This is a genomic window from Shewanella sp. TC10 (assembly GCF_009663145.1).
In the GTDB taxonomy this organism is placed as follows: domain Bacteria; phylum Pseudomonadota; class Gammaproteobacteria; order Enterobacterales; family Shewanellaceae; genus Shewanella.
In genome coordinates this window covers 1-53376 of record NZ_VKHR01000039.1, presented here as the reverse complement: position 1 = coordinate 53376, position 53376 = coordinate 1, and the positions used below count along the sequence as shown (strand labels likewise).

The following is a 53376-nucleotide window of genomic DNA, read 5'->3' as shown; positions in this document are numbered from 1 at the left end:
GAAGGTACTGCTGCTCAACAAGACCCAACTGACGGTAGCTTTGACGTATTCTCGGTATACCAAGAAGTAAGCGTACCATTCACTGATAAATTAACTGGTGAATTTGCACTTCGTTACGATGACTACTCTACTTTCGGTAGCGCTGCAACGTGGAAAGTCGGTTTAACTTATGAAGCAACTGGCGACTTAATGCTTCGTACTGTTGCTGCAACAGGTTTCCGTGCACCAAGTGTGAGCGAGCTATACGGTGGTAACTCAGGTTCTTACGACTACCTAGATGACCCATGGGGCAACGAGCAAGATCCACAAATCTTAGTTAACTACACATCTGATGAAGATCTTGATGCTGAAACATCTGAATCTTTCACAGCAGGTTTAGTTTACTCGCCAAGCTACATTGATGGCATGTCTCTAACCTTGGATTGGTGGAGATTTAAGATTGATGATGCGATTGCACGTCTAGATGTACAAGCTGGTCTAAATAATTGTTACGCTGGCGATACTTCAGCTTGTGAAACATTTAACATTGGCTCAAACGGTGACTTATCTAACCTAACTAACCCGTTAACGAACGTTGGTTATCAAGATACAAGTGGTGTTGATTTCAACTTAGCTTACACCTTCGAAGGTTTAGGTTTGGATTGGAAAATCAACAACGACTTAACTTACCTAATTAAGTTTGAACAAGATGGTGTTGATTACACTGGTACAATTGGCGGCATGTACGGCGGATACGCTGAATACAAAAATAACTTCAACTTAACGGCTAGCCGTGGTGATTGGAGTGTCATGTACTCAAACCGTTATATCGGTGAAATGAATGATGTGAACAATGGCGACGATATTGAATCAGTGCTTTACCACAACATTTCAGGTGTTTACCACTTCACTGACGGTTTATCAGCTAACATCGGTGTTAAGAACTTAACTAATGAAGAACCAGTAATGGTTTCTAGCGGTAACGAAGCTGGTACTGTTCCAGAAGTTTACGATACACTAGGTCGTCAGATCTATGCTGGTATCTCAATGAAGTTCTAAACGAACTTTGATTAACAAAAAAAGCCAGCATTTGCTGGCTTTTTTATTGGCTGATGAACTAAGCAATAATTATTAGCCCAATCCCTCACTCATGGCTTTCTTCTGTATCAGTTCAATTTTATAACCATCTGGATCTTCAACAAATGCAATTTCAGTAGATCCGCCAGCAACAGGGCCGGGTGCACGTGTCACTTTACCGCCAGCAGCGGCAATAGCTTCACAGCGAGCGTAAATATCTTCTTCACCGATAGCAAGGTGACCAAACCCATTACCTAAGTCATAGCTTTCAGTCCCCCAATTGTAGGTGAGTTCAATTACAGCTTGGCCAGTTGATTCTTCTCCAAAACCGACAAATGCAAGGGTATATTTATATTCAGCATTTTCTGATTTTCTTAATAATTTCATGCCCATGACCTTGGTGTAAAACTCAATACTGCGCTCAAGGTTACCGACTCGGATCATCGTATGAAGTAATTGCGACATAATGCACTCTTTTGTAATTGGTAGGGTGTTTTTGTAAGCATAACAAATTTCTATTGCAGTTAAAAAATTGATTTAGAATAGTATTTTTGTTGTTTAACATCACATAATCACGGTTAAACGCTGTGAAATATATCCATATTAGCTAAAATTAACTTATATTTATTTGGAGACAAGATAATGACAACAGAATTAAAAATGGCTCTTGGCACCTCAGTAGTAATCGTAATTTGTTTTAGCGCATTCTTTGTTTCAATGTTTTAAGAACATTAATCAAGACGCCATAAAAAAACCGCTTAATGCGGTTTTTTTGTGTTTGCAATAAAAGTTCTTGTGCCTTTGTTATTGTTATAATCACATGGTAAGTCATTGTTATATAGCGATATATAATAATTCACCACAAAAGCTACCAATAATTAATACCAGACTATAGTGACTGCTTTCTGGTAAAGTTTTATTAGAAAAAGCTATTAATAGCAAGCTATTTGTCTCAGGCTATTTAGAAACAGCTTATGCATAATTGCTTGTCATAATGACTTATTGAATCGTATTTAGACTTTGTGCTTTTGCCTGCCCCCATTGCTTTGGGGATAAACCATACATTCTCTTAAACTCTCGACTGAACTGCGTTGAACTAACATAGCCCACATTCATGGCTGCGACATTTACATTGGTACCTTCAGCTATTTTCATTGCTGCATGATTGAGTCGCATCGATTTAACAAATTGAATAGGGGACATGCTTGTTGCTTGTTTAAATTTACGATGAAATACCGCACGGCTCATGCCTATTTGATCCGCTAACTCGTCAATGGTGACAGGTTTAGTGATGTGAGATGACAAAAACTCAATCGAACGGGCTATTTCATTGCCCACTCCAAATGCACGTTTAAACGAATGGCCAGCTTCACCTTTTAAAATCGCATAATAGAGCTCCCGTAAGCGACTTTTCTCAAGGATGGCTAAGTCCATTGAATCGTCATCCAGCAATAGCAGCCTATAAAGTGCATCAGAAAAAGACTCGTCCCAAATTGCGGTGGAAACACCTTGTGGCGAAGCTGCACTGTTCAACATCCTAGAAGAACCTCTACTGCTTTGTATTTCTAACGCCACTTCAGTCATTAGTCTTGGATCAATTGAAATATAAACGCCAAGTAGTGGATTGTCTGCTGAGGTCTCAGGAGTCCCTGTTTCAATCGGCATAGACATGGAGCAACATATATATTTATTGTTGTCGTAAAGGTGTTTTTTACCTCCCCATATCGCTTCTTTACCACCACGAACAATGGCAGTTACCGAAGGTTCATACACTGCAGGTTCGCATTGAATAGGTTCAGTAATTTTAAATAATCGCACACCTTGTATAGCCGTTTCAATCAAACTGTTTGCTGACACTTTACGGTTAATAATATGCTCGATTTGCTGTTTATTCATCAGCATAACCTCTCAATAAAATATGATTTCAAGATAGCAGTGATAACTCGACGTTTCAATCTTATAATACAAATAGGCAGTTTTTAGCGATGAATACGTCTATATAACCTATACGATTGAGACTATAGTGTATGTATATCAAATTCAGTTATTCAACGATCAGGGGAAACATATGATAGATAAAAACCTATTTGGTCCTAAAGGTTGGACACCAGAAAACTTAAGTGACTTACAAGGTAAAACTTACCTGATTACTGGCGCTAATACGGGAGCTGGGTTTCAAGCTACGAGAATATTATTAGCTAAAGGTGCTCAAGTCGTAATGCTAAATCGTAACCCTGCTAAATCTGAAGCAGCAATAACTGAGTTAAAGAGTGAGTTTGGCGTTACAGCACAGGTCACTTTTATAACGATGGATTTAGCCGAGCTTGCTTCAATTCGAAAAGCCGCCATTGAGGTATTAAAGAAAGTGCCTCAAATTGATGCACTAATCTGTAATGGCGCTATCGCACAAATAGCGCAGCAGCAACACACTGTTGATGGTTTTGAAAGTCAGCTAGGCGTCAATCACTACGGCCATTTTTTATTATCTGGTTTGTTGTTTGAAAGAATAGACCAGTCCAAAGGACGAATCGTTGTCGTGTCGAGTGAGGGTCATAAAATGGGGTTAAGAAATATCCAGTTTGATGATATGAACTGGGATAAAAACTATCACCCTAATAAGGTTTATAGCCAAAGCAAGCTTGCACAAATGATGTTTGCTTATAAGTTACAAGACAAGGTTAAACAGCATGGAAAGCATGTTGAAGTATACGTTTGTCACCCTGGTGCATCGAATACCTCTTTAATCCGTGAAAGTTCAAGCCTGGCAACACGACTATCTTGGTCTGTGATGGTGAAGTTAGGACTTGCGCAGTCAGCTGAAAAGGGCGCGTACCCTGAAGTCATGTGTGCTACGGCAGAAAACCTTAAACAAAGAGCATATTACGGCCCTACTGGCTTGATGAATTTTGGTGGACCTGTAGCTGAATGCAAACTTGAGTCATTTGTTTTAGAAGATGAAGTATTAACTAAACTATGGGCGCTTTCAGAAAAAGAAACTGATCACATTTGGTCGTTTTAAATCTATTACATAAGTTTGTAAGAAGGCAATGTTATGAAAGCACTCAATTTATTGTTCGGGGTATGTATGATTATGGCAACGACATCAGCAAATAGCACAACAGATGAATCAAATAATTGGCAACAAACAAAGCAACAAGATAAAACTTCTATTGGCAAAGCTTCAATTGGTAAAGATTCAATTGATAAAGTTCAAGACGGTGAAGGTAATGTATACCGCACCGTCACTATAGGTCATCAAACTTGGTTAGCTGAAAATTTAAGGGTGACTCAGTTTCAAGACGGCTCAAAGGTTAATAGTGGTTTTATTCCCGATGACGATGAAAACAAGCTTTTAAAATACGGTCGTCTTTATGATTGGAATGATGTTGCTGATAAACGTAATCTTTGTCCTGATGGCTGGCGTGTCGCTTCTGATGAAGACTGGCAGGAGTTAGAAAGAAGCATAGGAATAGCTGAGCCTGAGTTAAATATATTAGGTTGGCGAGGTGAAAAAGATATAGCTATTACGCTAAAGGCCGAACAAGCAGACACGCTTTTTAGGCGATTCGATCAATCACAAGTTAATAAGTTTAATTTCTCAGCTACTCCTGCTGGAGTAAAGCTTGGAAAGTGGTATATCACCCAAGGCATGTATACCGAATTTTGGACCAGCAGCTCTGCTAGTGAAAAAGAGGCATTTGCAAGAACACTTGCTTACTCTTGGTGGAATTCCCATAAAGGCGAAATTCGCCGCGCGACATTAACTAAGTCACATATGTTTTCAGTTCGATGTGTGAAAATCTAGTTGAGGAGTTAATAGGTGGGAATTAAAAGCAGTTTATCAATTACAGTTATATTCTTAATTTTAATGCAAATTTCTGGTTGTACAAGTTTAGAGGTAAACTCTTCAACATATCAGGATGATAAAGAACTTGTGGTGCTCGCACATGGTTTAGGCAGGAGTGAAGGTGCGATGTGGAAACTAGAGCAGCGACTTGAAGAAGCTAACTTTAATGTTTGTACATTAGATTACGATACTATCGGCGAGCGTGTTGAAACTGTGTTAACCGAAACGAGCAAACAAATAGATGCTTGTTTACGTAATGCTAGCAAAGTACATAATCCCAAAGCACATTTTGTAGGCCATTCTCTTGGTGGTTTGGCGATTAGATCTTATCTGCAAAATAACCAAGAAAAATTAACTAAACAAGTTGTTGGCAAGGTTGTTTTGATGGGCACACCTAACAAAGGTAGTGAATTGGCGGATCATTTAAGTGACACATGGCTAATGAAGCTAGGTGGGGAAATAAGCCGTGCACTTGTTACTGGGAAAGACAGTCTAGGCAATAACCTTGAAGAATCAGATCTCAATTTAGGTATTATTGCGGGCACAAAATCCTCAAGCCTTACCCATAAACTATTTTCTGGCCCTAATGATGGCTTAGTGTCGGTAGAGTCGGCAAAATTAACCAGTATGAATGACTTTATTGAGATAGAAGTCACTCATACTCAAATGCGATACGATTTAGACGTTGCTGAGCAAACGATCAATTTTTTAAAGCAAGGGACGTTTATACATTAAAAAAGCGCATTAAACTTTAATAATACCAAGCGTTTGAAGTTATTGGTTGTGATTAATCTTCGGGATAAACCTTATCTTTAAACTCGCACAAATCTTCAATCATACAGCTACCACAACGAGGCTTTCTGGCAATACAGGTATATCTACCATGCAGGATAAACCAGTGATGTACGTCGACTTTGAATTCAGCTGGGGTGACTTTAAGCATTTTTTCTTCAACTTGATCGACATTCTTGCCCATAGCAAACTTGGTCCGGTTTGCCATTCTGAAAATATGGGTATCAACGGCAATCGTTGGCCAGCCAAAAGCGGTGTTTAATACCACATTTGCGGTTTTACGACCAACCCCAGGCAGGGCTTCTAATGCTTCACGGTTTTCTGGTACTTCACCGCCGTGTAAATCGATTAGCATCTTACATGCTTTGATAACGTTAATTGCTTTGTTGTTATATAGACCGATAGTTTTGATGTAAGTTTTGAGTCCATCAACACCAAGGTCATAAATTGATTGAGCAGTATTAGCGACTGGAAATAGTTTATCCGTTGCTTTGTTAACACTAACATCGGTTGCTTGTGCTGAAAGTGTTACTGCGACAAGCAATTCAAATGGGCTAGCAAAATTGAGTTCCGTTTCAGGCTTAGGGTTATTATCTCTAAGCCTAGTCAGCATTTCATAGCGTTTTTGTTTATTCATTTTATTTATTCGTTATGTTGATATTTATGTTCTATTAACCGACTTTAGTGATCCTTGCACGAGCAATTGTTTCTGCTTCTTGCTGTGGTTTTCGCTGCTCAATTTTATCATCGATAACATTCTTAAGCGCAATCAGTAATCCCATAGCAATGAATGCACCTGGTGGTAACATGGCCAGTAAAAACGGGCTATCTACATTAAACACCTGAATCGTTAGTGAGCTTGCCCAATCACCTAAAAGTAATTCTGCGCCATCAAATAAAGTACCTTGACCAAGAAGTTCTCGCATCCCGCCTAGTACCACTAAAATAGCAGTAAATCCCACGCCCATCATGAGCCCATCAAAAGCAGCGCTAGTGACATTATTACGTGAAGCAAATGCTTCAGCTCTGCCAATAATGACGCAGTTAGTCACAATCAAGGGTAAAAATATGCCTAATGATAAATATAATCCGTAAGCATATGCGTTAATAAGCAACTGCACACAAGTTACTAACGCGGCGATAATCATGACAAAAACAGGGATACGTATTTCTTTAGGGACAAATTCACGAACTAAAGAAACCAAGATATTAGAACCAACTAATACGATTAATGTGGCTAAGCCCAAACCTAAGGCATTGGTGATAGTGGCGGTAACAGCCAAAAGAGGGCATAAGCCTAGGAGTTGTACTAGACCTGGATTATTTTTCCACAGGCCTTGCCATGCGATTTCACGATAATTAGTCATGTTCACGTCCACAATGATTGACGGTGTTATAAAGCGACTCACGATTATCAGCCACAAACGAAAGCGCATTATTAATAGCATTTACATAAGCGCGAGGAGTAATGGTCGCTCCTGTGAATTGGTCTATATCGCCGCCATCCTTTTTGACAGCCATAGGTTTATCATTTTGGTCATATTTTATGCCGCTAAAACTTAATACCCAATCAGACTTTCGTAATTCAATTTTATCACCTAAACCTGGCGTTTCTTGATGAGTTAATGTTCTGACGCCCAGTAACTCATTATCGTTATTCACCCCTAGAATTATTTTTATATCGCCGTTATAGCCGTCTGGAGCAATCGCTTCAATAGCGATGGCAACGGGCTGTTGATTCATTTTAGCGATATAAACGGGTAAAGCTTCATCAGAGCCAAGAAATTCTTTATTCGTGACTAGTATGCAATCATCGGTTAATTCATTATCGTGCAAATGATTAGGAATGATTTGCTCTAAAACACCTGCAAGTTGCTTACGCTGTTGCTCGATAATTCTATCTTCGGTAAAAAAATTAACTGAAGCGACCAAGCCTGTGCAACATAGTGCGAAAAGGGCAAGAATTAAGCCGTTTCGAGTAATAATATTGAACATGATAAATCCTGTAATAAAGCGGCTTAATTACCCGCGCGATGACCATATGAGCGTGGGCGGATATAATAATCTATAAATGGAGCGCACATATTGGCAAGTAATACCGCAAAAGCTACAGCGTCAGGGTAACCACCGTAAGTTCTGATGACAAAAATCAGCACACCGATAATCGCACCAAATAGCAATCTACCTCGAGTACTCGTTGCTGCTGTGACTGGGTCGGTTGCAATGAAAAATGCACACAACATAGTGCCACCCGAGAATAAATGTAGCATTGGGCTAGCATGAGTATCAGGGTTAAGTAAAAAACCAAAACCAGAACACACAAATATCGCCATAAGAATCCCAACACTAATGTGCCAGCGTATGACCTTAAGCTTAAGCATCATTAAGCCGCCAGCAAGGTTAGCTAAATTAACCCAAAACCAGCCAACACCGGTCATGCCGTCAAATACATTTCGCTGTAAACTTTCACTACTGGTCATGCCCATTGATAAATCTGTTTTGAATGTATCAAGTGGCGTTGCCATTGTGTGACCATCAACGGCAATCCTGAAATGATCTAAGCCCGCATTGCTGAGTTCAAAAATATGCGCAAATGCTGCAGTAATGCTTACTTGATTCGCTGCTAACTCAGATGGAGCCACCCAATTAGTCATTTGTAATGGAAATGAGACTAATAACAGAACATACGCTGCCATTGCTGGGTTAAATATATTGTTACCTAGGCCGCCATATAGATGTTTAACGATAACAATAGCAAAAAAGCACCCTATGACAGTCATCCACCAAGGAGTCAGTGGTGGGATTGCAACAGCGATTAATAATGCTGTAACTAATGCGCTGTTATCAGATAATGCATTTTTTACCGACTTTTTGCGCAGTTTCATAATAGCCGCTTCAGCAGCCAGACAGGTTATTACTGCAATGAGTATTTGAACTAATGTGCCCATTCCGAAAAAGTAGACTTGTGCCAAAATTCCAGGAATAAGACATAAGGCTACTCGCAGCATTACCTTATTGGTGTGCATACTTGTACTGACATGTGGAGATGACGCTATTTTAAATGCCATGATTATTCCTTCTCACTCAACTTCTGCTGATTTGCCAACTTTTTAGCCTTGGCTTTTGCAACAGCTGCTGCAATTCTCGCTTTTTTATCATCTACGACAGGAGTGGCTTCAGTTATTTCTGCTGCGACTTCAGCTTGACTGGCTTCGATATGACTGCTTTCAATCTGGTTGTTTTCAGACTGAATATTTTCAACATTTGTTGCTTCGTTAGTTGTTTCATCTTTGCTAACTGGTTTTTCTATATCAGATAATTGCTCTGAGTTTGAATTAACATTTTGTTTAGCCAGCTTTTTAGCTTTAGCGCGAGCAACAGCGGCTGCGATTTTAGCCTTTTTATCATCTACAGGCTCAGCTGAACTAGCCACTACAACAGCGGTGTCAGTAGCAGAGTCAAGAGTGTCATCGGAGCTAGCGCTGTCTAAATCTGAATCAGTTTTTTGTTTAGCTAGCTTTTTAGCTTTTGCGCGCGCAACTGTAGCAGCGATTTTAGCCTTTTTATCATCTACAGGTTTATCATCAACTGGCTTATCATCAACTGATTTGGCTGGGCTAGACACTACCGCTGCGGTGTCAGTAGCCGCAGAATCAACAGTGTCAGGGGCGTTAGCGCTGTTTGAATCAGCGTCAGCTTGTTGTTTGGCTAGCTTTTTGGCTTTTGCACGAGCAACTGAAGCAGCGATTTGAGCTTTTTTATCATCAACTGGTGCGACATTTTCTTCGACAGAAACTGTATTATCTTTCGATTGGTTAGCTGCAAGCTTTTTCGCTTTAGCTCGAGCAACCGCTGCGGCTATTTGTGCTTTTTTGTCATTAACTGGCTGTGCATTTTCTTCAGTTGAAGTTGAAGAGTCTAAAGGCTTATTCGCCAGTTTTTTAGCTTTAGCGCGCGCTATTGCAGCTTTTACAGCTGCTGATTTTCCAGTTTCAGCACCTGTGTCAGAGACTACTGATTTATTTTCTTGTTCCGCAGCTTTTTTCTTAGCGGCTACTCGTGCCATTGCTTCTGCAACGGTATTTTTATTACTGGCACTGTTTGCTGAAGCTTTACGCTTTTCAGCCGCAAGACGTGATTTTTCTTCACGGGCTAGCTTTTCATCTTCTAGTCGTTTCAGCCTTGCTTCAAAACGGATTTTGGCTTGTTCTGCTTGTTGTTTTTCATCTGCTTCATTCTTCAGCGCTGATTTAGCGATACGGTAGTATTCAACTAACGGGATGTCGCTTGGACAAACAAAGCTACAACAGCCACATTCAATACAATCTTTTAGATTGAAGCTCGCTGCTTTGTCATATTCCTCAGCTTTTGCATGCCAAAATAATTGCTGTGGTAATAATAAAGCGGGACAGGCAATTGCACATTCACCGCAACGTATACAGGCTTTTTCATCGACATCTGGTGCAATTTCATTGGCGCTTGGCGCTAGAATGCAGTTAGTCCCTTTTAATACCGGTACATTATATTCAGGTAGGGCATAGCCCATCATTGGTCCACCAATAATGACCTTTTGGTTATCCATTGCAGAAAAACCAACTTGTTCTAAAGCATGTTCTACGCTGGTTCCGATTGGCAGCCAATAATTACCAGGTTGTTTAACTTGTTCGCCTGTTAATGTCACTAAGCGCTCAATGAGTGGTTTTCCATTTAATACAGCATTTTGAATCGCATAAGCTGTACTGACATTGTGAACTACAATACCTTGCTGGGCTGGAATGCTTCCTGTTGGTACTTCACGGCCTGTAATGATCTGAATGAGCTGTTTTTCGCCACCTGAAGGGTACTTAGTTGGGATAATCGTTATTTTAACAATTGATTGTAAATCATCGAACTGAGTTAAACATTGCTGCATCGCAGCGCTAGCTTCAGGCTTATTATCTTCAATGGCTACCACAATACGTTGCGGTGAAAGCAATTGATTAATGACCTGAATACCTTTAAAAATTTCTAAGGCGTTCTCACGCATTAATACATCATCTGATGTGATGTAAGGTTCACACTCAACACCATTTATAATGACCAAATCAATTTCACTGGCAGGATTGAGCTTGATATGACTTGGGAATGTGGCGCCGCCCATTCCTGCAATACCTGCTTGCTTAATTTTGTCTAAAATTTGTTGATTGCTTAGTTCGTCAAGCGTTGAAGCTTGGTACTCAACTTGATAATTAAGGCCGTCTGATTCGATGATACAAGTTAGGGTAGGTAAACCTGATGCGTGGTTACTGTGTTGCAAGCTTATATTACTTACAATGCCTGAAACAGGAGAATGCACTGGTAAGTACATAAACCCTTCGCCTTCAGTTAATTGTTGACCTTGTGCGACTTTGTCGCCAACTTTGATGGATAGACGCGCACAATCACCGACTTGTGGTAATGGAATACGGTATTGCTTAGCAGGCGCAATACGGGCCGCTGCAGTTTGATTTGAAAGTGATTTTAATTGTGGCGGGTGGATCCCTCCAGGAGAGTGCCATAAAGTCCCTTTATCAATTTGTTCTAATAAAGTTAGCACTGAGAATCCTCTTTTACTGCAATGTCTTTTTGTTTAACACTAATGGTGACGGTACTATTTTCAGATACTGGCTCTATAAGCGTCACAGGAATACTGGCTAATTTCCAATCCCAATTTCTAAGGTTTTGTTCAACTGGGATCATATCAATACAGTCAACAGGGCAAGGCTCTACGCATAAGTCACAGCCAGTACAATCTTTAGCTATGACTGTGTGCATTAATTTACCAGCACCTAAGATGGCGTCGACAGGACATGCCTGAATACATTTAGTGCATCCAATACATTCATCTTCGCGAATGTATGCGACTTTTTTGATGTTTTCTTGTGCAACTTCATTTAATGGCTCAGGATCAACGCCCATTAAACCTGCAAGTTTCTCCATGGTGGCGGTTCCGCCTGGAGGACATTTGTTGATGTTATCACCGTTGGCAATAGCTTCAGCGTAAGGTCTACAACCAGGATAACCACATTGACCACACTGAGTTTGAGGTAGTAATGCTTCTACCTGATCAATAATAGGATTGCCTTCAACTTTAAATTTAATTGAAGCATAACCAAGGATAAGGCCAAAAATGAGTGCTAGGAGTGTCAGCACCACGACAGCAATTGCAATACTCGACATGATTATTTAACCAGCCCCGCAAAACCCATAAAGGCAAGAGACATTAAACCTGCAGTTATCATCGCAATAGCGCCGCCTTTAAAAGGTAGCGGGACGTCAGCTGCGGCTAATCGTTCACGCATCGCAGAAAATAGAACTAAAACTAAAGAAAAACCAACAGCAGCTCCAAAACCGTAGACTGCAGACTGAATAAAGTTGTGATCTTCATTAACATTGAGCAAAGCTACACCTAACACTGCACAATTGGTGGTGATCAGTGGTAAATAAATCCCTAAAGCTCGGTGCAGCGAGGCACTTGTCTTCTGAACGAGCATTTCAGTGAATTGAACAACGACAGCAATGACTAAAATGAAACTCATCGTACGAAGGTATGTTAGTCCAAAAGGCTGCAGTAAAAACTCATTTGTGAGGTAGCTTAAAATAGAGGCTAAAGTTAATACGAACGTGGTGGCCATCGACATGCCTATAGCAGAGGCAAGCTTACTAGATACGCCCATAAAAGGGCATAAGCCAAGAAATTTTACTAAAACGAAATTGTTAACTAGGACGGTGCCAATTAACAGTAAGAGATAGTCTGTCATTACTACACTTTTCTATTTGATATTAGTTATATTATCTAAGGTTTAGGCTTGAGAAACAACGGATAAAAAAAAGGGTTATGTAAATAATAACCCGATTTTGGAAGATTGATCTTACATTGATTATTTATTTGTCTGTTTTAGCGATAATTTCAGGTCTTGCGATGTAATAACCTTGAAGACCATCGACTAACATTTTTTCTAAAGTTAGCTTCTCATCTTGTTTTTCTACGCCAGTTGCGATGACTTTAATACCAATTCTGCGTGAAATATCAACAATCATTCTGACAAAGAATTTATTATTGTTGTCTTGGTCTATTCCTTCGCTGTAACTACTGTCTAGTTTAATCACATCAGGCTTAACTTCACGGAAGAATTTAAACGATGAAAAACCTAAACCAAATTGCTGAATGGCTACCTTAGCACCTACTTTGTGCATTTCATGGACAAAGCGGCGACTTGCTGTCACATTTTTTTGCATGCCAGACTCATTGACCTCAAATACCAGTCTTGCTGATGTTGTTCTATGGCTTGATAAAATATCTCTAAGCCAAGATACAAACACTTCCTGAAGGGCAGAGGATGCACTGATATTGACACCAAAGTTACCTGTTAAACTTGGGTTAGCATTTAATAATTGCAGGGTGTGTACCACGATCATTTTATCTAAGTCGACATTTAAACCATGGCGTTCAGACATTGCAATAACGCTAGCTGTAGGTAGATTTGAACCTTCATTATTAAAGAAGCGGGCATATAACTCTCTATATACATCAACTTGGTTATTACAAGGCAAGATAGGTTGCTGGAAGAACTTAAGACCTTTTCGGTTAATGAGTTCATTAATGGTGACTTTCCAATGATCATCACCTAATTGTTCATTACCAGAGAACTTTTCGAGAATGTGGTATCTGTTAGGGCCTGATGTTTGGGCAATGCTGACTGCAGTATCTGCCAAAGTTAATAAAGCATGAGTATTACTATTACTTTCAAAAGGCACCATGCCGCTATGGGCAATACTGTCAGGTTCTATTGTTTGAGCGTATTCATCTAAATAACCTTTTAACTGCACTAAAAACTGCTCACCCTCTTTAACTGTTATGTCATGAATGAAAAGGGCAAAGTCACTACTTGATACGCGATAAAACTCGTTAACGCCGGTCCTTGCTGCAGCCCGTCTAATACAGGAAGCGATTTGACTTAAATAATCGTCACCAGACTCGCGTCCATGTAATTGGTTAATGCTTGAGAGTTCAGCTGCTTTTATTATCGCCAGTACACCAAATTGCTTTTTATCTGAGTCACTAATGGTTTTCATGTAATCATTAAAGCGTCGACGGGTTGAAAAACCTGTCACTGGATCTTGGTATGCCGCTTTTGCTAACAAATCGTTTTCTTTATGGAAATTGCCGATACTGGTTTTTAATTCCATGCGACTCTTTTCTAAAGCAATTCCGATAGGTTTCAATGAGCCATGTAATCGAGAGGTTTCGACTGCTTGAAAAGTGAGGTCAGGGATATGGTTGATATAGTCGCAGGCATATCTAATTCCGCGGCGATGAATTGCCATCAGCACGGCAAAACTAATCATGATGATCAAATAGGCCATGATTGTCAGGGTTGCGGCTTTTTCAAGGTTTACAAAACTGGTTGAAATGACAGATTTTGTACTCAATCTGACTTGCAGGCGACCATTAGGAAAAGATTTAGTGTGTCCTAATTCAATTTTAAAAATCTTGTCTTCGAATTCGGCATCACTTTTGGCCAGAGTGCCAAAGGTATAATTTAAGTCACTATCACTTTCGTGAATATATTGAAAAAATTGGAAAGTAAACGTTTTAGACAGCTTTGTATATAACGCTTCACCGTTATCATTCCATTCATTCATGAGGTCGATATGCTTGCTGTAATTTTGAATTGCTAACGCGCCTTGACGCTGCATTTCTTTATTTTCCAGATCATAAATCCGATAAAGTAGCAGCCCAAAAATCACAAAAAGTACTAATTGGAATGATTTTGATAAGCCCATGAATAGTCCATTTCCTGTAATAATCCGATGTCATCATACATTTATGTATAGCGGCAAAAAATTAAAAAGCTATAACAAATAAAGGAGTTAACACAGAGAATTGTAGTGTAAATTTTGAAGAATTATAAGGGAATTTAAAAAAGATAGATATTAAGAAAGGAAATAAAATTGACCAAGCGTCAAAATCTTGGCTCCCCAGACTGGACTCGAACCAGTGACATACGGATTAACAGTCCGCCGTTCTACCAACTGAACTACAGGGGATTTGAAGATTTATAAGAAGTGGCTCCCCAGACTGGACTCGAACCAGTGACATACGGATTAACAGTCCGCCGTTCTACCAACTGAACTACAGGGGAATCGATACTTCATTTATATGTTTTAATTGGCTCCCCAGACTGGACTCGAACCAGTGACATACGGATTAACAGTCCGCCGTTCTACCAACTGAACTACAGGGGAATCGATTAAAACTAAGATAAAATTGGCTCCCCAGACTGGACTCGAACCAGTGACATACGGATTAACAGTCCGCCGTTCTACCAACTGAACTACAGGGGAATTGCATTTTATCTTTATTTTCAACTAACTATACTAAATTGGCTCCCCAGACTGGACTCGAACCAGTGACATACGGATTAACAGTCCGCCGTTCTACCAACTGAACTACAGGGGAATCGTTTTAGCAATGTATTGCTGAGAACGGAGCGCATAGTAAAACGCCCTGAACAATCAGTCAACTCGAGATATAAAAAAAATTGAAAAATTGATGTTAAGTGGTCATCTAATACCCATCGTGGCTTATAAATCAGCATAATGGCTGTTTTTTCACAAGCAAATTGATTACTAACGATTTAATTTAATCTCTAGTGAGAGCGACGTTGGCAAATTTAAATGAGCAAACGAAGAGTGTTTTGATGTTTTCTAGCTGTTATTAGGCTAAAGAAGTCTAAATAACGATACTTACTAAGCGTGGAGAAGGTTTAATTTGTTGTTTAAGTTTCTATTGGCGCTTCAAATATCAGTTTCTGGCGCTTCAAATTCAGTTTCAATCAATTATTCAATTAAGCTTTAAGTCGTGTTTTCGGGCTAAGTTCATCAAGTAGGTAAAGATAATAAAAAGTGCAGAGAGTAGGCTGGGCAATACTGATCGAGTATTTATGTCTAAGTATAAAAGCCTAGCTATATACGTCTAGCTATATAACCCTAGTTATATACGACTAGCTATAATAAGGTGCTCTTTCGAATAATGTGCCTTGTTGCCTAAGGTCGACTAGAGAACCTTAAGCTAGATTGCTTGTATATAAGCTTATCTATAATCAATGTCATTGGGCTTGTATTTTTGACTGACAGCTTTTGGCCACTCATCTTCAGCAATGTATTTATCTCAGTCTTCTAACCAGTTTTTCTACTTAACTGTTTGTATACTTATTAAGATATTAATGGAAAAATTTCTTAGAAATGATGTCGACAAGGTTTGACTTGTCACCATAGTAAAATTGATTGGTCTGGTCATTGCCCTAGTTATTTTTCTTTATGCTATAGCTTAGTCAGACTTTGTTTGAAAAAGGCGAGATAATACCCTGGTTAATCCGATCATTTTTACAAGTATAAAGCAATCAATGATCATACTAGATTGACTAAAATAGAAGCGATTACGTAGGCAGACTTACAAATGTAATTTTATTTCATGTTACTTTTCTTACTGTTTTATTAATTTCTGTTTACCGCTATAGCCCAGTATTATTGGGCTTGAGCGAGTTATCCACTAAATCTGTGGATAAGCCTGTGAGTTACTCTTAAATTACCCTCTGAAGCCCCTATATTCATTGAACAGAAGTTAAAAACTGTTCTGAATTAGCAATTGGAAAATATTGCATAATATCAGTACGTTATAAATTGCAATACATTTCTAATGAGGAAGATTATTTAGTGATGCTGAATGTACTAGATGTATCAGCTCTATTGTGTATTAAATTGCCATAGAATAGGCGTTTTTGGCTGTTTTATCGTCAATTTCAATCTTTTGAGGCTGTTGTAGCATAATTTCATTTTTTGTACTCTAAATTGTAATAATGCACTGTTATGCAGCCGATCAGACTTTTTTTGCTATACGTCTTAGATTGATGAAAAAAATGAGAGTTAGCGTTTGAAAAAGTTAAAAATTGAACTGATGACAAATGCAGCAATTAAGCTAAAAAAGTTGTTATAACATCCCTTATCTTTAATGGTGTAGTTTATCTAGTAGAAATCAATCTTTGATTAATCCTACTGATAAATTATAAATGATGGTTGTCGCAATCTATTATCAGTTCAGTATAAAATGGAAAATCGATTTTTTAAGGAAGTTTTGTTGTGACAGAGCCAGTTTTTAATCTTGTTTCAGAATACTCGCCAGCAGGAGACCAACCGACTGCTATTAAGCAATTGGTCGATGGATTAGAAGCAGGTGTAGCAAAGCAAACCTTATTAGGTGTAACAGGTTCTGGTAAAACATTTACCGTTGCTAACCTCATCCAAACTCTTGGTAGGCCAACCATTATCATGGCGCCTAACAAAACTTTAGCTGCCCAGTTATACGGCGAAATGAAGGAGTTCTTTCCTAATAATGCCGTTGAATACTTTGTCTCATATTACGATTACTATCAGCCAGAAGCCTATGTTCCTGCTTCAAACACCTTTATTGAAAAAGATGCCTCAGTAAACGCTCATATTGAACAGATGAGGCTTTCAGCGACTAAAGCGCTTTTAGAGCGTAAAGATGTTGTGTTGATTGCTTCAGTGTCGGCTATTTATGGCTTAGGTGACCCTGAGTTATATATGAAGATGCTGTTACATCTTCGCCAGGGCGATTTTATGGGGCAACGAGACATTATTACTCGGCTAGGTGAATTGCAGTACACACGCAATGACATTGACTTACAACGTGGTACTTTCCGTGTTCGTGGTGAAGTGATTGATATTTTCCCAGCTGAGTCTGAACGTGATGCAGTTAGAGTTGAATTATTTGATGATGAAATTGAGCAATTGAGTGAGTTCGACCCTTTAACGGGACAAGTCACAAGACGTTTAGCCCGCACCACTGTTTACCCTAAGAGTCACTATGTGACCCCTAGGGAGAAAATAATTGAAGCCACAGAGCATATAAAGGAAGAACTTCGTGAACGTCGTCAGGAGCTATTAGATAACAATAAGCTCATTGAGGCGCAGCGTATTTCTGAACGCGTACAATACGATATTGAAATGATGGTCGAGCTAGGATATTGCTCGGGTATTGAAAACTACTCGCGCTATTTATCTGGACGTTCAGAAGGTGATGGACCGCCAACACTATTAGATTATTTACCAGCAAACGGTCTACTTATTATCGATGAGTCCCACGTAACTGTACCGCAAATTGGTGCTATGTATAAAGGGGATAGAAGCCGTAAAACCACACTTGTTGAGTACGGTTTCCGTTTACCTTCTGCGCTAGATAACCGTCCGCTTAAATTCGAAGAGTTTGAACAATTAATGCCGCAGACTGTTTTTGTCTCAGCGACACCAAGTGATTATGAGTTTGAGCAAAGTGATGGCGAGATTGCTGAACAAGTCGTAAGGCCGACAGGTCTACTGGATCCTGAAATAGAAATTCGTCCAGTGGCTATTCAGGTTGATGACTTACTATCTGAAATCCCGAAACGTGTGGCTGCAAACGAAAGAGTACTTATCACCACATTAACCAAACGCATGTCTGAAGATTTAACCGAATACTTAGACGAGCATGGGGTAAAAGTTAGATATTTACACTCAGATATCGATACGGTTGAACGAGTCGAAGTCATTCGAGATCTGCGTTTAGGGCACTTTGATGTACTGGTAGGCATTAATTTACTTCGTGAAGGTTTAGATATGCCTGAAGTATCGTTAGTGTGTATTTTAGATGCTGACAAAGAAGGATTTTTACGCTCTGAGCGCTCACTTATTCAGACCATTGGACGTGCTGCACGTAACGTTAATGGTAAAGTTATTTTGTATGCTGACACTATTACCAAATCCATGGAAAAGGCCATTGGTGAAACTGAGCGCCGACGTGAGAAGCAGCATGCTCATAACCTGAAATTAGGCCAAATTCCCAAAGGGGTGACTAAGAAAGTCACTGATGTAATGGATTTAGGTGATCCGCATCGCGGCAATAGTAAACATCAGTACACAGCGTTCGGTAAAGTTGCTGAAAAAGAAGCTGAATACAATACTGGCAGTGTTAAAGTTCAAAGTGTTGCCGAGTTATCGCAGCAAATTGATGCCCTTGAAAAGCAAATGCATCAACATGCACGTGATCTTGAATTTGAACAGGCTGCATCATTACGTGATGAAGTGAAGAAACTTCGTGAGCAAATTATTCTAAATAGTTAACTGACCGATTTCTTACCTATTATTAGTACCAATACCAATTGACTTAAAAGGTTTAGCAAATGTGCTAAGCCTTTTTTATTGCTGAAACAGGATTAAATTGAACTCATTTGCATTTCGTCTTGATTAAAATTTAAGTAAATTTGCGATTTTGATTAACCACTTTTGCTAAGAACATCTAATCTTTAGCTTGAATAGTTAAATAGAACGTAATTGCTTTGGCGCTTTGGCTGCAAAATATTGCTAAATAACGTAAAATATAATTACATTTTTCAAATGAAAGTTCTTCTAAACGAGGATGAATGAATACTAATAAAGATAAATACAGTATTGATAATACTGATTACACCGTCGGTCAAGACAACATACAAAAATGGGGGTTCGATGTACACAACCCAGTTTTTGGGATCAGTGCTTCCTTAATCGGAATTTTCATTATTGCCATATTGCTGGTGGATCCAGAAACCTCTAAATCTGTGTTAGATGGCATTAAATGGAAAATCATTGGCGCTTTTGATGGCTTGTTTATGTGGTCAGCCAATATTTTTGTTTTATTTTGTTTAGCGATGATCATTTCGCCTTTTGGTAAAATTCGTTTAGGTGGAGATGAGGCAAAAACAGATTATTCGAGGCTGTCATGGGTTGCCATGTTATTTGCCGCAGGTATGGGTATCGGTTTAATGTTTTGGGCTGTCGCTGAACCTGTTGCTTATTTCACTGGCTGGTATGAAACGCCATTAAATGTAACGCCTAATACACCAGAAGCCGCTAAAGTTGCACTAGGAGCAACCATGTTCCATTGGGGGCTTCATCCATGGGCTATCTATGGAGTGGTGTCTTTATCTTTAGCATTTTTTGCATTCAATAAAGGCCTACCTTTATCAATGCGCTCTGTTTTCTATCCAATTTTAGGCGATAGAACTTGGGGTTGGCCTGGACATGTTGTCGATATCCTTGCAGTGCTTGCCACCTTATTTGGCTTGGCGACTTCATTAGGTCTTGGAGCTCAACAAGCAGCCAGTGGTTTTCATCATATTTTTGGAGTAGATAACAGCTTATTACTGCAAATTGTTATCATTTTTGCAGTTACGTTAGTCGCTGTGATTTCCGTTTTCCGTGGCATCGATGGCGGTGTTAAGGTTATTAGTAATATCAATATGCTACTTGCACTGGTTTTACTGGTGTTTGTTGCATTTGTTTGCTTTGCAGTTGCTATGGGAACCATTCCAACAACGATAATGGGCTATGTGGAAAATATTATTCCTTTAAGTAACCCTATGGGCCGTGATGATGAAGCTTGGATGCATGGTTGGACAGTCTTTTATTGGGCATGGTGGATTTCTTGGTCCCCATTTGTAGGGATGTTCATTGCACGTATTTCACGTGGACGCACAATTCGTGAGTTTATGACGGCGGTATTAATCGCACCTACAGTTGTCACTATTGTGTGGATGTCAGTGTTTGGTGGTGTAGGTATCGATCAAGTGGCTAATAATGTCGGCGCATTAGGTGAAAAGGGTTTAACTGAAGTACCGTTAGCTATGTTCCAAGTATTTGACCAATTGCCTATGGGTAGTATTTTATCGTTATTAGCGGTTGTGTTAGTACTGGTTTTCTTCGTGACCTCATCAGATTCAGGTTCACTTGTAATCGACAGTATTACTTCTGGCGGTAAAGTCGATGCGCCAGTACCGCAACGTGTCTTTTGGGCATTAGTGGAAGGTGCAATAGCAGCAGCGTTAGTATGGGTTGGTGGTAAAGAAGCCATTGAAGCTCTGCAAGCAGGTGCTATTTCGACTGCTTTACCTTTCACCATTATTCTACTGATAATGTGTGTTAGCTTGATAATGGGTCTAAGAACTGAAAAGCAGTTCCGTTAAACGTTGAATGAACGCTAATAGATAGAGGATGATTTATTAAGCGTTAAAATCTAAACTAAGAATAAACACAAACCGAATCAATCAGAAAACTGTTGATTCGGTTTTTTTATGTTCAAATTTTGCTTAAGACTGCTTTAAACTGTGAGCGGGGATGTTGGTAATTGCATTTTGGATGAATACCAGTTTATACCCATAACTTCTTAATTGGTGTGTCTGGACTAAAGTGGTGGAATACCTGTGCCTGCAGTAACTCTGCAGTCGCAATGGCGTCAGTTAATGCGTCATGGGGCGGATAAGTGGGTAAGTTATAACGAAGGCGGCTGCCGCCTAAACGAATTGATTCATGCTGTTTAGGTTTAAACCAATCTAAAAAACTCTTTGGTTTAGCTTGAAGTATTTGTGCTTCTAATTGCATGGTATCAACAACAGGGAACGCAATACCTTCATTTATTAGGGTACGCAAGGCTGTATCAAAAAAATCTCGCTCAATCCGTCTGTAGTGTACAACTACAATCTTGCCCGCTAACTCATCTAATAGTTGCTCTAAAATGCGCAGTAAATCTGGTGCACCTTTTAAATCAGAATGGGTGATCCCGTGAATAATGATTGAGTCTTCTTGTAACTTATCTTCCGGTGTTACGAACCAATGCTTAGCATTTCTTAATGCAATTCTCTTTAGAGTAAAGGGCACTAAACCAATACTAATGATACTGTTTTGGTCGGCATCTAAGCCCGTGGTTTCAAAATCTAGCGCCACAAACTCTATATCTTTTAGCTTCGTTTCGCCATGATAAGTGCCCGCCTCATAAAAATGAGTTAGGCGACTATCTTTGCTTTCTTTCTCTTTGATCCGTAAAAAAGCTTCCCAGTTCAATACTTCTTGATTAGTGAAGTTACGCATAACTTACCCCTGCATACTATTAGCACTGTAGCGGAATTTTAAGAAGTTTTGGGCACTACTCAGCACCAAGAAAGCATCTTTTAGATTTCGTCTTTCAAAGTCTGACATGTTCTCAGGTTCAATGTTGTTATCGGGTTCTTGTTCCGACTCAATATCCAATGCTTGATGACGAATACGTACCAATGAAATTAATTCCATAGCATGTTGTAAATCTTTCCCTTTGGATGCAGGCAAGATCCCAGCTTCAATAATGTCTTCCAATCTATCGAAAGAGTTTTGCGATTGGGAACCAATCGCCAGTGCATGAACACGGATTAAATCTGCCAATGGGGCAGTTCCACGTCTTTTCAGGTTGATCGAATTGTTATGACGACCATCTTTTTCCATGACGAAATCTTTAAAGAAGCCTAATGGTGGAGTTCGGTTTAACGCATTTCGAGCAAGGCAGGCTAAAAAGCGGTTATTTTTTTTCGCTTTTCTTAGAATGAAAGCATTTAGTTGTTCCGCCCATTTGGGTCTGCCATACACGCCATACAAATCGAAGAAAATTGAACAGTTTAATAATGCTTGAGGGTTCGGATTTTCAATCCAGTCAGCAAAGCAATCTTCCCATTGAGATTGAGTTTTACGGTATTCAGGGTTAGTCGCCATAATATCGCCAGTGCAATAGGTATACCCACATGCATCTAAGCCATCACAAACATAGTTAGCAAGGTTTTCAAAATATTCACCATGTAGTGATTCTTGATAATCATTGTCGAGAATAATGGCATTATCTTGATCTGTGACGATTAACTGTTCATCACGCGCCATGGAACCCAGTGCAAGAAAACAATAGGGCACTGGCGGCGGACCAAACTTTTCTTCGGCTAATTCAAGAAGTCGTTGCTTAAAACTGCGGCCAATTTCTGACATTGCCCGACCGACCATATGCGAGTTAGCATCCTCGTTAACCATACGGACAAAACAAGCACTGTTTTGTTGGGCCAATACAGTTAAATCTTCAATGCTGTTTTGCTGAAAAATACTGCTGACTATTAACAAACTGTTTTGAGATTCATATCGGATAATATCTGTGACTTCAATTAAGCCGATAGGTTGCCTGTTTTTTAAGATGGGTAGGTGGTGAACGTTGTATCGAAGCATTAATAGCATGGCTTCAAATATATAGGCATTATGATCCAGTGAAATAAGCTCTGTGGACATCACTTCGCCCACTGGCGTATCTACGTCTAAGCCTTCAGCAATCACTTTTGCGCAAAGATCGCGAACGGTAATGATACCGACAAAACTATTGCCACCCTCATCTGTAAGGCTTGGATCATTAATAATGGCTGCTGACACATTCTCATTGGTCATAATCCTGGCAACATCCTGAATTGACGTTGTATTAGGCAACATCACAGGTTCGGCGCTTAGAATGGTTTTGACTTTAGATGTGGTCAGAGAGTTAGCATCATCACTATTATCTTCAACAGCTTGCTGTAGTCGAATGCTACCTTCAACTTCAACAAACTCAGCAAAGGCATCGTAACGTTCACAGAACTCTTCAAAAATATTTTCGGGAATGCAATAAAGCAAGGTGTCTTTAACTGCTTTTGCAGGATAGCGAACTTTATTGTTGGTCAATAAGCCAAGTTGTCCAAACAAACCACCTTGATCGAGTCGATTATAGAGCTCACCTTTACGGCGATATATTTCAACTATACCGCTGCGGATCATATACAGATCATGAATCTTATCTTCAAATTCGATCACCATACTGTCAGCGCGGTAATAAGATATTTCGACGCTTTTTGACACTTCGATTAATGCTTGTTCAGGCAGTTGATCAAAAGGTGGGTATTGGCGGATGAAGTTTCGAATTTCAAGTAGTTCGACTTCCATTATTCGCTCGATAGTGATGAGGTTTTAGTATGAATTAATTATATGGCATCTTTTTGATTTATAAAGCTAGTAGGACATCTAATAGTAAAATTGTTGATGTTTGATGATTTTAAAACTCAGTATTTTTAGTTACCTGATTAATTAATGAAACTAGGTTGAAATTAAAGCGTAATAAAATCTGTTGTTGAACATTGTTTTATTGAGTTTTCAACTCCATGGAAAAGATTGCCATGGGATTGAAGCTGTTCGGTTTGATTCGATTATAAAGGCGGACGTTGTAAGTGAGGAAGTTGAGCGGTTATTTAACGACATACAAGCTTTATTGTTTAACGATTAAAATTGATCATTGCAAAACTGCCGCCTGTAAGGGGTTTGAATCTTTTAAAGTATTAATCGGTCTTTTTGATGAATTATTTTGAATGGTAAGGGTGCTTTTGAATATCTAAGATTGCCGACTAGACAACAACTGGATAAGAGATACAAGCACAAACTAAAAGAATAAAAAAACGCGCTAAAAGCGCGTTTTTTTCAGAAACTTATTCAGGTTCTAATCTAGAAATTTGCTGATTTAGGTGCACGTGGGAATGGGATCACGTCACGAATATTGCTAACGCCAGTTACATAAGACACTAAGCGCTCAAAACCTAAACCGAAACCTGCATGAGGTACAGTGCCATAACGACGTAAGTCACGGTACCACCAGTAATCTTCTTGATCTAATTCCATATCAGCTAAACGTGCATCAAGTACGTCTAAACGTTCTTCACGTTGTGCGCCGCCAATGATCTCACCGATACCAGGAGCAAGTACGTCCATTGCTGCAACAGTTTTACCGTCATCATTTAAGCGCATGTAGAATGCTTTAATGTCTTTCGGGTAGTTTTTAACAACAACAGGTGCTTTAAAGTGTTCTTCTGCAAGGTAACGTTCATGTTCTGAATGTAAATCGATGCCCCATTCGACATCAAATTCAAACTTCTTATCACATGCTTTTAAGATTTCAATTGCATCAGTGTAATCGATTTGAGCAAAGTCACTAGTAACAAACGCTTCTAGACGTTCAATTGCGGTTTTCTCAACACGCTGTGCAAAGAACTCTAAGTCATCACGACGCTCATCTAGAACTGCACGGAAACAATACTTAAGCATGTCTTCAGCCAATTTGGCTGCATCATCAAGATCAGCAAAAGCGATTTCAGGCTCAACCATCCAGAACTCAGCTAAGTGACGGCTTGTGTTTGAGTTTTCAGCGCGAAATGTTGGGCCAAAGGTATACACTTTAGATAAAGCACAAGCGTAGGTTTCAGCATTTAACTGACCGGATACGGTTAAGAATGACTCTTTACCGAAAAAGTCTTCAGAAAAATCGACGGCACCTTTATCAGTACGCGGTAAGTTTTCCATATCTAAAGTTGATACGCGGAACATCTCACCAGCGCCTTCAGTATCAGAAGCTGTGATTAATGGAGTTGAAACCCAAATGTATCCTTGTTCGTTGTAAAAACGGTGGATAGCTTGAGACAGACAGTTACGTACGCGTGCAACAGCACCAATGATGTTAGTGCGAGGGCGTAAGTGGGCAAGCTCACGAAGGTACTCAATTGAGTGACGTTTGGCTGCCATTGGGTAAGTGTCAGGATCTTCAACAAAACCGGTAACTTCAACTTTAGTCACTTGCATTTCGTATGCTTGACCTTTACCTGGTGATTCTACAACTTCACCAGTCATCACCACTGAACAACCAGCAGTCAGCTTGAGCACTTCTTCAGTATAATTATCTAAATTATTTGGTACTACGCCTTGAATAGGATCAAAACATGAACCGTCATAAACAGCTAGGAATGATATTCCAGCCTTAGAATCGCGGCGTGAACGAACCCAACCACGTACCGTAACTTGCGAACCAATCGCGAAGTCACCTTTAAATACAGAAGCGACAGATGTAATGCTCATTGTTGCTTAGTTCTCCAATGGATCAATGATATAAATAAGTGCTTTATATTACCTTGAAATCGTCTTTTAACAAGCCGAAAAGCCCCTTATAACAAGATAATTAGCTAACTTTTAACATTATCGGGTGTTAAACACTGTCTATTGAGTCAAAAATTGTAAACTTAAGCTCAGTTTGATTGATAAAGTGATCTCAAATTTAGCTTGTAAGCGTATGATGAAAGAGTATATTTTATTAACATCTTCTTGATGTAGGTGGTTAAATGTCCAAAACCAAAATTTTGCAATTTATATTAGCGGTACTTTCAATCACCGGCTGGAGTTTGGCAGTATATGCATTAATTGTGTTCGGTGAAGCTAGGCCAGATAGAGTTGTTGGCTATTACTTGAGCAAAGGTGTAGAGGTTCGTTTTGACTGGGATCCTGATTTAACCATTAAGCTAGAATATTTGATCTGGTGCTGTGCTGGTATTAGCTTAGTTAATTTAGCGGTAAACTATTATGCTAAAACAGCTAGAAAAGTCGAGTACTGGATTAATATTCCCGTGTTACTTTTGGTGTCGTTAACAGCAGGTTTTTATATTCGTTACGTGATTTAAATCGTGATAATTATTTTTGTGTTAAATCAATATGGCGGCACAAGAGGTCGATAATTGCAGCAGTCACTCCCCAAATAAATTTTCCTTTGTAAGGCATATAATGCACATCAAAGCTACTGCCGTTTCGGGTAAAGTTAAAAGTGTATCGATTCTTAGCGTTGATAAAGTATTGCAATGGAACCCAAAACGTTTCTGCAACTTCTCCTGGGTCTAGGGTTATCTCGAAGGGATTTTTAATTAATCCAATAATTGGGGTGATTTCAAATCCTGTAAAAGTTGCATGAGGCGGAAAATTACCCACAACGGTAACATTTTCAGGTGCCAAACCTATTTCTTCTTTAGCTTCCCTTAATGCTGTCGCAACCATGTCTTTATCTTCATCATCAACTTTACCGCCAGGAAAACTGTACTGCCCAGGGTGAGCGCGTAAATGTAAAGCTCTTCGAGTGAGTAAGATTTGTAATTGTCCATCAACTTCCATTAGCGGCACCAGTACTGCAGCTTTACGTAATGCAGTATTAATTGGTGCTGATGTAATTTCACCTTCTAAATTTTGAAGAGAAAAATATACATTAAATTGGTTGGCGTTCATTAACCTTCCTATTCGATTTACTTGTTATTATTAAGCTGACTATTAGTTTTCTTTATCCGTTAAATTATCTTGAGTAAAAGCTAAATTACCATATTCGATTAAGGAATTGTCGATTTAAGGCCTTCATTTCTAACTTCATTATTATTTATCCCTCGAGGCACCTGCTTATTTATTGCTCTGTTCTTGTGCGTGATTTGCACCAAAATATGGTTTGCAAACAGTTGTTTAGAATTAAATTCAAACGGTTAAAAAGTACTCGCTAAAAAAAGCCTCTCTCAAGTTGTTGAAAATTAATAATTTATTTTGTCACCTGAATGAAATATCAGTGTAGTTAAACTGTGATGTTCCGCTGGCATGGTTAGTGCTGAGTTATTAACCAGTTAAGTTATTCGCGAGGAAGACAAATATGGGACTGGAGAAGTTACTATATTTGCAAGGCGTAGGAGCTGAATTTATTGATTGCTTTGGCAACAATATCCAAATCAGTTCTGACGATAGAAATGGAATTCTAAAGTCGATGTGCTTAGATTATTCTGGCATCTCTGAAGATGTTGATGAACCACTATTATCCGATGCTTATATTAGCCAACGTATCTATGATTTAGATGCAAAACCATGGCTTAAGCCTTTACATCAATTCCAATGGAGCTATGTAGACGCGCCAGTCGTCGAAGTCTTTTTGCCTGAATACTTTTTAGGTCAACTTTGTTTTGAAATTATCAGTGAACAAAACGAAACTTATCGATTTCAAATTCACAGTAGTCAGTTAAAGATTGTTGGTGATTATACTGTTGATTCAGTGACTTATTTGAAGTATCAATATTCACTCAATAATGAGTCAAATATACCTGTAGGCCTAGGTTATCATCAAATTAGCTTGAAGCTTGGATCAGATAATTTTTGTTCTGAAAGCATTGGTTCAAACGGATTTGAAGCTGATCACTTTGAATCCATTTATAATGGTACTTTGATGCTTTCGCCGCGCAGTGCCTACTGTGGAAATTTTCATGGTGCTTCACATCACACGCCACCTTGCACTTCATATGATAGCTCCAACATAACAACCAATCATGTCGAACCAAGTGATGCTGATATATCAATTAAACCATGGGGTATCAGTACCCAGCTTTACAGCCTTAAGAGTGAAAGCCAATGGGGCATTGGTGATTTTAATGATTTACAACACTTAATTGGCTATGCGGCAGAGCAAGGTGCAGACTTTATTCTGCTTAACCCATTACACGTTTTAAACCTGCCAGATAATGTCAGTCCATATAGTCCAGATGACCGACGACTATTAAATCCGCTTTATATTCACATTGAATCTGTTGATGAATTCAACATGATTGAAGAGCAAGTCGGTAATGATGAATTTCAGCACAAAAAACAGCAATTATCACAAGGTGAACTGCTTAATTATCAACAAGTATTTGAAATAAAGTATGCCATTTTTCGTTTATTGTTTGACGCTTTTGTGACTAAAAATAAATCAACACGCACAAAACGCTATAAACAATTTAATCACTTCAAACAGCAACAGGGTGAAGCCCTGACACAGTATGTAAAACATCAGGTTTCACTGCACAATGAATTGAGTGAGAGTGAAAGTACAACAGAGTTTAATGTTGAAAACTTCTTGTGCTATTTACAGTTTATCGCTTTTGAGCAGTTAACTTTATGTCAATTAAAAGCTAAGTCAGTAGGGATGCTAATTGGATTAGTAAGAGACATGGCAGTCGGTGCTTCGCCTACGGGTTCTGAAGTACAGCAAAATACCCATTATTTTTGCCAACAAGCCAATATCGGTGCGCCGCCGGACCCCTTTGCACCACAAGGGCAAAACTGGGGCTTAACACCTCTTGACCCGATTAATCTTCAGCAAAATAGCTATCAACATTTTATTGATTTAATTCGCAGCAATATGCAGAGCTGTGGTGGATTACGAATTGATCATGTGATGGGGTTGCTTCGTCTGTGGTGGTGGCCATCTGATCCAGTAAATGGAAAGGGCGCCTATGTTTATTATCCCCTAGATACCTTGCTGGCGATTCTGTGTCTTGAAAGTCAACGGGCTCAATGTTTACTCATTGGTGAAGATTTAGGAATTGTGCCGCCAGAGATAGTTCAAAATTTATCTAAAGCTAGAATTTTCTCGAATGAACTATTCTATTTTGCCAAACATTATCAGGGCTTTACTTCTCCAGAGTATTACAAGCCCCATAGTTTAATGATGTTAGCTAATCATGATGTTCCCACCATGACTGCTTGGTGGAATAGTGATGATATCAATCTCAGACATCAACTTGAGCTGATTGATAATGATCAGCTTAATCACAGTCTTAATGACCGCCACAATGAAAAGCAACAGCTCGTGCAATTGCTTGAAGATAAACAGTTGTTGATGCCACAAACCTCGATTGAAAAGATAAGCATGAAGCAACTATTTACAGCGTGGCTGTCATTAACTGCTTCAGGTCAATCGACACTGTATAGCGTGCAAATTGATGATCTAATACATGAAAAAAATCCAATCAATATTCCTGGCACTTGGAAAGAGTATCCAAATTGGCGACGAAGGTTATCTCTCACGCTTGAACAGATATTCAAAAGTGATGACGTTAAGCAAAAGCTGCAAACAGTCAATAAGGTTCGCCATGGAGATAAAACGGAATTCAGCAAACAAATACGCAAACTTGCCCAAAGTTGTAAATAAATAGTGTTCTAAATAAATAGAGTTGCAAATAAATAGAGCGGGAAACAAATAGCTCAAACAATAAGTGTTCTAACTAGGTGTTCACTCTAACGAGACAATCATTTTCAGTCAGTGAATTGGTGAACTAAACATAAAGCACGATTCACGAAACGAAACGAAACCAAATTTAATTTAAAACGGAGCAATAACTAATGACGACTAATGCCCCATATTTTAACCATGGAACTGATATTGCCATTTTAAATGGTGATTACACTGATGTGTTCTCGTTATTAGGCATGCATCAAGTGGAAAATTCACGGTCATTACTTGTGCGTTGTTTCATTAAAGGTGCGCTTGCAGTTGAAGTGTTAAGTTTAAAAGATGGAAAAAAAGTTGCTGATTTATCAGAAGTTGATGATCAAGGACTATTTGCAGGAGTCATGGGTAGAAGAGTTAAGCCATTCTTATATAGCTTAAAAGTGACTTATCCAATGAGTGTTGAAACCATCATCGACCCATATCAATTTGGCAGTTTAATTGATGATAATGATGTGTATTTATTTGCAGAAGGTAAACAGCAGAGCGCTTATCAATTTCTTGGTGCTAATTGGAAGGAATCTCAAGGGGTCGATGGTGTGCACTTTTGTGTATGGGCTCCTAATGCACAACGGGTGTCTCTCGTCGGTGACTTTAACCACTGGGATGCAAGACAGCATGTGATGCGATTTCATCCGTCAAACGGCTTGTGGGAAATATTCTTACCCAGTGCTAATGCAGGTCAATTCTATAAATTCCAAGTTATCAATCAATACGGCGAGCATATCGAAAAAGCCGACCCATACGCAGTTCAAATGCAATCTGCGCCGGGTAATTCTTCTGTTATTCCAGCTAAAAGTGATTATGAGTGGAATGACAGCATTTGGCTTAAAAATCGAGCTGAGAAATTACTTCATGAATCACCTATGTCGACTTATGAAGTGCAACTTGCTTCTTGGAAGCGAAAAGGCGAGTGGGGTGATGAGTATTTAAATTATCAAGATCTCATCGATGAACTCATCCCATATGTGGAAGAAATGGGTTTTACTCATTTGCAATTAATGCCAATAAGCGAATACCCCTTTGACGGCTCATGGGGATATCAACCTGTTGGCTTATACGCATCGACTTACCGCTTTGGCGATCCAATAGGCTTAAAGGCATTTATTGATGCCTGCCATCAACGAAATATTGGTGTATTACTCGATTGGGTACCGGCGCATTTCCCGAAAGATCCCCATGGTTTATCAAAGTTTGATGGTAGTTGCTTGTATGAACATGAAGATCCACGCCAAGGAGAACACCCTGATTGGGATACGTTAATCTTTAATTATGGCCGCGGTGAAGTGCAAAGCTTTTTACTCAGTAATGCGTGTTATTGGTTAGAAGAATTTCATTTTGATGGATTACGCCTTGATGCCGTTTCATCAATGCTTTATCTCGACTATAGCCGAGAGTCTGGTCAATGGTTACCTAATGAATATGGTGGGCGTGAAAACATCCAAGCGATTGAGTTTTTAAAGCTACTCAATGAACGTATTTATGCTGCTTTCCCTGGGGCAACTATGATTGCCGAAGAGTCAACCGCATGGCCTGGTGTGACAAATGCCACCGACCAAGGTGGTTTAGGTTTTGGTTTTAAATGGAACATGGGCTGGATGAACGACAGCTTAAGTTATTTAAAACGCGATCCTATCTATCGCAGTCATCATCATCACGAACTGACTTTTGCTTTGGTATATGCCTATACAGAACAGTTCATCCTTTCAGTAAGCCACGATGAAGTGGTTCATGGTAAAGGTTCGTTACTCCATAAAATTCCTGGTGATGACTGGCAAAAATTCGCCACGTTAAGGGCATATTTCGGCTTAATGTGGGGGCAACCGGGTAAAAAACTTATTTTCATGGGCTCTGAGTTTGCTCAGCGCGATGAGTGGAATCATAACCAAAGCCTTGATTGGCACTTACTGCAATATGCTCCCCATCAAGGTATGCAGGATTGGGTTCGAGATTTAAATAATCTCTACCTTCAGCATCCGTGTATGTATGAATTAGATCATCAAACGTCAGGCTTTCAGTGGTTAGATTGCGATAACAATCAAGATAGTATCTTTAGCTTTGTGCGTTATGCAAAGACGTCATCAGATCATTTAATTTTTATCGTTAATATGACACCACAAGTGCATCAAGATTTTCGTGTCGGCCTGCCTAGTGCCAATGAATATATCGAAGTGCTTAATAGTGACACACAGTGTTATGGCGGCAGCGATGTCGTTAATAGCATTGTTCACTACCAAGATGAACCATGGCAAGGAATGAAAGGCAGCGGGTTAATTACAGTGCCGCCTCTTGGCTGCGTTGTGTTAGCCGTTAACGAAGACATTGAGTTTGAAGAGGACTGATTATGTCTACTGTTCATGCTCAAGCAGATCCTGAAATTACTCTAGAAAATAGAAACTTATCAGCTGGTAAGCCTTATCCGCTAGGTGCGACTGTTGCCACTAATGGGGTAAATTTCGCCTTGTTTTCTGCTAACGCCACTAAAGTGGTGTTATGCATTTTTGATGAGTTCGGCTTAAATGAGCAGCAGATTTGTTTGACTCAAAAAACCAGACAGATCTGGCATGGATTCATTGAAGGGATAACAGCTGGAACCTTATACGGCTATCGAGTTTATGGTCCATTTGAGCCGTTATTAGGTCATCGATTTAATCACCATAAGTTATTACTCGACCCATATGCTAAGCAACTACTGGGTGGACTAGAACCAAACGATGCTAATTATGGTTATGTATTAGACAGTAACGAATCAGATCTATCTTTTTGTAAAATTGATAATGCGCCGTTTATGCCCAAATGTGTGGTAATAGACGATAGCGCTTTAAAACAAAAGCCTATTAATCGTCCAAATATTCCGTTAGAAAAAACCATTATTTACGAAGCACATGTAAAAGGCTTCAGTGTGTTAAACCACGAAGTGGATGATGATGTTAAAGGCACCTTTGCTGGGTTAGCGTCTAAAAGCGCGATTCAGTACCTTTCACAACTTGGTGTGAATTGTATTGAGCTATTGCCGATACATAGTTTTTTTAATGAGCCATTTTTACTCGAAAAGCAACTGAGTAACTACTGGGGTTATAACAGTATTGGTTTCTTTGCGCCTAACCCTAGTTATTTAAGTGGTGACACAGTCGCTGAATTTAGGGAAATGGTGGACACATTCCATGAAGCCAATATCGAAGTCATTCTCGATGTTGTTTATAACCATACGGCAGAAGGCAATCGACTCGGGCCTACATTAAGCTTTCGCGGAATTGATAACGCCAGCTATTACCGCTTAGTCTCAAATGATCAGCGTTTGTATATTAATGATACAGGTTGCGGCAATACATTTAATTCTAATCACCCACAAGTACTCCAATTGATAATGGATTCACTCCGTTATTGGGTAGAAGTCATGGGAGTAGACGGGTTTCGATTTGATTTAGCCAGTTGCCTTGGACGAGAAACCTATGGCTTTGACCCTGGATGCGGTTTCTTTGATGCCTTATCTCAAGATCCTGTTCTGTGTCAGGTTAAGTTAATCGCCGAGCCTTGGGATATTGGCCCCGGCGGTTATCAATTAGGTAATTACCCAATAGCATTTAGTGAGTGGAATGATCGCTATCGTGACACTATGCGCCGTTTTTGGCGTGGCGATAATGGCATGTTGCCTGAGTTTGCGAGGCGCTTTCATGGCTCTAGTGATTTTTTTGAACATCACGGCCGTAATCCATCTGCCAGTATTAACTTTATTACCAGCCACGACGGCTTTACCTTAAATGATTTAGTCAGTTATCAGCATCGCCATAATTTAGCCAATGGCGAAGATAATCGCGATGGCCATCATGAAAACTTAAGTCATAACTATGGCGTAGAAGGGGAAACAGATAACCCTGACATTCTCAATATTCGCTCACGCCAACAACGAAACCTATTAACCACTTTGATGCTATCTCAAGGCGTGCCGATGTTATTGAGTGGCGATGAAATGGGCCATAGTCAGCAAGGTAACAATAATGCTTATTGCCAAGACAACCGTATTTGCTGGATAGATTGGCAGAACATCGATTGGTCGCTGGTGGAATTTACTGCTGAACTGATTAAGGTACGAAAGCGTTTTCCGATTTTATGTCATCGTGAATTTATTCATCAGCCTGAAGCGCAGTACGATAATGGTTTTATCTGGTATAGCCGTCATGGCGAGCCAATGGCTAAACGTCAGTGGAGCGAATTTGAAGCTCGTACGCTTGCCGTTGTGTTAACCAGTAAAACCCAACCACCACATCAACATCCTAAAGCGTTACTTCTTTTACTCAATGCTGATGAAAAATCTCATCAGTTTGTGTTGCCTGTGATTGACGGCTTTAACCAATGGCAACCGCTGATTAATACCCAGCAGCTTAACAATGCCGACATTGAAGAGTTACTTGAACAAAGCAAAGTTAAGGTTGCCATTACTGCTCTAGATGACGCAGCTACTGACGATAATAAGCAGCCAAGTTTCGCCTGTAGTCATCAGCTAACGCTACTTGGCAGAAGCTTAATGCTGTTTCATGCATGTCATTAAGCATGTTGAGTAACCAAAAGATCAAACATAGAAAGGTAACAAGACTAATAACACCAATAAATATTGTTATTCCAAATTTATAACCAATTTTTGAATTGAAATTAAACAGGTTTAATAAAGGAGTGTATCGATGCCAGTTACTAAAGGAAAAGCTGCTGCAAGTGATCTAGCCGCTGAAGATAACGTTGAAGAAGTAAAGAAAAAGCCTACAACCAAAGTCAAACCGAAACCTGCAGTAAAAGGCACGACTAAAAGGGTTTCAAAGGCAAAAGCGACTTCCCAGAAATCGACTAGTCAAAAAAATAACACCAGTGATTGCGATCCCTGTGACACATTGGCTGCAACCTTTAAGCGACAATTTCATGGAGCATTATGCCGAGACGAGCTAGCTGAAAATGATATGTACAGTGCATTGGCATCAACGGTTAAGTCACAGCTTTTACCGCAATGGCGCGAAACACGTATTAAAGACAATGAATACCAACAAAAGCAAGTGGCTTACCTATCGTTAGAGTTTTTAATGGGTCGTACATTGGGTAATGCGTTGTTTAGCTTAGATTTAGAGCAAGAAACCCATCAAGCATTAACAGAGTACTCTGCTGAACTCGAAACACTACAACAAGCCGAATTAGATGCAGGTTTAGGGAACGGCGGTTTAGGTCGACTAGCAGCATGTTTTTTAGATAGCTGTGCAAGCCTTGATCTATCCGTCGTGGGTTACGGCATTCGCTATGAATATGGCATGTTTAAGCAAAAGTTAGTGGATGGCTATCAAGTCGAACAACCTGATCGTTGGTTAAGAGAAGGTAACCCTTGGGAAGAGCGCATGGCAAATCACGCCATTACAGTGCCATTTTTCGGCCATACCGAATCCTATGTCGACACCCTTGGACATCGCCATTATGTATGGGTTGATACCCAAGACGTTCAAGCTGTTCCCCATGACATGCCTGTACCAGGGTTCAGAAATGGCCGCATTAATACTTTACGATTATGGAAAGCTGAAGCTACCGATGATTTTGATTTAGCCGAGTTTAATGATGGTGATTATACCGAAGCAGTAGCCCGTAAAAATTTAGCTGAACAAATTACCATGGTGCTGTATCCAAATGATGCTAGCGAAAACGGCAAAGAGCTGCGTTTAAGGCAACAATACTTTCTATCCTCAGCAAGCCTTCAAGATATATTACAACGTTACGTTAATGTATTTGGCCAAGACTTTAGCCGGTTTAGTGAGCTGAATGTCATGCAGTTAAATGATACTCACCCAAGTATCGCTGTCCCTGAAATGATGCGCTTACTAATGGACAGTTATGGATTAGGTTGGGAGCAAGCATGGGACATCACCTCAACAAGCGTTGCTTACACTAACCATACATTATTGCCTGAAGCACTAGAACGCTGGCCAGTACGCATGCTAAAAAATATGTTGCCTCGTATCTTAGACATTATTTACGAAATCAACGCACGCTACTTAGAAGAAGTTGCCCATCAATGGCCTGGTGATAACGACAAATTAGCTGGTATGTCGATTATTGAAGAAGGCCCTGAACCGCATGTACGCATGGCTTACCTTGCCATTGTTGCGAGCTTTTCAGTGAATGGTGTTGCCGGATTACATACCGAACTGCTTAAAAAAGGCTTGTTCAAAGACTTTTATCAACTATGGCCGCATAAGTTTAATAACAAAACCAATGGCGTAACGCCAAGGCGTTGGCTTGCACATTGTAACCCCCGTTTAACGGACTTAATCACACGTCGATTAGGTGACACTTGGGTTACTGATTTAACCCAGTTAACTGCACTTAATGCCTTTACAGACGACAAAGCATTCATGAAGCAGTGGCAGCAAGTTAAATACGACAACAAAGTCGATTTAGCCAAACTGGTACAAGAGAAATGTGATGTCTCGTTTGATCCTGACATGATGTTTGATGTGCAAGTAAAACGGATCCATGAATACAAACGTCAGTTACTGAACATTTTGCATGTTATTCATTTATATCAAAGAATAGTGGCCGGTGACACCGAAGGGTTACAACCACGCTGTGTGCTCATCGGCGGTAAAGCAGCACCTGGCTATGCAATGGCAAAACAAATCATCAAGCTTGCTAATAATGTTGCCCATATGGTCAATTCAGATCCGGTAGTGACGCCATATCTAAGGTTTGCATTTTTACCAAACTATAACGTCAGTGCCATGGAAAAAATTTGTCCAGGCACCGACTTGTCGGAGCAGATTTCAACGGCAGGTAAAGAGGCATCTGGCACTGGCAACATGAAGTTCATGATGAATGGGGCGATGACAATTGGCACACTCGATGGCGCTAATATCGAGATGCTTGAAGAAGTAGGGGAAGAAAACTTTTTCCTGTTTGGCCTTAATGCAGACCAGGTCAGCCAACTTAAAACAAACTATAACCCTCAACAATTTATTCAACAATCGACCGCGCTTAATCAAGTGTTAAGCATGCTTAAGAGTGGTCATTTCAATTTAGTGGAACCGGGAATATTCGACAGCATTATTCATGCTATCGAAGATCCTTTTGATCAATGGATGATCGCCGCAGATTTCGAAGCTTATAAAGTTGCCCAAGACCAAGTGTCTAAAGCATATGCTGATCAACAGCATTGGACTCAAATGAGTATTCGAAATACTGCCGCAAGCGGACGTTTTTCAAGTGACAACACTATTAGTGCATATCGTGACGAAATTTGGCTAGCCAAATAATCATCAGATAGCTAAAGGGCTTGTTAGCTTGCTAGAAATGCGTTTTCTACAAGTTGCAGCCCCTAACCAAAGTCGTACAGTTAGGAGTTAATATTTATGTCGAATGTTCGTTATATTAGTAATCTTACCCGCGATACCTATGCGCTTATTTTAGCTGGTGGACGAGGTTCTCGTTTACATGAGTTAACCGATTGGCGTGCAAAACCTGCCTTATATTTTGGTGGTAAATTCCGCATTATAGATTTTCCATTATCTAATTGCATTAACTCAGGCATTCGCCGTGTTGGGGTTGTTACCCAATACAAATCTCATTCTTTGATACGTCATGTTAGCCGTGGTTGGGGCCACTTTAAAAAAGAACTGGGTGAATCAGTAGAGATATTACCTGCATCGCAGCAAACCTCTGGAAATTGGTATGAAGGCACCGCCGATGCGGTGTTTCAAAATATCGATATCATTCGCCATGAAATACCTAAATACGTGATGATTTTATCTGGCGACCATGTCTATCGTATGGATTATGCAGGTTTACTCGCAGCCCATGCTGAATCTGGTGCTGACATGACAGTATGTTGTTTAGAAACCCCAATTCCAGAAGCGGCAGGCTCATTTGGTGTGATGGAAGTGGATGAAGATAAAAGAGTGATTGGTTTTGAAGAAAAACCAGAGCTGCCTAAATCGATTCCGGGTAACGAAGAGTTCTGTTTAGCCTCAATGGGCAACTATGTATTCAATACTAAATTCTTGTTTGATCAACTGCGAAAAGATGCTGACAACGCGAATTCTGACCGAGACTTTGGCAAAGACATTATTCCAGCAATCATTAAAGAAGCCAATGTGTTTGCATTTCCGTTTACCAGTGCAGTACCAGACGAGCCAGCGTATTGGCGTGATGTAGGCACCTTAGATTCATTCTTCCAAGCTAACATGGAATTACTCTCGCCAACCCCAGCGTTAAATCTGTATGACGCCAAGTGGCCGATTTGGACTTATCAAGAACAATTACCACCAGCAAAGTTTGTTTTTGATGATGATGATCGTCGCGGTATGGCAGTGGATTCTATTGTCTCTGGCGGTTGTATTATTTCGGGCGCTAAAGTTAAACGCAGTGTGCTGTTTGATGAAGTAAGAGTCTGCTCTTATTCATTGGTTAAAGATTCAGTGTTGCTTCCAGATGTGGTGGTGCTTAAAAACTGCAAAATTCAAAATGCGATTATCGATCGTGGCTGCGTGATCCCAGAAGGCATGGAAATAGGCTATAGCCGCGAGCAAGACTTAGCCCGTGGTTTTAGAGTCTCTGAAAAAGGTATCACTTTAGTCACCCGTAAAATGCTCGGACTGCCAGTAGGTTACGAGTAAATCTGACTCAGTAAGCGGTTATTTAATTAAGTAGCCGCTTGTTAGTTAGATATCGCTATCGACGTAATAAGTTCCAAATAAAATATTGAAAAGGTAACCAGCAACGTGAAAAAAGTGTTGATGATCGCAGCAGAGAACGATGCAATAAAAGGGGCCAAAGTTGGTGGAATGGCCGATGTTATCCGTGACTTACCACCAGCACTCGCCAAAGTTGATGTGTGTGTTGATGTGGCAATGCCTAATTATGGTTTCATTGCCAAAGACAACAACGCAGAGTTTATTGCTAAGGTCGTGGTAAAGTTTGGCGCCAATCTTGAAACAATCGATGTCTATAAAATGCCTGCGCCATTTTTAACAGCGACTGGCTTGCAAGATAAAAGCACGCAAGGCAAAAGTATTGAGTTAACTAACTCAGTTTATTTGTTTGATCATCATTTATTTAATAGCCCAGATAACCAAGTGTATACCGAAGGCGCTCCAGACCGTCCGTTTGCAGAAGATGCCACGAAGTTTGCCTTGTTTAACTTAGCCGTAGCACAAGCTTATATCGATGCCGTCATAGCCCCAGTTGATATCTTGCATATGCATGATTGGCATGCTGGAATGTTAGTGATGCTTCGTGCCTTTGCATCTGAATATGCAGAGCTTAAAGCCTTACCTTGTGTGTTTTCTATTCATAATTTAGCCTTACAGGGCATTCGTCCAATTCGAGAAGATGTGTCCTCATTTACGGCATGGTTCCCTGAGTTAACGATGAAATTAACTCAAGCACAGAAAACGCAAATCAGTGACCCACGTTATCCTCATTGTATTAACCCGATGAAAATGGGCATTGAACTCAGTGATAAGGTCCATTTAGTCTCGCCGACCTATGCCAATGAAGTATTAATGGCATCCGATCACCAAAACGGTTTTTTTGGCGGTGAAGGTTTAGAAGGCTCATTGCTGGATAAACATCATCGAGGTGACGTTGTCGGCATACTTAATGGCTGTATTTATGAAACTCAGGCGACTCATGACCAAGCGTCTCATAACCAAGCGTCTCAAGCGTCTCAAGTAAGTACAGTGTCGAAAGTGTCGAAAGTCGCTAAATCTGTAAAGCCTGTTTCCAGCAAACAAATTGCACAAGTATTTGAAAATTCTCAGCAAGCCGTTATCAAGTGGCTTGGTAAATCTGAGTATGTAAAAGCCGTCGATCAAATTGCTTTAACACGCTTACAAATGCTGATGGCAAAACAATCAAAGCCAAGTGTAGCCTGTGATTTTTTAATGACATCAGTAGGGCGTTTAACCGATCAAAAAGTGTTATTGCTAAGGCAAGCTAACGGTAATTCAGGTTCCATTTTACAATCAGTTTTACAGCGACTAAAACAAGCTAAACCTAAAGCAATATTTATTCTTTTGGGCAGTGGCGATAAACAAATTGCCGTAGAGTTTCAAAAAGCCGCTGCAAACAACGATAACTTTGTATTTCTTAATGGTTACGATGACAGTTTATCAACCAGCCTATATCAATATGGTGAGCTGTTTATGATGCCAAGCAGTTTTGAGCCTTGTGGAATAAGCCAATTATTAGCCATGAAACATGGCCAAGTGTGTATTGCTCATGGCGTTGGTGGCCTAAGGGACACGATTGCAGATAAACATAATGGCTGGTTATTTGAAGGCAATAATTTACAACATCAAGCCCAGCAATTGCTATTAGTTCTCGAGCAAGCGTTAACCATGCACAATGACAACCCAGATGAGTATTTGGCCATGAGACAATCTGCCAGTGAAGTTCGATTTACTTGGCACAAAGTCGCGCAAGAGTATTTAGAAAAGCTTTACTCTAGTTAAGGTTAATTATCTAAAGGCTTGATAAACAAAGCTCGCACATATAACAATCTGCGAGCTTTGCATCTTGAGCACATGGCTGTTAGTCATTGATATTAATCCTGATCAATCTATCTTCTTCCTGATCAAACTTAATCAGTAAAGACTTAAAACCTACCTAAAAGAGCTATCGAATCTTTAATGTAAATCCATTAAGCTATTGAAAATTGGTTTTAATTCAGTATTAACTTCTAGGAAGATGCTAATCCGAAATCAAGTGATTTTTAGATTATGGTGGGTTGAATGGCAAAGTTTAGTTTTCATAAAGAAGTATGGTTATTAAAAGATCCACAATGGCTGTCCGATAGGGCGCTTGCTTGGGAGCCCATAGAATTAAAAGATGTCGTTGATATGTGTTAATTATTTTTTAAATGGGTGACGGGTATATATAAAATTGTCTAAAAGCGTATCTGCTTGGTGGGATAGATGCCGAGAAATAAACGAGTTAATTACTGCAAGTGGAGTTTTAATGAGTGATTGGAAGTGTGACGACAAAGAGTGGATGAAGCAGCGTAAAAAAGAGTGGCCGCAGTATCGGTTTAATATTTCTGAGGCTTTGATTGAGGTTACAGACTTATCTAAAGAAGAATTAAACTGTTTAAAAAGCTACTTTCTCACCGGTGATAACAATGCGCTTGAAACACTTTATAAGATAAGGAGTGGTTTACTTCTTGAGCTCTGGCTGCATCCAAGTGAAAACACGGACACATTAAAACAAGTGTTTCATCGCCATTGTGAAGAAAAAAAAATCTATTCAGATATGCCTGCCTATAGGATGAATGATAGAAACACTTTTTATTCTTCTGCGCAGCATAGGCACAAGATACCTTATAAAGGGGTTAGCCTATTTAATGGTCGGGAGTGGGTAATCGATCAAGTTTTTATGCCTCAGACCTTAGAGGAGTATATTGAGCTTGAAGGTGAATGCGAGCGAGAGTTCCTTGTTAGAAAGTTTTGTATGGATCCTTGCTATGATTGGGGGGATTTTCTGACTAGAAAAGAACGTTTCGATACCGATATCTGTGTGAATAAGATAGATATATGGAAATCTGCAGTTAAGTTAAGTTTTGAACAGTATAAAGATGAAAAAGGAATCGTGTGGCTTATTGAAGATCTTGATACTTTTTTAGCTTCAACAGGTGAAAAACATCCCAAACAGATTAAGTTGGCGCAAGACATTATTGATGCCATCAATGAACCTGAAATGCCTCAAGCGTTAAGGGATCGAGTTGAAGAAGTTAGAACCAGTCAATACGCAACCGAGTAACATAACGAAAATAAATAATATGCAGGTTATGACAACATTGGCGAAGATAAATAACATGGCCCCCACGCTAATGTCTTTCAGACAATTACGCTTTTATTTAGATGAGCCGATAAGCTTGATAAACATCGTCAAGCAAATTCTGCTGCCATTTTTTCGATAAATCGATTTTGTTTAATGTTAATTAGAATGAGTGACTTAGGCCAGAAATCAGATGATAACTTACGATATTTCAAATATTAAAGCGTCAATAGATATTCCTGAAAACAATTTCTGGGTTGTATTTTTAAAATAGGTGTTATGTTTAAATTAATCTTTTTCTAAAAGGGATTTAATGGCATTTTTAATCAATATTACTCCTTAATCAAATAGGTTAATGAAAGACTTTTTAGATAATAACTTGCTGGAAGGTATGGAAGACTTAATTAACGCGGTGGAGTAGTAGAACATGTATTGGAAAGTGGAAGATAAAAAATGGATGAAGGCTCGTAAGGTATTATGGGCTGAGTTAAAAAAATGCCTATTAGAGCACCAATACTCTAAAAAAGAAGTTAAATATATGGAGCCCTATTTTCTAAAGGGAATACGTAAACAAGAAGATATTGCATGGGCAGAACCTGTACCGCTTATCTACTGTTTAGCGTGGCACCCATCAGATGATATTAACGTTTGGTTTGCAGAGTTTCAGCGCATCAAGTCTGAAGCCCGCTGTGAAGAATCAATGCTGGGCAGTATCAGCACTAGCTATTTATTAATTAAAAATAGAAGTCGATTGTCGACGCCATTAAATGCGACTGAAAATGTAAAGTCACTTTTTTTACAGCGTGAGCAACTACTTTATCAGTTTTTATTCTTAAATCAGCAGTTTCTCGATGACGCTTATGTTAAACAGGCTGAGCCAGCTCGGCTTGAAGCGCTTCGGCCGTTAAATAGCGGAGCGTTATTTTCTATTGATAAGTTGGGGGGGATTATTAAAGATAATAAAGAGGGTGAACCATTCGCGCCATATTTTAATGCTTTCTCTATTCAGCATCTTTGTCATTTAAGTCAATATCTCTCTACAGAAATGTATAGAAGACAAATGCGATGGGATGATTCTGAAGACATACTGGGGCGGATGCTGGCAACTAGCCTGCAGTTTTACCTGCAAAGGCTACAATATTCTGCGGCGTTTCAAACAATCGCAGAGCTTTGGTTTAAGCAACTTGATTCAGACGAGATTGCCCCAGAATGGAAAACCATTTGGGCGAATGCCAAGGCGGGTAAGTACCTAACAGACGATGAATACTTTTCAAAAGATGAAGCTGATGAAGTGGATATTGAGAACAATAAGATTAATGTAGAAGATGAACTTAAGCAGTTACTCCTTGATGGGACAGATAGAAGTGAAATCATAGACTGTTTAGCGGAGTATTTTGAAGCCGAAACGATTACGTTATTTGATATTGAGGATTTAGATAATATTCGCCCACCTTACTCAGTTTTTATTGACCCCTTAGAGCAGTTAGTTAAGTTACGTGGCGAGCTTGATAGTGTTAGCTACCAAGATGAAGTTAAAGATGATGTATTAACGATTAGTTTAAATGAAAAAGTAATAGGTGAGATTAATCTGGATGAGGTTTTTAGCAATGAAACTGCAGATTACTTTCAGCAGATTATAGATTTGGCTATGGCGTGGTTTCCGAAGCAAGCATTATTATCGGTTGAAGAGGGGGCAATTTCCTTGTTTATCTTACCAAGACCTATTTTTAACCTGCTAAAAGAAAGTGGAATTGAGTCAGATTTACTCAACTAATCATAAAGTATCCCATAGAAACTTATAAAAATATTCTAATAAATAATGGCCAGCTAACTGTTCTTTCTCTTTAAATGTTCTTGTTGAAAACAACGCAGTTAGAGAGCCTTTAATTAGATTAGAAGAATCGTTTTATTGCATATCTTGTAACTGTGTAAAATAAGGCTTAATTATCTTTGATATTTTCACGGCTTTCAATTTTATGTTAAATCAAGGTCCGCAAATTAATGATTAGCTGGCCTTGTATTAATATGAGTTGATTGAGAATAACCAATAGTTTTAAGATGTTATTGATTAACCTGCTCAAGCACGGGCAAAATTTTACTGACCTTATCAAAGGCTTCTTGATACTCAGCATCCACATCGGAATCTGCAACTATGCCGCCGCCAGCCCAGCAATAGATGGTATTGTTTTCGGTGACTAATGTGCGGATGGTGATGCTCGTGTCCATATGGCCATCTTGGCTAATATAACCAATACTTCCGCAATAGATATTTCTTCTTGATGGCTCTAACTCTTCGATAATTTCCATCGCGCGGATTTTAGGTGCGCCAGTAATTGAACCACCAGGGAAGGCCGCTTTTAATAAATCGACAGCATCATACTGAGGGGCAAGGGTGGCTTCCACTGTACTGACTAAATGATGTACTGCTGGGAAACTTTCAATATCAAATAGCTTAGGAACACTCACAGAACCTGCAGTAGCGACTTTACTGATGTCATTACGCAGTAAATCCACAATCATCACGTTCTCGGCGCGATCTTTCTGTGATGCTTTAAGCTTAGCGGCATTAGCATTATCTTCTTGCGGCGTTTTACCGCGCGGTAACGTGCCTTTGATAGGTTTTGTAGAGACTTTATCGTCTGTCAGCTGGATAAACCGCTCAGGGGATATTGATAAAATACAATGATCTTTTAAGCGTATAAAACTTGAAAAAGGGGCTTTGTTGGCATCTGATAAAGCGCAATAAGCCTGCCACTCACAGCCTTCATAGCTGGCATTAAATCGCTGAGTTAAGTTGATTTGATAGCAATCACCTTGATGTAAGTAGGTTTGAACTTGTTCAAATCTTTGCTGATATTGCGCTTTTGTGGTTTGGTTTTGCCAAGTCGAGGTTAGTTTAAATGCATTGTTCTGCTGGCATTGCTTACTGGTGTTATGTACTTCATGAAGTTTTGCTTCAAATTTTTTCACTTCAATATTTAAGGCGTTATTGCCAAGGTAGTGCGTGGCATACCAGCACTTCTCTTGATGGCTAAACAATAAAGCAAAGTCATAAAAACCAATGTTGACATCGGGCAGTTGAATATCTTTCATGGCTTGTTGGGGCAATTTTTCAATGACTCGGCCTAAATCATAGTTAAAACTGCCCACTGAGCCGCCACTAAATGGCAGCTTACAATTAAAGCGGCTTGGATAAAGCTTGCTTTGCATTGCTTGCAGTGTTTCAAAAACATTAGCAGTGGCAGTGGAGTTGATATCAGATTGAGTTTGTCTTGTGGTTACTATTGACCAGTCGATGCTTGACCCATCACTGACAAGGGTAGCAATCGGGCTAAACACTATGATGTCAAAATTGGCATCTTGATGTGGGGTTTGAGTTGAATCTAATAACATCGCCCAGGGTTGATCGCTCACCACGCTGAAAACCGTGTGGGTGTCTAATGCCCAATTTAGCTTTGTTATAGCAAGAGAGTCTTGGCTCAACTGTCCCATTAATACACCTATTTAAAATGTCATGTAGCCCAAAAAGGCTGGAAAGAGTATCATATTGTCCCTGAAAGGATTAATAGCTAATTGAATGTAATTTTGAATTAACTGATTAAGATACATTTTCAGTTCTAACTCAATCTTGTATTCATATAAAAATAAAACAAGTTATGCCGCAATGGCTGCTGGAGCGCCCCTATATGTCTACAAATTCTTCTGCGAATGTCGTGATTAAGCAAGCTGACTTTATCGAAAGTATTGCTGATTCGCTGCAGTATATTTCTTATTACCACCCAAAAGATTTCGTTGATGCGATGGCAAAAGCCTATGATCGTGAAGAAAGTGCTGCTGCAAAAGATGCAATCGCCCAAATCTTGATCAACTCGCGTATGTCGGCAGAAGGCAAACGTCCTTTATGTCAGGATACTGGGATTGTAACCACTTTCGTTAAAATCGGTATGGCCGTTCAGTGGGATAAAACTGACATGACGGTTCAAGAGATGGTTGATGAAGGTGTTCGTCAAGCTTATACCAACCCTGATAACCCGTTACGTGCATCGATTGTTGCTGACCCTGCTGGTACTCGTAAAAATACCCGTGATAACACCCCATCTGTAGTACACATTGATATGGTACCTGGTGACCATGTTGAAGTGATGATTGCAGCTAAAGGCGGTGGATCAGAAAACAAATCTAAAATGGTGATGTTAAACCCTTCAGATGATATTGCAGCTTGGGTTGAAAAAACCTTGCCGACAATGGGCGCTGGCTGGTGTCCACCTGGAATGCTTGGCATAGGCATTGGCGGCACTGCTGAAAAAGCCGCTGTGCTAGCAAAAGAATCGTTAATGGATCCTGTTGATATCCATGAGTTAATGGAGCGCGGTGCTGAAACCACAGAAGAAAAGTTACGTTTAGATATTTTTGAGCGGGCTAACAGCACAGGTATTGGTGCACAAGGTTTAGGCGGATTAACAACAGTTTTAGATATTAAAGTGAAGTCTGTACCGACTCATGCGGCATCTAAACCTGTTGTGATGATCCCTAACTGCGCAGCGACTCGTCACGTTCACTTCCATTTAGATGGCACAGGCCCTGCAGATTTAAGCCCACCATCATTAGCTGATTGGCCTGAGATTACACGTGAAGCGGGTGAAAACACCCATCGCGTCGATTTAGATAACGTCACCCAAGCTGAAATTGAAACTTGGAAGAGTGGCGACACCTTATTGCTAAACGGCAAAATGCTGACAGGTCGCGACGCAGCGCATAAACGCATTCAAACGCTAATCGAATCTGGCGAAGGTTTACCTGAAGGCGTCGACTTTACCGGTAAGTTTATTTACTACGTTGGCCCAGTTGATCCAGTAGGTAACGAAGTAGTTGGCCCAGCTGGCCCAACAACAGCAACCCGTATGGATAAGTTCACAGATCTTATGCTAGAAAAAACAGGTCTGATGGGCATGATCGGGAAATCAGAGCGTGGTCCACAAACTGTTGAGTCAATTAAAAAGCACAAAGCGGTTTACTTAATGGCAGTGGGCGGCGCAGCTTACCTTGTATCTAAAGCAATCAAAAAATCGCGCGTTGTCGCATTTGAAGATTTAGGTATGGAAGCGATTTACGAATTTGATGTGCAAGATATGCCGGTTACTGTAGCTGTTGATACTCAAGGTATTAATGCGCATGAAACGGGTCCTGCAATATGGAAAGTCAATATTGCTAACGCTAAAGACTAATTAGTTATAAAAACAAGTCAGTATTATATGGGCATTATTGCCGTATAAACGCACAAATTGACTAAAAAATCACGCTCAGAAATAGATTGACTCATTTTTTTGATTCACTCTATTGCCTGAGCGTTTTTGTTTGGGTACTGTGCTTAGCAGTAATTTTTAAACACAGTGCTTTCAGTTCGACAACGCTAATCTAACAGGGCCGCATTAGCGTGTGATCCCGTTAGGAATTTATTGAATGTTATAAGCGGTGTGATTGCCATAAAAAACACAAAAATAACAAGAGAACTTCATCAAATGAAAAAATCCTCGCTATTACTCGCGCTTGCCACAGCAGGCTTAGCGCTTTCTGTCCAAGCAGCAGAGCCAACTAAAACCCCATTTAATGTACAGCAGTTAGTTAACTTAAATAAATTACATTCAGCTGCAGTATCAAATGATGGCAGCAAATTAGTTTATGCGGTAAAACACATTGATGAGCAGGGCGATAGTAGCTCAGATTTATATTTACTGGATTTGACCAATAAAAATGCTAAGCCAGTGCAAATTACTTCGCATAAAGGCACTGAGCATGACGTTAACTTTAGTGTTGACGATAAATCTATTTACTTCCTTGCTGCTCGCGATGGCTCAAGCCAGCTTTATAACCTGTCTTTATCAGGCGGTGAAGCTTTACAGGTCACAGACTTACCGTTAGACGTTAATGGTTATAAATTATCAAATGACGGCAAACAAGTTGTCATGAACATGCGCGTCTTTCCAGAGTGCAAAGACTTAGCTTGTACTGTTGACCGTATTGCAGAAGAAGAAAACAAAAAGACTACAGGCCGTGAATACAAGCAGTTGATGGTTCGTCATTGGGATACATGGGAAGACCATGCCCGTAATCATTTATTTGTCGGTCAATTAAATGGTAAGCCTGTCACTGAAGTCGTTGATGTTACTTTTGGTTTAGATACTGAAACCCCGCCAAAGCCGTTTTCTGGTATGGAAGAAGTCACATTCACAGCTGACGGTAAACACATTGTTTATAGCGCGAAAGCACCCAGTAAAGATCAAGCTTGGACCACTAACTACGATTTATGGAAAGTGCCAGTAACTGGTGGTGAAGCTGAAAACCTAACTGAAGAGAACTTAGCTTGGGATGCACAGCCAACCTATTCAAAAGATGGTCGTCAATTAGCATATTTAGCGATGAGCAAACCTGGTTTTGAAGCAGATCGTTACCGTATTATGTTACGTGACACTGTAACTGGCGCTGAAAAAGAAGTGGCACCACTTTGGGATCGCAGCCCTCATTCACTCACCTTTAGCGATGATGGCCGTACCTTGTATGTCACTGCGCAAGATGTGGGTCAAGTCAGCATCTTTGAAGTTAACACTCAGTTTGGTGATGTGCGTCCTATCTATAATGATGGCAGCAACAGCTTAGTGGCAGTCACTGACTCAAGTATTATTTTCAGTAACAAGTCATTAGTAGAACCGGGTGATTTATACAAAATCAGTTTGGAAGGTGAGAACCTGACTCGCTTAACTAATGTTAACGAAGAAAAGCTTGCCGAGATTCAATTTGGCGAATTCCAGCAGTTTAACTTTAAAGGCTGGAACAACGAGACAGTACATGGTTACTGGATCAAACCTGCTAATTATGAGTCTGGTAAAAAGTATCCTGTTGCTTATTTAGTTCACGGCGGCCCACAAGGATCGTTTGGTAATTCATTTAGTGGACGTTGGAATGCGCAGCTTTGGGCTGGTGCAGGTTATGGCGTAGTGATGGTCGACTTCCATGGTTCTACAGGTTATGGCCAAGCATTTACTGATTCAATCTCAAAAGATTGGGGTGGTAAGCCTTTAGAAGATTTACAAAAAGGCTTAGCAGCTGTTGGTCAACAACAGAAATGGCTAGATACTGATAACGCTTGTGCATTAGGTGGTTCGTACGGCGGTTACATGATGAACTGGTTCCAAGGTAATTGGAGTGACGGCTTCCAGTGTTTAGTTAACCATGCTGGTTTATTTGATATGCGTTCTATGTATCACGTAACCGAAGAGCTATGGTTCCCTGAATATGAGTTTGGTGGCACTTACACTGAAAACAAAGAACTGTATGAGAAGTTTAACCCAGTAAACTATGTTGAAAACTGGAAAACGCCAATGTTAGTGATCCACGGTGAAAAAGATTACCGTGTACCTTACGGTCAAGGCTTAGCGGCATTCACTTACATGCAACGTAATGATATTCCTTCTGAATTGCTAATGTTCCCAGATGAAAACCACTGGATCCTTAACCAAGACAACTTACAACAATGGTACAAAAACGTACTTGGTTGGATGGATCGTTGGACTGAGAAAAAATAGTTATACGAATACTTCTGATTAAACAAAAAGAGATGCTAATAAGCATCTCTTTTTTTGTCTGATTTTATAACGTGGAACTCACCGTTTAATCATTGAGTCGTTAAATAGCGTTGGAGATTTAGCTATTGTTGTCAGCCATTTTAAGTTCGGTAGGTGGGCATTTATGTCCGCTTTTTGTTATCCATAGAAAATAAGCTAACCTTCTTCTAGATCCAGTAATTTTGCGTTGACCGTTTTTTTGGCTGATTCTATTTCGTTTACCCATGGGAAACCTCAATTTACTGTATTGAATAAAGTGAAAACAAAAGCTAAACAGTAATTTATATTCAGAAAGAGAAATATTATAACAAATATTGCACTCTGTAGGCTGAAAAATAATAATTTTCGGCTTAAATTGAAATTAAATTTCACCGTTAGGGCTTCGTTGTTTATTTGGTACAAGAGTGAAAATGAAGGGTGAAATGTGATTCAAGGCATACTTTTTCATAAGTAAATCTAATTCGAAAAAGCGAATATATTCATAGATTAGATTTTTTATTAACTGGTTCAAAGTTTTAAAAAATCTCATTTGATAAAAAGCAAATAATCAGTAAAGTTGCGCGATTATTTTTTGGACCACAAAACCATATAATTTGAGGATTTGCTTGTGGATTTCATGCTTTACGTTAAGTTTTTCTTAGGACTGGTTGCCATCATTAACCCAGTGGGTTTATTACCGGTTTTTGTAAGCTTAACCAGTCACCAAACAGAAGAAGAACGTAACCACACTGGCAAAGTCGCTAACTTTGCGGTTGTTGTGATTCTATTAGTGACGATATTTATTGGTCAGCATATTTTGAATATGTTCAGTATTTCACTGTCAGCGTTCAGAATCGCTGGTGGTAGCTTGATTGCGATTATTGCGATGTCGATGTTGCAAGGTAAATTAAGTCCAGTAAAGCGAAACCAAGAAGAAGATCGTGAAGCGTCTGGTATGGAGTCAGTGGCAGTTGTGCCACTAGCATTGCCATTAATGGCTGGTCCGGGTGCTATTAGTTCGGTGATTGTGTTTGCATCCGATCACAACAAGATGGTTGATTTAATCGGAATGTCGATAACGGTTGTCGTCTTTGGCCTAATGAGCTTTGGTTTATTTAGGCTCGCACCAGTGATTTTTAAAATATTAGGTACCACAGGCATTAACGTCATTACTCGTCTGATGGGTCTTCTGATGTTATCCATTGGCATTGAGGTGGTTGCTGCGGGCTTAAAAGGCTTGTTCCCAACCTTAATGGCGTAATCAAGATGGCGTAATCAAGGTTAATCACCTCAGTTTAAAACCATTTTGAGCAGCAAATGCGCAATAGAATGGGAATAGGGGATTTTCTCTTGACCCACTATGCGCATTTGCGTAAAGTACCGTCCGTTCACGAACATCTTGATATCAATATCTAAATTGACTAATCAGTATTTGGCGTTTGTGATAATTGCTACAAGATAAAAATTTGAAATGGTGACGTGTCCGAGTGGCTGAAGGAGCACGCCTGGAAAGTGTGTAAGGGGCAACCCTTCGAGAGTTCGAATCTCTCCGTCACCGCCAAATTTTCTTACATCTACCTACTCTTACAGAACCTGTTTAAAAACATATACTCCTCATAAAATAAGCACATTTACATCTAATTAGTATACTTATTGTAGATTAATGAATCTGCACACCGATATACGAGAAATTTCGCTTAAGATTAATTGGATAGCTATTGATAGACAGTCGCTATTTAAAAAAGCAGACTTAGCCTAATGTGTTCATTATTGCGATTCAATAACCTTGGTGATATTTAAACCTCTTAATTAAAAACCTAAGTCTAACAATCGGTCAGTGGCTTGCTTTGTATGTTTCCTTGAGAGGAAGTCTAAATACTCAGGGCTTTGTGTTTTTGGCATAAAATCTTCTATAAACCTAGCTGGGCGGATCAATGCTAGCGTATTGTCATTCTTGCAGATCAGGTCGACTGTTGGATTGCCATTGTAGTCAGTGCCATAGATGATATAGGTAGCGGGAGTTTGTGTATTTAGGTACTGGTTCAGTTTCGGTCTTAGGCTATTTTCGAAGTTACGATACGCCATACGTGCGTCATGGGCACAATCATTATTAGTTTGGTTATTGGTTGTAAACTCGACTCTATATAAAGGTTCACGTAGCGTATTTTCTTGGCATAAGTATGAGTTCATTTGTATTCGGTAGGGATACCTCTGCTCAATCCAGGAAAACACTGTCTTTTCGATGGCATTAAGAATGAAGTGAACAGCTGAGTATAGTGATGCGTAGTAAAATGTATTCTCGATAAATAAGCCCGCCCAATCACCATTGTATTGGCTGATAAACTCTTCTGGTGCAGTAGAGTAGTATTTGGGTACGTCCATAGCATCAGCTAGTTCTTCGGAACGTTCCTTATCGACCTCGTTACCGCTTGCGAAGTGATGGTTTTGATACTGCCAATGTGGAGTGTCGTAGCTTAGCAAATCAGCGAAATCGCAGATGCTTGTTCTTGTACGACAGGGTTCATGTATTGAAAAGTAGTCTTGCCCCTTGCCACGTATTTTCTGTTTTCCCGCATTGATTTGATAGATGTTTAGAGAAGAGCATGCACCTAGTGCTTTCTCTTTATCTTCTTCGTTGAGCAGGCTTATTCCGGGGATGTATTTTTCAAGAATTTGCTGTTCGTTAAGTTCTAATTTCACTTTAGTACTACCTCTGGCTGGCACTATCCGTTTTCGGCTGGCTAGCATAGTTGGATATGACTAGCCAGCATTGAACGAACACCTATTATGTTTACCTTGCTATTGGCTAGCAACGGCAGTTTGCTGTAGAACTTCTATCCTGATAACTTCAACAAGACTTCCATTCACATCTAACTCTTTACATAGCACTCTTATCAAACGAGTGACATGGCGGCTAAGCTGGTTGTCAGAGTTAAATTCGTTATATAGGCTCAACCAGGCTGCCACTAGTTTTTGTTCGCTATATCCCGCATTTTCAAGCTGGTATAGGATTTCTATTACTTCCTCTGTCTCACCCATTTCTTCAATATCATAGATATCAAGCTCACTTAGCGCTATTGGGTTATCAGGTGTAAACTCTTCATTGAGCGCGTCAGCTAATGACGAGTAACGTATACTGGTTTTCTTGTTATCAGTGAATGACTGAATCATGCTTTTGGCTTTTGATAAAATGGAGTGACTGTTTTCGTTTTTCAAAAATGCAGGAATATCTAAGTCGTCAACTTCTGATTGTTTTCTTAAGAAAGCAGGTATTGATAAAGGGTCTGCAGCCTCTACAGTTACGGGTGGTGCGCCATAAACAGTTTGGTTTGTATTTGAGCTGTTTATATCAACAGAGCCGAATCCACTTTGCCCGGCAGCAGGTTGATGAGGGATTTGTTGTAACTCAGGAATAGGAAGTTGACCACAGTTATCGTTGTGTTTAACTAATATATAACTCGTATCATGGGTCAGTAATTGATATTTTTCAGCCAGTGCTATTGCTTCAGTTTTTTCAAGTCCCACTAAACGGTCATGAGCTGCAAGCCTTGCAAGTAAGCCTTGGTCATTTACTTTTTGAGATAACGTGATCGTCGAGCCATAGACTTCATTCTCATTTTCTAAGCTATTACATTCCGTCTCAAAGAAAAAATCAGCTATTGCTGCTGGGTACCCTTCATATTGGCACAGTAGGTTAACGGTATCGCCTAAAAAAATAGCACTATTATGGGCGGGAACTGATTCAAAACACAGTGGGGCAGCATATTTATCGCTAAGACTAAATTGAGGGTTGTAAATACGAGTCTGCTTTATACGTTTAAAGTGTTGCAATATTCGTTTGTTCATTTCTTCGTTTGGTGTAACGAATTCACTCGCTCCACCAGTTTGATTGGCAAGGTTTGACAAAAAGGCCTCGCTTACTGCACTTCCTACACCCACTATAAAATGGCGGTGCTCTGAATGCGTAGCATTTGCAAGTAATTCATCTTCGCTCCAAGTTTGACCATCGGTAATGAGCAGTATATCGGTTGGTAAATGGGGTATTGTTTTTGAGTTGTAGGCTGCAGTTAATGCTGGTTGCATTTCAGTACCACCTAGATTGGCTGCAAGTATCTGTAACTTATCCTTAGCGATACTAATATTTGTGCTATCAGCAATAACAGATTCGTTGAACAGTTGATGGTGAACAGAGCCAAATAGAATGATATTGAAATAGTCTTGAGCATCTAACAAATTGAGCATATCAATTAATGCGACACGCGCTTGGGCAATTGAATCACCGGCCATTGAACCTGAGCATCCAAAACTCAACAGGCACCATTTCAGCCATGTCATAACGAAAGCCATCAACGCCTTTAGCTAGCCAGTACTCTGTAATGTCTTTAAATTTAACCCAAGAGTCTGGGATTGATTCTGGTTGTTGTGATTGCCAAAACTGGTGATGCTCTGCAGCTGGTTTTGTCGCGAAACCTTCAGGTAAAACCGGA

Annotated in this window: 35 protein-coding genes, 6 tRNA genes and 1 pseudogene; 19 read left to right on the top strand and 23 right to left on the bottom strand. The window is 39.7% G+C overall.

The features are described 5' to 3' along the window. The coding region (locus FNZ24_RS13960) for a TonB-dependent receptor domain-containing protein (protein WP_153915287.1) at window positions 1–1038 on the top strand (1038 nt) is incomplete at its 5' end. 72 nt (window positions 1039–1110) lie between these two features. Here FNZ24_RS13960 and gloA read toward each other — a convergent pair. Both gloA and FNZ24_RS13950 read right to left on the bottom strand, forming a co-directional pair. After that, window positions 1111–1521 (bottom strand): lactoylglutathione lyase, encoded by a 411-nt coding sequence (gloA, locus tag FNZ24_RS13955; protein ID WP_153915284.1) that lies wholly within the window; start codon window positions 1519–1521, stop codon window positions 1111–1113. Between the two features lie 534 nt (window positions 1522–2055). Continuing rightward, entirely contained in the window at window positions 2056–2952 is an 897-nt protein-coding gene (locus tag FNZ24_RS13950; protein WP_153915283.1) for an AraC family transcriptional regulator, read from the bottom strand. Window positions 2953–3124: 172 nt separating this feature from the next. On the opposite strand from FNZ24_RS13950, the gene FNZ24_RS13945 reads away from it, so the two are divergent. Genes FNZ24_RS13945 through FNZ24_RS13935 form a run of 3 tightly spaced genes read left to right on the top strand, consistent with a single transcriptional unit; the run spans window position 3125 to window position 5638 of the window. Continuing rightward, window positions 3125–4075 (top strand): SDR family oxidoreductase, encoded by a 951-nt coding sequence (locus FNZ24_RS13945; protein WP_153915280.1) that lies wholly within the window; start codon window positions 3125–3127, stop codon window positions 4073–4075. 33 nt (window positions 4076–4108) lie between these two features. Beyond that, the gene (locus FNZ24_RS13940; protein ID WP_228768494.1) at window positions 4109–4861 is read left to right on the top strand and encodes a fibrobacter succinogenes major paralogous domain-containing protein; all 753 of its coding nucleotides are present in this window, start codon (window positions 4109–4111) and stop codon (window positions 4859–4861) included. A gap of 15 nt (window positions 4862–4876) precedes the next feature. Further along, the gene (locus FNZ24_RS13935) at window positions 4877–5638 is read left to right on the top strand and encodes a DUF7379 domain-containing protein (RefSeq protein ID WP_228768493.1); all 762 of its coding nucleotides are present in this window, start codon (window positions 4877–4879) and stop codon (window positions 5636–5638) included. Window positions 5639–5690: 52 nt separating this feature from the next. Here the strand turns inward: FNZ24_RS13935 and nth are convergent, their stop codons facing one another. The 13 genes from nth to FNZ24_RS13870 all read right to left on the bottom strand — a co-directional run bounded on the left by nth (window position 5691) and on the right by FNZ24_RS13870 (window position 15176). After that, window positions 5691–6332, bottom strand: coding sequence for an endonuclease III (nth, locus tag FNZ24_RS13930; RefSeq protein WP_102526055.1), 642 nt, complete (start codon window positions 6330–6332; stop codon window positions 5691–5693). Window positions 6333–6366: 34 nt separating this feature from the next. Further along, the gene (locus FNZ24_RS13925; RefSeq protein ID WP_153915278.1) at window positions 6367–7062 is read right to left on the bottom strand and encodes an electron transport complex subunit E; all 696 of its coding nucleotides are present in this window, start codon (window positions 7060–7062) and stop codon (window positions 6367–6369) included. Beyond that, complete coding sequence (rsxG, locus tag FNZ24_RS13920) at window positions 7055–7690, bottom strand: electron transport complex subunit RsxG (RefSeq protein WP_153915276.1); 636 nt, start codon at window positions 7688–7690, stop codon at window positions 7055–7057. The genes FNZ24_RS13925 and rsxG overlap by 8 nt, the downstream gene beginning before the upstream one ends. 23 nt (window positions 7691–7713) lie before the next feature. Continuing rightward, window positions 7714–8763 (bottom strand): electron transport complex subunit RsxD, encoded by a 1050-nt coding sequence (rsxD, locus tag FNZ24_RS13915; RefSeq protein ID WP_153915274.1) that lies wholly within the window; start codon window positions 8761–8763, stop codon window positions 7714–7716. Between the two features lie 2 nt (window positions 8764–8765). Then, window positions 8766–11270 carry an electron transport complex subunit RsxC gene (rsxC, locus tag FNZ24_RS13910; protein WP_153915272.1) on the bottom strand — a complete coding sequence of 835 codons (2505 nt, stop codon included), beginning with the start codon at window positions 11268–11270 and terminating at the stop codon, window positions 8766–8768. Continuing rightward, on the bottom strand, window positions 11264–11893 hold the full coding sequence (gene rsxB, locus FNZ24_RS13905) for an electron transport complex subunit RsxB (protein WP_153915270.1): 630 nt from the start codon (window positions 11891–11893) through the stop codon (window positions 11264–11266). The genes rsxC and rsxB overlap by 7 nt, the downstream gene beginning before the upstream one ends. Before the next feature lie 2 nt (window positions 11894–11895). After that, window positions 11896–12474, bottom strand: coding sequence for an electron transport complex subunit RsxA (gene rsxA / locus FNZ24_RS13900; RefSeq protein WP_102526049.1), 579 nt, complete (start codon window positions 12472–12474; stop codon window positions 11896–11898). Window positions 12475–12598: 124 nt separating this feature from the next. After that, complete coding sequence (locus tag FNZ24_RS13895) at window positions 12599–14500, bottom strand: EAL domain-containing protein (protein WP_153915268.1); 1902 nt, start codon at window positions 14498–14500, stop codon at window positions 12599–12601. Window positions 14501–14688: 188 nt separating this feature from the next. Then, window positions 14689–14764, bottom strand: a tRNA-Asn gene (locus FNZ24_RS13890). A gap of 19 nt (window positions 14765–14783) precedes the next feature. Further along, window positions 14784–14859, bottom strand: a tRNA-Asn gene (locus FNZ24_RS13885). A 27-nt stretch (window positions 14860–14886) separates the two neighbouring features. After that, window positions 14887–14962 (bottom strand) — tRNA-Asn (locus tag FNZ24_RS13880). A 23-nt stretch (window positions 14963–14985) separates the two neighbouring features. Further along, a tRNA-Asn gene (locus tag FNZ24_RS13875) sits at window positions 14986–15061 on the bottom strand. A gap of 39 nt (window positions 15062–15100) precedes the next feature. Next, a tRNA-Asn gene (locus tag FNZ24_RS13870) sits at window positions 15101–15176 on the bottom strand. Between the two features lie 1679 nt (window positions 15177–16855). Here FNZ24_RS13870 and uvrB point away from each other — a divergent pair. Both uvrB and FNZ24_RS13860 read left to right on the top strand, forming a co-directional pair. Then, window positions 16856–18895, top strand: a complete 2040-nt coding sequence (gene uvrB, locus FNZ24_RS13865) for an excinuclease ABC subunit UvrB (RefSeq protein WP_153915266.1) — start codon at window positions 16856–16858, stop codon at window positions 18893–18895. A 299-nt stretch (window positions 18896–19194) separates the two neighbouring features. After that, window positions 19195–20772: a BCCT family transporter gene (locus FNZ24_RS13860; RefSeq protein WP_153915263.1), complete on the top strand. Its 1578-nt coding sequence runs from the start codon at window positions 19195–19197 to the stop codon at window positions 20770–20772. Between the two features lie 184 nt (window positions 20773–20956). Here the strand turns inward: FNZ24_RS13860 and FNZ24_RS13855 are convergent, their stop codons facing one another. The 3 genes from FNZ24_RS13855 to asnS all read right to left on the bottom strand — a co-directional run bounded on the left by FNZ24_RS13855 (window position 20957) and on the right by asnS (window position 25513). Further along, on the bottom strand, window positions 20957–21673 hold the full coding sequence (locus FNZ24_RS13855; RefSeq protein WP_153915261.1) for a 3'-5' exonuclease: 717 nt from the start codon (window positions 21671–21673) through the stop codon (window positions 20957–20959). 3 nt (window positions 21674–21676) lie between these two features. Further along, window positions 21677–23560: a DUF294 nucleotidyltransferase-like domain-containing protein gene (locus FNZ24_RS13850; RefSeq protein ID WP_153915259.1), complete on the bottom strand. Its 1884-nt coding sequence runs from the start codon at window positions 23558–23560 to the stop codon at window positions 21677–21679. 552 nt (window positions 23561–24112) lie between these two features. Then, window positions 24113–25513 carry an asparagine--tRNA ligase gene (asnS, locus tag FNZ24_RS13845; protein ID WP_153915258.1) on the bottom strand — a complete coding sequence of 467 codons (1401 nt, stop codon included), beginning with the start codon at window positions 25511–25513 and terminating at the stop codon, window positions 24113–24115. A gap of 260 nt (window positions 25514–25773) precedes the next feature. Between asnS and FNZ24_RS13840 the strand changes: the two genes are divergently transcribed. Then, the gene (locus tag FNZ24_RS13840) at window positions 25774–26109 is read left to right on the top strand and encodes a hypothetical protein (RefSeq protein WP_153915257.1); all 336 of its coding nucleotides are present in this window, start codon (window positions 25774–25776) and stop codon (window positions 26107–26109) included. A gap of 10 nt (window positions 26110–26119) precedes the next feature. On the opposite strand, the gene FNZ24_RS13835 is transcribed toward FNZ24_RS13840, so the two are convergent. Next, window positions 26120–26701 (bottom strand): CoA pyrophosphatase, encoded by a 582-nt coding sequence (locus FNZ24_RS13835; RefSeq protein WP_153915256.1) that lies wholly within the window; start codon window positions 26699–26701, stop codon window positions 26120–26122. 406 nt (window positions 26702–27107) lie between these two features. On the opposite strand from FNZ24_RS13835, the gene malQ reads away from it, so the two are divergent. The 8 genes from malQ to FNZ24_RS13795 all read left to right on the top strand — a co-directional run bounded on the left by malQ (window position 27108) and on the right by FNZ24_RS13795 (window position 43065). Continuing rightward, window positions 27108–29414, top strand: a complete 2307-nt coding sequence (gene malQ / locus FNZ24_RS13830) for a 4-alpha-glucanotransferase (RefSeq protein ID WP_153915255.1) — start codon at window positions 27108–27110, stop codon at window positions 29412–29414. Window positions 29415–29605: 191 nt separating this feature from the next. Next, complete coding sequence (gene glgB / locus FNZ24_RS13825) at window positions 29606–31834, top strand: 1,4-alpha-glucan branching protein GlgB (protein ID WP_153915254.1); 2229 nt, start codon at window positions 29606–29608, stop codon at window positions 31832–31834. A 2-nt stretch (window positions 31835–31836) separates the two neighbouring features. Then, window positions 31837–34041, top strand: a complete 2205-nt coding sequence (gene glgX, locus FNZ24_RS13820) for a glycogen debranching protein GlgX (protein ID WP_153915252.1) — start codon at window positions 31837–31839, stop codon at window positions 34039–34041. Between the two features lie 130 nt (window positions 34042–34171). Beyond that, window positions 34172–36772 (top strand): glycogen/starch/alpha-glucan phosphorylase, encoded by a 2601-nt coding sequence (locus tag FNZ24_RS13815; RefSeq protein ID WP_153915250.1) that lies wholly within the window; start codon window positions 34172–34174, stop codon window positions 36770–36772. 96 nt (window positions 36773–36868) lie between these two features. Then, window positions 36869–38131 (top strand): glucose-1-phosphate adenylyltransferase, encoded by a 1263-nt coding sequence (gene glgC / locus FNZ24_RS13810; RefSeq protein WP_153915248.1) that lies wholly within the window; start codon window positions 36869–36871, stop codon window positions 38129–38131. Window positions 38132–38251: 120 nt separating this feature from the next. Further along, window positions 38252–39970, top strand: a complete 1719-nt coding sequence (locus tag FNZ24_RS13805) for a glycogen synthase (protein ID WP_153915289.1) — start codon at window positions 38252–38254, stop codon at window positions 39968–39970. A gap of 505 nt (window positions 39971–40475) precedes the next feature. Further along, window positions 40476–41273, top strand: a complete 798-nt coding sequence (locus tag FNZ24_RS13800; protein ID WP_153915246.1) for a hypothetical protein — start codon at window positions 40476–40478, stop codon at window positions 41271–41273. Window positions 41274–41718: 445 nt separating this feature from the next. Next, window positions 41719–43065 (top strand): hypothetical protein, encoded by a 1347-nt coding sequence (locus FNZ24_RS13795; RefSeq protein WP_153915244.1) that lies wholly within the window; start codon window positions 41719–41721, stop codon window positions 43063–43065. 287 nt (window positions 43066–43352) lie between these two features. On the opposite strand, the gene pabB is transcribed toward FNZ24_RS13795, so the two are convergent. After that, window positions 43353–44783 (bottom strand): aminodeoxychorismate synthase component I, encoded by a 1431-nt coding sequence (gene pabB, locus FNZ24_RS13790; protein ID WP_153915242.1) that lies wholly within the window; start codon window positions 44781–44783, stop codon window positions 43353–43355. A 194-nt stretch (window positions 44784–44977) separates the two neighbouring features. Between pabB and FNZ24_RS13785 the strand changes: the two genes are divergently transcribed. The 4 genes from FNZ24_RS13785 to FNZ24_RS13770 all read left to right on the top strand — a co-directional run bounded on the left by FNZ24_RS13785 (window position 44978) and on the right by FNZ24_RS13770 (window position 50450). After that, window positions 44978–46516 (top strand): fumarate hydratase, encoded by a 1539-nt coding sequence (locus FNZ24_RS13785; protein ID WP_153915240.1) that lies wholly within the window; start codon window positions 44978–44980, stop codon window positions 46514–46516. Between the two features lie 294 nt (window positions 46517–46810). Then, a complete protein-coding gene (locus FNZ24_RS13780) occupies window positions 46811–48871 on the top strand; it encodes an alpha/beta hydrolase family protein (protein ID WP_153915238.1) in 2061 nt (686 codons plus the stop codon). Window positions 48872–49517: 646 nt separating this feature from the next. After that, complete coding sequence (locus FNZ24_RS13775; RefSeq protein WP_153915236.1) at window positions 49518–50150, top strand: YchE family NAAT transporter; 633 nt, start codon at window positions 49518–49520, stop codon at window positions 50148–50150. Between the two features lie 212 nt (window positions 50151–50362). Next, window positions 50363–50450, top strand: a tRNA-Ser gene (locus tag FNZ24_RS13770). Window positions 50451–50698: 248 nt separating this feature from the next. Here the strand turns inward: FNZ24_RS13770 and FNZ24_RS13765 are convergent. From FNZ24_RS13765 to FNZ24_RS13755, 3 genes and pseudogenes are all read right to left on the bottom strand, one after another. After that, on the bottom strand, window positions 50699–51613 hold the full coding sequence (locus FNZ24_RS13765) for a hypothetical protein (RefSeq protein WP_228768492.1): 915 nt from the start codon (window positions 51611–51613) through the stop codon (window positions 50699–50701). 75 nt (window positions 51614–51688) lie between these two features. Beyond that, a complete protein-coding gene (locus FNZ24_RS13760) occupies window positions 51689–53176 on the bottom strand; it encodes a VWA domain-containing protein (RefSeq protein ID WP_194945065.1) in 1488 nt (495 codons plus the stop codon). Window positions 53177–53189: 13 nt separating this feature from the next. Next, window positions 53190–53376, bottom strand: a pseudogene (locus FNZ24_RS13755) (hypothetical protein); the annotation flags it as partial.

Bases quoted from the DNA above. Each gene is read 5' to 3' on its own strand.
- gloA (WP_153915284.1), bottom strand. From the start codon at position 1,521: ATGTCGCAATTACTTCATACGATGATCCGAGTCGGTAACCTTGAGCGC.
- FNZ24_RS13950 (WP_153915283.1), bottom strand. From the start codon at position 2,952: ATGAATAAACAGCAAATCGAGCATATTATTAACCGTAAAGTGTCAGCA.
- FNZ24_RS13945 (WP_153915280.1), top strand. From the start codon at position 3,125: ATGATAGATAAAAACCTATTTGGTCCTAAAGGTTGGACACCAGAAAAC.
- FNZ24_RS13940 (WP_228768494.1), top strand. From the start codon at position 4,109: ATGAAAGCACTCAATTTATTGTTCGGGGTATGTATGATTATGGCAACG.
- nth (WP_102526055.1), bottom strand. From the start codon at position 6,332: ATGAATAAACAAAAACGCTATGAAATGCTGACTAGGCTTAGAGATAAT.
- FNZ24_RS13925 (WP_153915278.1), bottom strand. From the start codon at position 7,062: ATGACTAATTATCGTGAAATCGCATGGCAAGGCCTGTGGAAAAATAAT.
- rsxG (WP_153915276.1), bottom strand. From the start codon at position 7,690: ATGTTCAATATTATTACTCGAAACGGCTTAATTCTTGCCCTTTTCGCA.
- rsxD (WP_153915274.1), bottom strand. From the start codon at position 8,763: ATGGCATTTAAAATAGCGTCATCTCCACATGTCAGTACAAGTATGCAC.
- rsxB (WP_153915270.1), bottom strand. From the start codon at position 11,893: ATGTCGAGTATTGCAATTGCTGTCGTGGTGCTGACACTCCTAGCACTC.
- rsxA (WP_102526049.1), bottom strand. From the start codon at position 12,474: ATGACAGACTATCTCTTACTGTTAATTGGCACCGTCCTAGTTAACAAT.
- FNZ24_RS13895 (WP_153915268.1), bottom strand. From the start codon at position 14,500: ATGGGCTTATCAAAATCATTCCAATTAGTACTTTTTGTGATTTTTGGG.
- FNZ24_RS13860 (WP_153915263.1), top strand. From the start codon at position 19,195: ATGAATACTAATAAAGATAAATACAGTATTGATAATACTGATTACACC.
- FNZ24_RS13855 (WP_153915261.1), bottom strand. From the start codon at position 21,673: ATGCGTAACTTCACTAATCAAGAAGTATTGAACTGGGAAGCTTTTTTA.
- FNZ24_RS13850 (WP_153915259.1), bottom strand. From the start codon at position 23,560: ATGGAAGTCGAACTACTTGAAATTCGAAACTTCATCCGCCAATACCCA.
- asnS (WP_153915258.1), bottom strand. From the start codon at position 25,513: ATGAGCATTACATCTGTCGCTTCTGTATTTAAAGGTGACTTCGCGATT.
- FNZ24_RS13840 (WP_153915257.1), top strand. From the start codon at position 25,774: ATGTCCAAAACCAAAATTTTGCAATTTATATTAGCGGTACTTTCAATC.
- FNZ24_RS13835 (WP_153915256.1), bottom strand. From the start codon at position 26,701: ATGAACGCCAACCAATTTAATGTATATTTTTCTCTTCAAAATTTAGAA.
- malQ (WP_153915255.1), top strand. From the start codon at position 27,108: ATGGGACTGGAGAAGTTACTATATTTGCAAGGCGTAGGAGCTGAATTT.
- glgB (WP_153915254.1), top strand. From the start codon at position 29,606: ATGACGACTAATGCCCCATATTTTAACCATGGAACTGATATTGCCATT.
- glgX (WP_153915252.1), top strand. From the start codon at position 31,837: ATGTCTACTGTTCATGCTCAAGCAGATCCTGAAATTACTCTAGAAAAT.
- FNZ24_RS13815 (WP_153915250.1), top strand. From the start codon at position 34,172: ATGCCAGTTACTAAAGGAAAAGCTGCTGCAAGTGATCTAGCCGCTGAA.
- glgC (WP_153915248.1), top strand. From the start codon at position 36,869: ATGTCGAATGTTCGTTATATTAGTAATCTTACCCGCGATACCTATGCG.
- FNZ24_RS13805 (WP_153915289.1), top strand. From the start codon at position 38,252: ATGATCGCAGCAGAGAACGATGCAATAAAAGGGGCCAAAGTTGGTGGA.
- FNZ24_RS13800 (WP_153915246.1), top strand. From the start codon at position 40,476: ATGAGTGATTGGAAGTGTGACGACAAAGAGTGGATGAAGCAGCGTAAA.
- FNZ24_RS13795 (WP_153915244.1), top strand. From the start codon at position 41,719: ATGTATTGGAAAGTGGAAGATAAAAAATGGATGAAGGCTCGTAAGGTA.
- pabB (WP_153915242.1), bottom strand. From the start codon at position 44,783: ATGGGACAGTTGAGCCAAGACTCTCTTGCTATAACAAAGCTAAATTGG.
- FNZ24_RS13785 (WP_153915240.1), top strand. From the start codon at position 44,978: ATGTCTACAAATTCTTCTGCGAATGTCGTGATTAAGCAAGCTGACTTT.
- FNZ24_RS13780 (WP_153915238.1), top strand. From the start codon at position 46,811: ATGAAAAAATCCTCGCTATTACTCGCGCTTGCCACAGCAGGCTTAGCG.
- FNZ24_RS13760 (WP_194945065.1), bottom strand. From the start codon at position 53,176: ATGGCCGGTGATTCAATTGCCCAAGCGCGTGTCGCATTAATTGATATG.